Source organism: Microbacterium wangyouchuni, assembly GCF_054072595.1.
Map to the genome: position 1 here is coordinate 1 of NZ_JBSVRM010000004.1, position 56,589 is coordinate 56,589.

58 protein-coding genes and 4 tRNA genes (1 of these 62 only partly in view) are annotated in these 56,589 nt (G+C 63.7%); 31 read left to right on the top strand and 31 right to left on the bottom strand.

Annotated elements, in window-relative coordinates; genetic code table 11:
* The 4 genes from ACW5CM_RS07270 to ACW5CM_RS07285 all read right to left on the bottom strand — a co-directional run.
* On the bottom strand, positions 1–2,252 hold a 2,252-nt coding region (locus ACW5CM_RS07270; RefSeq protein WP_457124638.1), incomplete at its 3' end, for an RCC1 domain-containing protein.
* A gap of 273 nt (positions 2,253–2,525) precedes the next feature.
* Positions 2,526–4,973: an RCC1 domain-containing protein gene (locus ACW5CM_RS07275; RefSeq protein ID WP_457124639.1), complete on the bottom strand. Its 2,448-nt coding sequence runs from the start codon at positions 4,971–4,973 to the stop codon at positions 2,526–2,528.
* An 11-nt stretch (positions 4,974–4,984) separates the two neighbouring features.
* On the bottom strand, positions 4,985–5,761 hold the full coding sequence (locus ACW5CM_RS07280) for an RCC1 domain-containing protein (RefSeq protein ID WP_457124849.1): 777 nt from the start codon (positions 5,759–5,761) through the stop codon (positions 4,985–4,987).
* Positions 5,762–5,895: 134 nt separating this feature from the next.
* On the bottom strand, positions 5,896–6,912 hold the full coding sequence (locus ACW5CM_RS07285; RefSeq protein ID WP_457124640.1) for a glycosyltransferase: 1,017 nt from the start codon (positions 6,910–6,912) through the stop codon (positions 5,896–5,898).
* A gap of 409 nt (positions 6,913–7,321) precedes the next feature.
* Between ACW5CM_RS07285 and ACW5CM_RS07290 the strand changes: the two genes are divergently transcribed.
* Positions 7,322–7,927 carry a TetR/AcrR family transcriptional regulator gene (locus tag ACW5CM_RS07290; RefSeq protein ID WP_457124641.1) on the top strand — a complete coding sequence of 202 codons (606 nt, stop codon included), beginning with the start codon at positions 7,322–7,324 and terminating at the stop codon, positions 7,925–7,927.
* Positions 7,928–8,185: 258 nt separating this feature from the next.
* Here ACW5CM_RS07290 and ACW5CM_RS07295 read toward each other — a convergent pair.
* The 3 genes from ACW5CM_RS07295 to ACW5CM_RS07305 all read right to left on the bottom strand — a co-directional run bounded on the left by ACW5CM_RS07295 (position 8,186) and on the right by ACW5CM_RS07305 (position 8,477).
* A tRNA-Val gene (locus ACW5CM_RS07295) sits at positions 8,186–8,257 on the bottom strand.
* Between the two features lie 27 nt (positions 8,258–8,284).
* A tRNA-Cys gene (locus ACW5CM_RS07300) sits at positions 8,285–8,355 on the bottom strand.
* A gap of 50 nt (positions 8,356–8,405) precedes the next feature.
* Positions 8,406–8,477 (bottom strand) — tRNA-Gly (locus ACW5CM_RS07305).
* 149 nt (positions 8,478–8,626) lie between these two features.
* Here ACW5CM_RS07305 and ACW5CM_RS07310 point away from each other — a divergent pair.
* Positions 8,627–8,702, top strand: a tRNA-Val gene (locus tag ACW5CM_RS07310).
* Positions 8,703–8,717: 15 nt separating this feature from the next.
* Here the strand turns inward: ACW5CM_RS07310 and ACW5CM_RS07315 are convergent.
* Complete coding sequence (locus tag ACW5CM_RS07315) at positions 8,718–10,076, bottom strand: tyrosine-type recombinase/integrase (RefSeq protein WP_457124642.1); 1,359 nt, start codon at positions 10,074–10,076, stop codon at positions 8,718–8,720.
* Positions 10,073–10,774: a helix-turn-helix domain-containing protein gene (locus tag ACW5CM_RS07320; RefSeq protein ID WP_457124643.1), complete on the bottom strand. Its 702-nt coding sequence runs from the start codon at positions 10,772–10,774 to the stop codon at positions 10,073–10,075. Before ACW5CM_RS07320 ends, ACW5CM_RS07315 begins: the two co-directional genes overlap by 4 nt.
* 111 nt (positions 10,775–10,885) lie before the next feature.
* On the opposite strand from ACW5CM_RS07320, the gene ACW5CM_RS07325 reads away from it, so the two are divergent.
* The 6 genes from ACW5CM_RS07325 to ACW5CM_RS07350 all read left to right on the top strand — a co-directional run bounded on the left by ACW5CM_RS07325 (position 10,886) and on the right by ACW5CM_RS07350 (position 13,980).
* The gene (locus ACW5CM_RS07325) at positions 10,886–11,098 is read left to right on the top strand and encodes a helix-turn-helix domain-containing protein (RefSeq protein ID WP_457124644.1); all 213 of its coding nucleotides are present in this window, start codon (positions 10,886–10,888) and stop codon (positions 11,096–11,098) included.
* 64 nt (positions 11,099–11,162) lie between these two features.
* Complete coding sequence (locus ACW5CM_RS07330; RefSeq protein ID WP_457124645.1) at positions 11,163–11,978, top strand: hypothetical protein; 816 nt, start codon at positions 11,163–11,165, stop codon at positions 11,976–11,978.
* 163 nt (positions 11,979–12,141) lie between these two features.
* Complete coding sequence (locus tag ACW5CM_RS07335) at positions 12,142–12,429, top strand: hypothetical protein (RefSeq protein ID WP_457124646.1); 288 nt, start codon at positions 12,142–12,144, stop codon at positions 12,427–12,429.
* Positions 12,426–12,845, top strand: coding sequence for a hypothetical protein (locus ACW5CM_RS07340; RefSeq protein WP_457124647.1), 420 nt, complete (start codon positions 12,426–12,428; stop codon positions 12,843–12,845). Before ACW5CM_RS07335 ends, ACW5CM_RS07340 begins: the two co-directional genes overlap by 4 nt.
* Positions 12,842–13,327 (top strand): hypothetical protein, encoded by a 486-nt coding sequence (locus ACW5CM_RS07345; protein WP_457124648.1) that lies wholly within the window; start codon positions 12,842–12,844, stop codon positions 13,325–13,327. The genes ACW5CM_RS07340 and ACW5CM_RS07345 overlap by 4 nt, the downstream gene beginning before the upstream one ends.
* On the top strand, positions 13,324–13,980 hold the full coding sequence (locus ACW5CM_RS07350) for a hypothetical protein (protein WP_457124649.1): 657 nt from the start codon (positions 13,324–13,326) through the stop codon (positions 13,978–13,980). Before ACW5CM_RS07345 ends, ACW5CM_RS07350 begins: the two co-directional genes overlap by 4 nt.
* Before the next feature lie 214 nt (positions 13,981–14,194).
* Here the strand turns inward: ACW5CM_RS07350 and ACW5CM_RS07355 are convergent, their stop codons facing one another.
* From ACW5CM_RS07355 to ACW5CM_RS07365, 3 genes are all read right to left on the bottom strand, one after another.
* Complete coding sequence (locus ACW5CM_RS07355; RefSeq protein ID WP_457124650.1) at positions 14,195–14,470, bottom strand: hypothetical protein; 276 nt, start codon at positions 14,468–14,470, stop codon at positions 14,195–14,197.
* Positions 14,471–14,516: 46 nt separating this feature from the next.
* Positions 14,517–15,659, bottom strand: a complete 1,143-nt coding sequence (locus tag ACW5CM_RS07360) for a hypothetical protein (RefSeq protein WP_457124651.1) — start codon at positions 15,657–15,659, stop codon at positions 14,517–14,519.
* A gap of 490 nt (positions 15,660–16,149) precedes the next feature.
* Positions 16,150–16,458 carry a helix-turn-helix domain-containing protein gene (locus tag ACW5CM_RS07365; protein WP_457124652.1) on the bottom strand — a complete coding sequence of 103 codons (309 nt, stop codon included), beginning with the start codon at positions 16,456–16,458 and terminating at the stop codon, positions 16,150–16,152.
* 41 nt (positions 16,459–16,499) lie between these two features.
* Between ACW5CM_RS07365 and ACW5CM_RS07370 the strand changes: the two genes are divergently transcribed.
* Positions 16,500–17,666, top strand: a complete 1,167-nt coding sequence (locus tag ACW5CM_RS07370) for a DNA cytosine methyltransferase (RefSeq protein WP_457124653.1) — start codon at positions 16,500–16,502, stop codon at positions 17,664–17,666.
* Between the two features lie 633 nt (positions 17,667–18,299).
* On the opposite strand, the gene ACW5CM_RS07375 is transcribed toward ACW5CM_RS07370, so the two are convergent.
* From ACW5CM_RS07375 to ACW5CM_RS07395, 5 genes are all read right to left on the bottom strand, one after another.
* The gene (locus ACW5CM_RS07375) at positions 18,300–18,812 is read right to left on the bottom strand and encodes a hypothetical protein (protein WP_457124654.1); all 513 of its coding nucleotides are present in this window, start codon (positions 18,810–18,812) and stop codon (positions 18,300–18,302) included.
* A 64-nt stretch (positions 18,813–18,876) separates the two neighbouring features.
* Positions 18,877–19,563, bottom strand: coding sequence for a hypothetical protein (locus ACW5CM_RS07380; RefSeq protein ID WP_457124655.1), 687 nt, complete (start codon positions 19,561–19,563; stop codon positions 18,877–18,879).
* A gap of 38 nt (positions 19,564–19,601) precedes the next feature.
* The gene (locus tag ACW5CM_RS07385) at positions 19,602–19,856 is read right to left on the bottom strand and encodes a hypothetical protein (RefSeq protein ID WP_457124656.1); all 255 of its coding nucleotides are present in this window, start codon (positions 19,854–19,856) and stop codon (positions 19,602–19,604) included.
* A gap of 275 nt (positions 19,857–20,131) precedes the next feature.
* Complete coding sequence (locus ACW5CM_RS07390; RefSeq protein WP_457124657.1) at positions 20,132–21,427, bottom strand: site-specific integrase; 1,296 nt, start codon at positions 21,425–21,427, stop codon at positions 20,132–20,134.
* Between the two features lie 54 nt (positions 21,428–21,481).
* A complete protein-coding gene (locus ACW5CM_RS07395; protein WP_457124658.1) occupies positions 21,482–22,063 on the bottom strand; it encodes a helix-turn-helix domain-containing protein in 582 nt (193 codons plus the stop codon).
* 220 nt (positions 22,064–22,283) lie between these two features.
* Here ACW5CM_RS07395 and ACW5CM_RS07400 point away from each other — a divergent pair, with 220 nt between their 5' ends.
* The 9 genes from ACW5CM_RS07400 to ACW5CM_RS07440 all read left to right on the top strand — a co-directional run bounded on the left by ACW5CM_RS07400 (position 22,284) and on the right by ACW5CM_RS07440 (position 27,950).
* Positions 22,284–22,496 (top strand): helix-turn-helix domain-containing protein, encoded by a 213-nt coding sequence (locus tag ACW5CM_RS07400; RefSeq protein WP_457124659.1) that lies wholly within the window; start codon positions 22,284–22,286, stop codon positions 22,494–22,496.
* Between the two features lie 109 nt (positions 22,497–22,605).
* Entirely contained in the window at positions 22,606–22,851 is a 246-nt protein-coding gene (locus tag ACW5CM_RS07405) for a hypothetical protein (RefSeq protein WP_457124660.1), read from the top strand.
* The gene (locus ACW5CM_RS07410) at positions 22,848–23,975 is read left to right on the top strand and encodes an AAA family ATPase (protein ID WP_457124661.1); all 1,128 of its coding nucleotides are present in this window, start codon (positions 22,848–22,850) and stop codon (positions 23,973–23,975) included. Before ACW5CM_RS07405 ends, ACW5CM_RS07410 begins: the two co-directional genes overlap by 4 nt.
* Before the next feature lie 55 nt (positions 23,976–24,030).
* Positions 24,031–24,552: a hypothetical protein gene (locus ACW5CM_RS07415; protein WP_457124662.1), complete on the top strand. Its 522-nt coding sequence runs from the start codon at positions 24,031–24,033 to the stop codon at positions 24,550–24,552.
* A 68-nt stretch (positions 24,553–24,620) separates the two neighbouring features.
* Complete coding sequence (locus ACW5CM_RS07420; RefSeq protein WP_457124663.1) at positions 24,621–25,040, top strand: hypothetical protein; 420 nt, start codon at positions 24,621–24,623, stop codon at positions 25,038–25,040.
* Between the two features lie 7 nt (positions 25,041–25,047).
* Complete coding sequence (locus ACW5CM_RS07425; protein ID WP_457124664.1) at positions 25,048–25,782, top strand: terminase large subunit domain-containing protein; 735 nt, start codon at positions 25,048–25,050, stop codon at positions 25,780–25,782.
* On the top strand, positions 25,779–26,459 hold the full coding sequence (locus ACW5CM_RS07430) for a hypothetical protein (protein ID WP_457124665.1): 681 nt from the start codon (positions 25,779–25,781) through the stop codon (positions 26,457–26,459). Before ACW5CM_RS07425 ends, ACW5CM_RS07430 begins: the two co-directional genes overlap by 4 nt.
* On the top strand, positions 26,452–26,871 hold the full coding sequence (locus ACW5CM_RS07435; RefSeq protein WP_457124666.1) for a hypothetical protein: 420 nt from the start codon (positions 26,452–26,454) through the stop codon (positions 26,869–26,871). Before ACW5CM_RS07430 ends, ACW5CM_RS07435 begins: the two co-directional genes overlap by 8 nt.
* Positions 26,872–27,104: 233 nt before the next feature.
* Entirely contained in the window at positions 27,105–27,950 is an 846-nt protein-coding gene (locus tag ACW5CM_RS07440; protein WP_457124667.1) for a phage major capsid protein, read from the top strand.
* 26 nt (positions 27,951–27,976) lie between these two features.
* Here the strand turns inward: ACW5CM_RS07440 and ACW5CM_RS07445 are convergent, their stop codons facing one another.
* From ACW5CM_RS07445 to ACW5CM_RS07455, 3 genes are all read right to left on the bottom strand, one after another.
* A complete protein-coding gene (locus tag ACW5CM_RS07445; protein ID WP_457124668.1) occupies positions 27,977–28,426 on the bottom strand; it encodes a hypothetical protein in 450 nt (149 codons plus the stop codon).
* Entirely contained in the window at positions 28,423–28,899 is a 477-nt protein-coding gene (locus tag ACW5CM_RS07450) for a hypothetical protein (protein ID WP_457124669.1), read from the bottom strand. The genes ACW5CM_RS07445 and ACW5CM_RS07450 overlap by 4 nt, the downstream gene beginning before the upstream one ends.
* A 335-nt stretch (positions 28,900–29,234) precedes the next feature.
* Positions 29,235–29,951, bottom strand: a complete 717-nt coding sequence (locus ACW5CM_RS07455) for a DUF4386 domain-containing protein (protein WP_457124670.1) — start codon at positions 29,949–29,951, stop codon at positions 29,235–29,237.
* A gap of 75 nt (positions 29,952–30,026) precedes the next feature.
* On the opposite strand from ACW5CM_RS07455, the gene ACW5CM_RS07460 reads away from it, so the two are divergent.
* Together ACW5CM_RS07460 and ACW5CM_RS07465 are read left to right on the top strand one after the other, a co-directional pair.
* Complete coding sequence (locus ACW5CM_RS07460) at positions 30,027–30,707, top strand: TetR/AcrR family transcriptional regulator (protein WP_439254552.1); 681 nt, start codon at positions 30,027–30,029, stop codon at positions 30,705–30,707.
* A gap of 140 nt (positions 30,708–30,847) precedes the next feature.
* Positions 30,848–32,002, top strand: coding sequence for an N-acetyltransferase DgcN family protein (locus tag ACW5CM_RS07465; protein WP_457124671.1), 1,155 nt, complete (start codon positions 30,848–30,850; stop codon positions 32,000–32,002).
* A gap of 16 nt (positions 32,003–32,018) precedes the next feature.
* On the opposite strand, the gene ACW5CM_RS07470 is transcribed toward ACW5CM_RS07465, so the two are convergent.
* The 3 genes from ACW5CM_RS07470 to zapE all read right to left on the bottom strand — a co-directional run bounded on the left by ACW5CM_RS07470 (position 32,019) and on the right by zapE (position 35,034).
* On the bottom strand, positions 32,019–32,594 hold the full coding sequence (locus ACW5CM_RS07470; protein ID WP_438254465.1) for a type II toxin-antitoxin system PemK/MazF family toxin: 576 nt from the start codon (positions 32,592–32,594) through the stop codon (positions 32,019–32,021).
* 30 nt (positions 32,595–32,624) lie between these two features.
* Positions 32,625–33,866, bottom strand: coding sequence for an ammonium transporter (locus ACW5CM_RS07475; protein ID WP_438254463.1), 1,242 nt, complete (start codon positions 33,864–33,866; stop codon positions 32,625–32,627).
* 115 nt (positions 33,867–33,981) lie between these two features.
* Complete coding sequence (zapE, locus tag ACW5CM_RS07480; RefSeq protein WP_438254461.1) at positions 33,982–35,034, bottom strand: cell division protein ZapE; 1,053 nt, start codon at positions 35,032–35,034, stop codon at positions 33,982–33,984.
* Between the two features lie 131 nt (positions 35,035–35,165).
* Between zapE and ACW5CM_RS07485 the strand changes: the two genes are divergently transcribed.
* On the top strand, positions 35,166–36,062 hold the full coding sequence (locus ACW5CM_RS07485; protein ID WP_438254459.1) for a sulfurtransferase: 897 nt from the start codon (positions 35,166–35,168) through the stop codon (positions 36,060–36,062).
* A gap of 19 nt (positions 36,063–36,081) precedes the next feature.
* Positions 36,082–36,513 (top strand): SufE family protein, encoded by a 432-nt coding sequence (locus tag ACW5CM_RS07490; protein WP_438254457.1) that lies wholly within the window; start codon positions 36,082–36,084, stop codon positions 36,511–36,513.
* Here the strand turns inward: ACW5CM_RS07490 and ACW5CM_RS07495 are convergent.
* On the bottom strand, positions 36,497–37,651 hold the full coding sequence (locus ACW5CM_RS07495; protein WP_438254456.1) for an alpha/beta hydrolase family protein: 1,155 nt from the start codon (positions 37,649–37,651) through the stop codon (positions 36,497–36,499). The two genes, ACW5CM_RS07490 and ACW5CM_RS07495, sit on opposite strands and share 17 nt — an antisense overlap.
* Before the next feature lie 25 nt (positions 37,652–37,676).
* On the opposite strand from ACW5CM_RS07495, the gene ACW5CM_RS07500 reads away from it, so the two are divergent.
* The 6 genes from ACW5CM_RS07500 (at position 37,677) to ACW5CM_RS07525 (ending at position 44,146) form a co-directional block, all read left to right on the top strand.
* Positions 37,677–38,258 carry a DUF3000 domain-containing protein gene (locus tag ACW5CM_RS07500; RefSeq protein WP_438254455.1) on the top strand — a complete coding sequence of 194 codons (582 nt, stop codon included), beginning with the start codon at positions 37,677–37,679 and terminating at the stop codon, positions 38,256–38,258.
* A complete protein-coding gene (locus tag ACW5CM_RS07505) occupies positions 38,251–39,444 on the top strand; it encodes a ribonuclease D (RefSeq protein ID WP_438254454.1) in 1,194 nt (397 codons plus the stop codon). The genes ACW5CM_RS07500 and ACW5CM_RS07505 overlap by 8 nt, the downstream gene beginning before the upstream one ends.
* 72 nt (positions 39,445–39,516) lie before the next feature.
* Positions 39,517–40,722 (top strand): thiolase family protein, encoded by a 1,206-nt coding sequence (locus tag ACW5CM_RS07510; protein ID WP_439254546.1) that lies wholly within the window; start codon positions 39,517–39,519, stop codon positions 40,720–40,722.
* 8 nt (positions 40,723–40,730) lie between these two features.
* Positions 40,731–42,872, top strand: a complete 2,142-nt coding sequence (locus ACW5CM_RS07515; RefSeq protein WP_438254851.1) for a 3-hydroxyacyl-CoA dehydrogenase NAD-binding domain-containing protein — start codon at positions 40,731–40,733, stop codon at positions 42,870–42,872.
* A gap of 72 nt (positions 42,873–42,944) precedes the next feature.
* Positions 42,945–43,622 (top strand): TetR/AcrR family transcriptional regulator, encoded by a 678-nt coding sequence (locus ACW5CM_RS07520; protein WP_438254452.1) that lies wholly within the window; start codon positions 42,945–42,947, stop codon positions 43,620–43,622.
* Positions 43,619–44,146, top strand: coding sequence for a hypothetical protein (locus ACW5CM_RS07525; RefSeq protein ID WP_438254451.1), 528 nt, complete (start codon positions 43,619–43,621; stop codon positions 44,144–44,146). The genes ACW5CM_RS07520 and ACW5CM_RS07525 overlap by 4 nt, the downstream gene beginning before the upstream one ends.
* A gap of 3 nt (positions 44,147–44,149) precedes the next feature.
* Here the strand turns inward: ACW5CM_RS07525 and dxs are convergent, their stop codons facing one another.
* From dxs to dut, 5 genes are all read right to left on the bottom strand, one after another.
* Positions 44,150–46,090, bottom strand: a complete 1,941-nt coding sequence (gene dxs / locus ACW5CM_RS07530) for a 1-deoxy-D-xylulose-5-phosphate synthase (protein WP_457124672.1) — start codon at positions 46,088–46,090, stop codon at positions 44,150–44,152.
* 169 nt (positions 46,091–46,259) lie between these two features.
* On the bottom strand, positions 46,260–49,091 hold the full coding sequence (locus tag ACW5CM_RS07535) for an aconitate hydratase (protein ID WP_457124673.1): 2,832 nt from the start codon (positions 49,089–49,091) through the stop codon (positions 46,260–46,262).
* 150 nt (positions 49,092–49,241) lie between these two features.
* Positions 49,242–49,985 (bottom strand): DUF3159 domain-containing protein, encoded by a 744-nt coding sequence (locus ACW5CM_RS07540; protein WP_439254541.1) that lies wholly within the window; start codon positions 49,983–49,985, stop codon positions 49,242–49,244.
* Positions 49,982–50,572, bottom strand: a complete 591-nt coding sequence (locus tag ACW5CM_RS07545) for a DUF3710 domain-containing protein (protein WP_438254445.1) — start codon at positions 50,570–50,572, stop codon at positions 49,982–49,984. Before ACW5CM_RS07545 ends, ACW5CM_RS07540 begins: the two co-directional genes overlap by 4 nt.
* A 15-nt stretch (positions 50,573–50,587) precedes the next feature.
* Positions 50,588–51,004 carry a dUTP diphosphatase gene (dut, locus tag ACW5CM_RS07550; RefSeq protein WP_438254850.1) on the bottom strand — a complete coding sequence of 139 codons (417 nt, stop codon included), beginning with the start codon at positions 51,002–51,004 and terminating at the stop codon, positions 50,588–50,590.
* Positions 51,005–51,067: 63 nt separating this feature from the next.
* On the opposite strand from dut, the gene ACW5CM_RS07555 reads away from it, so the two are divergent.
* A complete protein-coding gene (locus tag ACW5CM_RS07555) occupies positions 51,068–51,535 on the top strand; it encodes a DUF3093 domain-containing protein (protein ID WP_438254444.1) in 468 nt (155 codons plus the stop codon).
* A gap of 117 nt (positions 51,536–51,652) precedes the next feature.
* Here ACW5CM_RS07555 and ACW5CM_RS07560 read toward each other — a convergent pair whose 3' ends face one another.
* On the bottom strand, positions 51,653–51,946 hold the full coding sequence (locus ACW5CM_RS07560) for a DUF4193 domain-containing protein (RefSeq protein WP_438254848.1): 294 nt from the start codon (positions 51,944–51,946) through the stop codon (positions 51,653–51,655).
* A 199-nt stretch (positions 51,947–52,145) separates the two neighbouring features.
* Between ACW5CM_RS07560 and sepH the strand changes: the two genes are divergently transcribed.
* Entirely contained in the window at positions 52,146–53,210 is a 1,065-nt protein-coding gene (gene sepH / locus ACW5CM_RS07565; protein WP_438254443.1) for a septation protein SepH, read from the top strand.
* Positions 53,211–53,216: 6 nt separating this feature from the next.
* On the opposite strand, the gene ACW5CM_RS07570 is transcribed toward sepH, so the two are convergent.
* Positions 53,217–54,350 carry an alkaline phosphatase family protein gene (locus ACW5CM_RS07570; RefSeq protein ID WP_457124674.1) on the bottom strand — a complete coding sequence of 378 codons (1,134 nt, stop codon included), beginning with the start codon at positions 54,348–54,350 and terminating at the stop codon, positions 53,217–53,219.
* A 44-nt stretch (positions 54,351–54,394) separates the two neighbouring features.
* On the opposite strand from ACW5CM_RS07570, the gene ACW5CM_RS07575 reads away from it, so the two are divergent.
* Positions 54,395–56,589, top strand: the 5' portion of a protein-coding gene (locus ACW5CM_RS07575) for a DNA gyrase/topoisomerase IV subunit A (protein WP_439254538.1). 250 nt of this gene lie beyond the right edge of the window; only the first 2,195 of its 2,445 coding nucleotides appear in the window; its start codon is at positions 54,395–54,397; its stop codon lies off the right edge, out of view.

Below are 56,589 nucleotides of genomic sequence, written 5' to 3' on the forward strand. Positions count from 1 at the left end.
GTCTCGACCGTAAACCTGGCCTCATCGCCCGCGGTTACCGCCTGGTCTTCAGGGTCAGTGACCGTCGGTGCCACCGGCGCTGCGGTCACCGTCAGCGTCGCCGGAGCACTGGTCACCGCATCAACACTGTTTTCGGCGGTCGCCCGATACTGGAAGCCAGACAATGCCTCGGTCGCCGCAATAGTCAACGTCTTTCCGTCATCACTGACCGTGCCGTCCGCTGCACCAACCGCACTCCAGGTGGCGCCGTCGTCGGTGCTGAACTCCCACAACAAGCTCGGCACCGGGGTTCCCGTCGTCTCGACCGTAAACCTGGCCTCATCGCCCGCGGTTACCGCCTGGTCTTCAGGGTCAGTGACCGTCGGTGCCACCGGCGCTGCGGTCACCGTCAATGTCGCCGGAGCACTGGTCACCGCATCAACACTGTTTTCGGCGGTCGCCCGATACTGGAAGCCAGACAATGCCTCGCTCGCGGCAATAGTCAACGTCTTTCCGTCATCACTGACCGTGCCGTCCGCTGCACCAACCGCACTCCAGGTGGCGCCGTCGTCGGTGCTGAACTCCCACAACAAGCTCGGTTCCGGGGTGCCCGTCGTCTCGACCGTAAACCTGGCCTCATCGCCCGCGGTTACCGCCTGGTCTTCAGGGTCAGTGACCGTCGGTGCTACCGGTGCTGCGGTCACCGTCAATGTCGCTGGAGCACTGGTCACCGCATCAACACTGTTTTCGGCTGTCGCCCGATACTGGAAGCCAGACAATGCCTCGCTCGCGGCAATAGTCAACGTCTTTCCGTCATCACTGACTGTGCCGTCCGCTGCACCAACCACACCCCAGGTGACGCCGTCGTCGGTGCTGAACTCCCACAACAAGCTCGGCACCGGGGTGCCTGTCGTCTCGACGGTAAACCTGGCCGCGTCCCCCGCCGTCACCACCTGGTCTTCAGGATCAGTAACCGTCGGAGCCACATCGGGAGCGACATAGGTGAACGCGTCCGCATACGTGATGTCTGGTTGCGCCACACCGTTCAGCTCCCACGACACAACAACATCAACTGGGCCAGCATCGTGAGGCGGAGTGGTCGCCGTCCATGACCCGTCGCCGTTATCCACGAGGTCGATCGCACCGCCCCCACCAAACCAAACACCCGTTACTGTCGCGTGTGTAAGGACCAGGGTCGGCACGTGACGGTCCACGTCTGTACCGTCACCCAACCGCCCGTCGCGGTAAGTTGACCAGGAATTGCCGTTGACTCCCCAGGCATACGCGGTACCGTCTGCAGTAACCGCGACCGAATGTCCATCGCCTGCACTCACCTGCGTAAAGGTCACCTCAGCAGGCATCCGTACCCGCACCGGCCTCCACACACCATCCGAGGGTCCGCCGATACCCAGCTGCCCGGACCGGTTGCCTCCCCAGGCATACGCGGCACCGTCTTCAGTAACCGCAACCGTAAAACGATGGCCTGCACTCACCTGCGTAAAAGTCACCCCATCAGGCATCTCCACCCGCACCGGCGCGTCACGCAGCTTGTCTGTGCCGTCCCCCAGCTCCCCGGCGATGTTGTATCCCCAGGCATACGCGGGACCGTCTTCAGTAAGCGCGACCGAATGCCACCTGCCTGCACTCACCTGCGTAAAGGACAGCCCAGCAGGCATCCGCACCCGCACCGGCGCCGACACCCAGCTGCTCGCGGTTGTGCCGATACCCAACTGCCCGTCCTTGTTATATCCCCAGCCATACGCGGCACCGTCTTCATCAAGCGCGACCGAATGCCAATTGCCTGCACTCACCTGCGTCAAAGACATCCCAAAAGGCACCTGCACCGGCACGTTACTGTTCGTGGTTGTACCGATACCCAGCTGCCCGTACTCGTTGTATCCCCAGGCATACGCGGTGCCGTCTGCAGTAACCGCGACCGAATGTGAGCCGCCTGCACTCACCTGCGTAATAGACACCCCATCAGGCATCTCCACCCGCACCGGCACGTAACGCCGCCTGTTTGTGCCGTCCCCCAGCTGCCCGTACTGGTTGTTTCCCCAGGCATACGCGGTACCGTCTTCAGTAACCGCGACCGAATGTTCGCCGCCTGCACTCACCTGCGTAAATTTCACCCCAGCGGGCATCTCCACCCGCACCGGCACCCTACTGATCACGCCTGTGCCGTCACCCAGCTGCCCGAAGCCGTTGTCTCCCCAGGCATACGCGGCACCGTCTGCAGCAAGCGCGACCGAATGATAATCGCCTGCACTCACCTGCGTAAAAGTCCCCCCAGCAGGTCGTTCAATCGTGACTTCGGTACCCCCTGTCACAGGTCCGTTCGCCGGATCTGGCGCCGCGTTCGCTGCGCCCCCCACCCCGACGAGCCCTACCGCCACACTCACAGCGAGCAGTCCCCGCAACACGTTACGCATCATCATTCAACAACCTTTTGTCGTTCTATCCGTATGGCGGCTCAACCTCGACCCAGAAAATAATGTGTGGCAGCGCGCATTCGTCCCGATACTTCGAACGAATGCGCCACACACCTACGCGTGCTTGCGCCGCGAGGCAAGTAGAAGACCAGCTCCAATTAACGCAAAGAGAACTGCTACCGCGATAGCCGGTACAGGATCACTGCCCGTGCGAGCTAGATCCGTTTCACCCACAGAGTCAGTCACCGGCGGAGCCACCGGATCAGTGACCGGCGGAATCACCGGCGCTGCAGACACCGTCAGCGTCGCCGGAGCACTGGTCACCGCATCAACACTGTTTTCGGCAGTAACCCGATACTGGGTTCCCGACAATGCTTCCGTCGCCGCAACAGTCAACGTCTTCCCGTCACCACTGACCGTGCCATCCGCTGTACCCACCGGACCCCAGGTGACACCGTCATCGGTGCTGAACTCCCACAACAAGCTCGGTTCCGGGGTTCCCGTCGCCTCAACTGTAAACATGGCAGCATCCCCCGCCGTCACCACCTGGTCTTCAGGATCAGTAACCGTCGGAGCCACCGGCACAGCAGTCACCGTCAGCGTCGCCGCTTCACTCGTCACCGCATCAACACTGTTTTCGGCAGTCACCCGATACAGCACTCCCGACAATGCCTCCGTCGCCGCAACAGTCAACGTCTTCCCGTCACCACTGACCGTGCCATCCGCTGCACCAACCGGACCCCAGGTGGCGCCGTCGTCGGTGCTGTACTCCCACAACAAGCTCGGCACCGGGGTTCCCGTCGTCTCGACCGTAAACATGGCAGCATCCCCCGCCGTCACCACCTGGTCTGCAGGATCAGTCACCGTCGGCGCCACCGGCACCGCAGCCACCGTCAACGTCGCCGCTTCACTCGTCACCGCATCAACACTGTTTTCGGCAGTCACCCGATACAGGGTTCCCGACAATGCTTCCGTCGCCGCAACAGTCAACGTCTTCCCGTCACCACTGACCGTGCCATCCGCTGCACCCACCGCACTCCAGGTGACGCCGTCGTCTGTGCTGAACTCCCACGTCACACCGGGTTCCGGGGTGCCCGTCGCCTCGACCGTAAACGTGGCAGCATCTCCCGCCGTCACCGCCTGGTCTGCAGGATCAGTAACCGTCGGTGCCACCGGCACCGCAGACACCGTCAGCGTCGCCGCATTACTCGTCACCGCACCAACCGTGTTTTCGGCAGTCGCCCGATACTGGGTTCCCGACAATGCTTCGGTCGCGGTAACGGTCAGGGTCTTTCCGTCATCACGGACCGTGCCGTCCGTTGCAGTGACCGCGCTCCAGGTGCTTCCGTCGTCGGTGCTGTACTCCCACAACAAGCTCGGTTCCGGAGTGCCCGTCGTCTCGACCGTAAACGTGGCAGCATCTCCCGCGGTGACCGCCTGGTCTTCAGGGTCAGCAACCGTCGGTGCCACCGGCGCTGCAGTCACCGTCAGCGTCGCCGCAGCACTCGTCACCACACCAACCGTGTTTTCGGCTGTTGCCCGATACTGGAAGCCAGACAATGCCTCGGTCGTCGTAACGGTCAGGGTCTTTCCGTCACTACTGACCGTGCCATCCGCTGCACCAACCGCACTCCAGGCACTTCCGTCATCGGCGCTGAACTCCCACGACACACCGGGTTCCGGGGTGCCCGTCGCCTCAACCGTAAACATGGCCGCGTCCCCCGCGGTGACCTCCTGGTCTTCAGGGTCAGTGACTGTCGGTGCCACATCGGGAACGACATAGGTGAACGCGTCCGCGTACCTGATGTCTGGTTGGGCCACATCGTTCCGCGCCCACGACACAACAACATCAACTGGGCCAGCAGCGTGAGGCGGAGTGGTGGCCGTCCACGATCCGTCGTCGTTGTCCACAAGATTGGTTGCGCTGTCCCCACCAAACGAAACACCCGTTACTGTCGTAAGCGTAAGAACCGGCACCGGCGTTTCACGGTCCACGCGTCTGCCGTCACCGAGCTGCCCGTAGTTGTTGTGTCCCCAGGCATACGCGGTACCGTCTGCAGTGACCGCGAGCGAATGCCCAGAGCCTGCACTCATTTGTGTAAAGGTGACCTCAGCAGGCATCTGCACCCGCACCGGCACACTACTGTCCCTGGTTTTACCGTCACCCCGCTGCCCGTAGTTGTTGTATCCCCAGGCATACGCGGTACCGTCTGCAAGAACCGCGACCGAATGTGAATATGCTGCACTCACCTGCGTAACAGTCACCTCAGCAGGCATCTCCACCCGCACCGGCACACTACTGTCCCTGGTTTTACCGTCACCCCGCTGCCCGAAGTAGTTGCTTCCCCAGGCATACGCGGTACCGTTTTTAGCAAGCGCGACCGAATGAGAATCGCCTGCACTCACCTGCGTAACAGTCGCCCCAGCAGGCATCTCCACCCGCACCGGCACACTACTATTCGTGAATTTATCGTCACCCAGCTGCCCGTAGCGGTTGCTTCCCCAGGCATACGCGGTACCGTTTTTAGCAAGCGCGACCGAATGAGAATCGCCTGCACTCACCTGCGTAACAGTCACCCCAGCAGGCATCTCCACCCGCACCGGNAGGCATACGCGGTACCGTTTTTAGCAAGCGCGACCGAATGAGAATCGCCTGCACTCACCTGCGTAACAGTCACCCCAGCAGGCATCTCCACCCGCACCGGCACACTACGGCTCGTGAATTTATCGTCACCCAGCTGCCCGTAGTTGTTGTATCCCCAGGCATACGCGGTACCGTCTGCAGTGACCGCGAGCGAATGCCCAGAGCCTGCACTCACTTGTGTAAAGGTGACCTCAGCAGGCACCCGCACCGGCACACTACTGGTCCTGGTTGCGCCGTCACCCAGCTGCCCGCGGTTGTTGGATCCCCAAGCATACGCGGTACCGTCTGCCGCAAGCGCGAGCGAATGCCCTAAGCCTGCACTCACTTGTGTAAAGGTGACCTCAGCAGGCATCTGCACCTGCACCGGCACACTACTGGTCCTGGTTGTGTCGTCACCTAGCTGCCCGTCGCGGTTGTTTCCCCAGGCATACGCGGTACCGTCTGCAGCAAGCGCAACCGTATGTGCATTGCCTGCGCTGACCTGTGTAAAGGTCACCTCGGGAGGTGGTTCGACCGTGATCTCGGTGCCCCCTGTTGCAGGGCCGCTCGCCGGGGCGAGCACCGCACTCGTCGGTGTCGGCGCAGCGTTCGCCGGATCTGGCGCCGCGTTTGCCGGATCTGGCGCCGCGTTTGCCGCGGCTCCCACGCCGACAAACCCTACCGCCACACTCACAGCGAGCAGTCCCCGCAACACGTTACGCAACATCACTCAACAACCTTTTGTCGTTCTATCCATATGGAGGCTCGCCTGAGAACCAGAAAATAGCGTGTGACAGCACGCAGCCTTCAGCAGGGCAGTCGGCAAGGCCCGATCCGCCACGAAACCACGCCCACGCATACTCACTCCTGTACCGTCTTCGGTACCAGTGTTTCGAGCACTGTTTCCAGGCCTGCGAGCCCGGTCGACGCTTCGATTTCCGCGCCAATCTTCCGGGTGCGTTCGGCGTAGCCTGGGTCTGCGAGCACCCGCCGCACCGCCGAACCCACCTGTTCGGGCGTTGGCCGGTTCGTGCGCAGACGCACCCCAGTACCCGTCCACTGCACACGGGCAGCGACCTCGGCCTTGTCTTCGGTCGCACCCGCAACGACGAGTGGCACCCCATGCTCGAGCGCGTAATGCACTCCGCCGTACCCGCCGTTACTCACATACACGTCCGTAAGAGGCAGGAGCCTGTCGTGTGGCAGGTACTCGGCCACTCGCACGTTCGCAGGTAGTGGCGATGGGAGGGTCGAAAGTGGCCGCCCACCCGTGCTGACGACCACGAGTACATCATCGTCAGCGAGCGCAGTCATAGTGGGGGTGATGAGTTCGTCGTAGTCAGTGTTCGCGATCGTGCCCTGACTCACGTGCACCACAGGCCGCGACCCATCAAGCTCAGACCACCACTCCGGCAACACACCATCACTCTTCGTGGCACGAGACAGGGGGCCCACGAAGTGCACGGTCTCTGGCAGGTCGCTTCGTTCGTACTCAAAACCCGGAACAGTGAACTGCACAATCGCATCAGCCCGCGAAGCGCCCGACATAAAGAACCCGTCAGGTTCTTTCCCCGTCGCCTCCAACAAGATCTGCTCGGCCTGTTTCTGCACCCCACCAAAGATGAGTTTCTTCGTGAGCACATCAAGCACAGCATTACGCACCCGCCCCAGCGCGCCAGGCCTCGGAAGAATCCCCAAACCAAACGGGGCCGTGTCGCGGCTTTCCACCCCCAACGGAATGATTCCAAGATTCACAATCGCGGGCCGCTCTGCACGGGGCCTCGAGAGCAACCCCACAGCCCCAATAAACATGCTCTCAACGAGGATCGCATCGACCGGCTCCTGCGCGATCGCGTCATCGACTGCGCGAATCTGCATCGGCGCGGGTTTCAAGAAAATATTGCTCACGTCCCAGCGAATCCCCGCCACCCCGGTCTTCCCGACCCGGCCAGGGAACGCGACATTCATATCTGTGTCGTCGTAGTCCGCCCCTGTTGGGAGCGCCAGAAACTCAGCCCCGGTGCTCCGCACCCGGTCAGCGTAACGCTGCCCAGTCAAGAAACGCACCCGATGACCTTGCTGCACGAGATAACGCGAAACCGCAAGCAACGGTGTCACGTGACCATGAACAGGAGTACTGCAGATCAGGAACGAGCTCATGCACGACTTTCGCTAGAGGGCAGACCACGGTAATCTTTCTAATGAAATTAGTATTCACTGCACCTGGAGGCAAGTCAATATGCCTGGTCAGGAACCACGCCCGCGCACCCGCCGATATCAATCCGAGGTGCGCACAAACCAAGCCGCCGCAACACGGTCCCGAATCTTGGATGCCGCAGCCGCCCTGTTCACCGTCGCCGGCTACACCGGCACCTCACTCGCCGACATCGCGCACGCAGCGGGCGTCTCCGTCGAAACAGTGAAGCTCGGCGGACCCAAACACCGCCTCCTGCTTGACGCATTCACACACAGCTTTGCCGGCAGCGACGACATTGCATCGCTCGCCAGTCACGGCCCAGTCGCCGAGATTACCGCTGAAATCGACAACACCCGCTACCTCGCAGGCATCGCGCACTTTGTAGCGGAATCGAACCGACGCAGTAGCATTCTCTGGACGGCACTCCTGTCAGCAGCCAGATCCGACGCTCTCCTCCGCAAAGAACTCGACGGGCTGCAACAACGCCGCCGCGCAGACATGCTCGTACTCGTTGACGAACTCCGCCGCCGCGGACTCGCGGAAACTGACCGGCCACGAGAAGCGGTCGCGGATAGCATCTCATTCATCCTGTCGCCCGAAGGATACAACCAGCTCGTACACGGCTCGGGCTGGAGCCAACCCGACTACGAAACCTGGCTCGCACGCACCGTACTCCACGTCTGCGCCCGAGACTGACCACCACAGCCACCGGCCGGAACCGATACCCAGCAGATGTCCAGGCATCCGAGTGCGTCGCGCCGCAGACTCCTGCCTCGAGACTGATGAAAGCCCCACAGCAACGACTCACCCCGCGATACTGGGGCGGCGCAAGACTAAAACCAACAGCAATCATGAAACTGCCTGAAACGGCGAAAAACCCCGACCAACAGACAATAGCTGTTCATCAGGGTTCCTTGACGTTCACCCGCGATAGTGTCGGTTACTTGTCGTTTGTGCGCGATACTGGGATCGAACCAGTGACCTCTTCCGTGTCAGGGAAGCGCGCTACCGCTGCGCCAATCGCGCCTATACAGGCTATTCAGTTGTGCCGTGAGGTGGCGACGGGATTCGAACCCGTGTAAACGGCTTTGCAGGCCGGTGCCTAGCCGCTCGGCCACGCCACCGTGAGGTGGATTCCCACATGTATATTTCTCCGAGGAGATTTGTACATTCGAGCGGATGACGAGATTCGAACTCGCGACCCTCACCTTGGCAAGGTGATGCGCTACCACTGCGCTACATCCGCGTTGTGTTCCGGCTGACCGGGCACTTGTAAAACAATAGCCGAGGATTCGCGAGGTGTAAAACTCGACACGGATCTCGCGCGTGTCTCGCGTTCTGGTCAGATCCGATCCTCTGGTTCCGGTAGTATCGATTTTCGACCACACAGGTTATGGGCGATTGGCGCAGTTGGTAGCGCGCTTCCTTCACACGGAAGAGGTCGTGGGTTCAAGTCCCGCATCGCCCACCAAAGGGAACCGCGTAATCACGCGGAAACCCCTACTCCCCCAGCGTCGACAGACGCGATCTCACTGCTCTGGTTGTGCACCATGTGTGCACCCGCTCTTGGGACGAGCGCCGCGACGGCCTCAGCAGCGTTGCGGGCACGGTCGCCGATCAGGTGCGTGTACACGTCGGACGTGATGACGACCGACGAGTGTCGCAGCCGCTTCGACGTCAGAGCGATGTCGGCGCCACTCGCGAGCATCAGCGACGCATGCATGTGCCGCAGTCCGTGCATCTTGATCCAGGACAGCGGCGGCTGAGGCTGCTCGCCGCGTGCGACGCGTTCGGCATTCTCGGCGGTGATCGTCGCGTTCGTCGCAGCCCACACGGGCTTGAACACGTTCTTCAGTACGTAGTCGCGACGCAGCGGTCGTCCGTCTTCGTGGGTGAAGACGTAGCCGCTGTTCTGCCAGAGTTCGCCGAGCCGGGCGCGGTCGCCCTGCTGGGTGATCTGCCAGGCGACGAGCGCGCCGACGGTCTGGTCTTCCAGATCAATGCTCCCTTGACTTTCTTCGGTCTTCGGCTCTTTCTCTTCGACCTTGCCGTCGACGATCGTGCGCGTCCACCGCACCGTGAGCGTGCGGGTCGCGAGGTCGATGTCGATCCATCGAAGTCCTGCCAACTCGGCGGGTCGCAGTCCGGTGAACATCGCTACTTCGAGGATGACACCGAGCCGATGCTTGACGGCATGGTCGAGGAACCGACCGGCTTGGGCGGGTGACCACGGTTCGAACTTCGCGCGTCTCTCTTTCGGGAACACCACGCCGTTGGCAGGATTCGCCGGTATGAGGTCGCCCCGCACGGCTGCGGTGAACGCGCTGGATATCCCTCGGTGCGCTTTCTTGACTGTCGGCACACCGCGACCGGCAGCGAGCATGTCGTTGGCGAAGCGCTGGACGTCTGCTCGCCTGATGTCGCTGAGTCTCATTCGCCCGAGCGCGCTCGGCGCGACGTCGTTCGCGAAGTAGCGCCCGTAGGCCGATCGAAGCCCTGCCGATAGGCCGCTGGTTTCCAGCCACTCGTCGCACCACTGAGCGAACTGGGTGCGGTTCGTCTCGCGGAACTGTCCGGTATCGTGCTCGCTCTTCGCCTTCGCGTAGGCCGACTGTGCCGCGCGCTTGCTGCTGAAGTTCGCGACGCGGGTCTGTAGCCGCTTCATCTTCTTGGTCTTCGGATCGAAGCCGAATCCCCGGCTGAGGTAGTAGCCCCATTTGCCGTGCTTCGGATCGCCGAGCAGCGTCGGGCACGCTCGTGCCGTCTGCTGCTCGGTCGCGTTCTCGGGCAGGTTGCCGTATGGCTTGCCGCTCTCGTCGCGGCATGAGCATCTGCGATAGATCATGATCTCCCTCTCTTTTGGTTGGCTGTCTTGGACGGGACCATCTCACGATCCGACGACTCGCGCGAGCATGAGCGTGAGCGTGCGCGCCAGAGTCGCGGGTCGAGCGTGAGATCGGCGTCGAGAGCGTCGCGAGCAGCCACCATGCCGGGCGTCGGATTAGCTGCGGCGTACGCCTCGTAACCCTCGAAGTTCTCGGGGGGCCTGAACTCGAACAACTCGACTACGTAGTCGGCATGGTCGCGCAGCCGCTTGCCCTGGATGCGCTCGATCCGTTCGCGCAGCGCGGCGCTGTTCTCGACACGTCGTCGAACGGCGTCCATCGCGGTCACGTAGCGATCCCACGCGTTGCGTACGTCAGCGAGCGCATCCCCCGCGTTCTCGAAGTACGACCATGCGCGGGCGTCTGGCTCTTCCCCCGGTGCACGCAGGAATGCGTCGATCTCGACCGGGTCAGTACCTCCGAAGGTCACCGGCTCATCGCTTTTCATGAGGTCGGCGATCGTGCAACCGAGTGCTGCGGCGAGTGCGAACAGGTCGGCGACGGTGCAGTGTCGACTGCCCGTCTCGATCGAGTAGATGGTGTTCCGAGTGAATCGCAGATCAGCGCTCACCTTGCTAGCCAGTTCCTTTTGGCTGTCTCCGATGCTCTGGCGCAGCGTCTTCACGTTGCCGCCGACGACCTCGTCGATGCTCTTCATCCCGGCCCTCCGTCCGATGCTGGATATTCGTGCATGTGCCAGATTATCACGAAGTGTCTCCGATCCTCATCTACGATCACCAAGTCGAACCGCACGAGAAGGAGACACACCATGACCACGAACGAACCGCGAGAGGGCGCGCTGACCCTTGACGACATCCGTAGCCGACCGAGTCTGACTGTCGAAGAGGCCGGGCGCGTGTTCGGGCTAGGCAGGGTCAGTGCGTACCGCGCCGTGCGTGACGGCTCGATCCCGAGTCTCAGAATCAATAACCGCATCTGCGTGCCGACGCCGCGTCTGCTCGCCCTATTGGGCGAGGGCTGATCGACGAACACCACCAACTCACTCGACGGAGGGCGAGCACATGGGCTTCAAGACCCTAGAGCGCATGAAGACCGCGCTGCTGACGACGACGACGACGCCGCTCGAACGCACAGTGCTGCTCGACATGGCGGTCGCGGTCAACGACGACGCTCTCGTCTACTCGTGGGGACACGACCGGCTTGCGCAGGCGATCGGGAAGGCTCCCGGGAGCACTGCTGCAAAGCAGGCGCTCAGCGTGCGCATTCTTCCTTCGTTGATCGCGAAGGGACTCATCAGCGTGAAGTCAGCAGCGCACCGGGGACACCGCGCCGAGTACGAACTGCTCGTGCTTCAGCAGCCGGAAATGGGCAACGGTTCTCGCGGCGGTGCCCGCCCCCCGATGTCACGCGTGACTCACGACGAAGCGGAAATGGGTAACGGTTCTGAGAGCAAAAGGGTAACGGTTCCGGAGGGAATGGGTAACGCTCACCGTTACCCCTCTACCTATTCACTACCAATTACTCCAACCTCTCGGGCGCAACGCGATGCGTCGCGCGCTGATGATGCTGATGATGTCGTCTCAGCGATCGAGAGCGGTGACACCTTCAACGTGGGCGGCATGGGTAACCGACGCTCCGACGCTCAGGTGTCACTGCTCAGTGATCTGCACATCTTTGCGACGCGACGAGTTCCGGGCCGCCGCACCGTCGAGCAGTTCCACGCATTCACGAACGATGACTTCACCGCCGCAAAGTCTGAGTACTGGCGACGCATCGAGGATCACGGGCGCGGCCCTGCCTACGACGGCCCCGAGCCGGGCGATCCCGCGTATGAGCATCTGAGCGCACGCGGCCGACGGTGGGCAGATGTCGGACTACTACCAGGGGAGATGAGCGCATGAGTCTCACGCTCGCAGGGCTGCTGCTGCTCTACGCAGCGCTCGCCGGGTGGCTCACGATGACCGCTCCTGCACCACGTGTGAGACAGCATCCACGGAAACCGCAGATCAGAACAGGTAGGCGCTTCATACGCCCTGAAGCGCTCGACGAGAGGAAGACGACGACATGACCACCACAGCGAACGGTGCGGCACTCGAACGTGCTGCCCTCGTCGAGCGTGCTCGTCGCGTCATAGCGACGCCAGAGCGCGCGAGCCTGCACACTGCACGCCAACTGCGACGTCGCGCGCTCAGCGGCTATAAGAACACCCTCGACCAGTTGCGGCCCCAGCAGTACAGCGCAGTGAAGGCGTACGCAGCAGCGCTCAGCGCAGAGGCAGCAGCCAACCGTGCCGAAGCGAACGAACTGCGCGACCTGCTCGCCTCGATCCTCGGCATCGGGGGTCAGCGATGACCACGGGCTATCGACGCATGCACGAGATGCTCGTGCGCGAGTTCGGCAGCGCAGTCGGGCGCCCATGCGTCGCGCCAGGTTGCACGCGTCTCGCTGACGGCTGGGGACTCGTCGGCGAAGCGTCGCACTACGGCGAGAAAGGCGGCGACGACAAGATCGTGCGCTGGTCAACCGACCCGAACGACTACGCCCCAGTCTGCTACAGCCACAACGCGCAGTTGGATCGCGGCGGCGACTGGCAGCACTGCCCACGCGGGCACTACCGACTCACGTGGGGAACCGACACGAAGAGCGAGTGCCGGGGATGCGCACGTGACCGACATCGCGCTCGCCGAGCCGACCCCGCATATCGGGCGCGCGAATACGCACGCGAGCGTGAGAATCGCGCCCGCAGAACGAACGGAAAGAAGAGATGACCGAACCTGAGCACGGCGGCGACCGCCACAGCGTGCCCGCACGCTACATAGCAGCACAGCGAGCCGACGAAGCACTGCGCCTGCGTCTGCTGCGCCTGTCGTATCGAGACATCGCGAAGAAGGTCGGCTACGCGAACCCTGGCAGCGCATATCGCGCCGTTGAGCGTGCACTGAAGAACCTGCCGCGAGAGAACGCGACAGCGCTGCGCACTCAGGAACTCGAAACGCTCGACGTCGCACAGCGCGCGATCATGCGCATGGTGCTCACCGGGCATCTCGGCGCGATCGACCGGATGCTGCGACTCATGGACGCACGTGCACGCCTCGCAGGCCTGTACACGATCCCGGACGACAGCGGCGTCGACGAGTTCAAGACCGTCTTGAAGGCATGGGCGATGACGCTCGTGACTGAGGTCGACGCCGACGAAGAACGTCTGTCTCGCACAAGCGAGCAGATCACCGAGAGAGAGGAACAATCGTGAACAACACGAGCCGATTCGCTGCTGCCGTGCGCGGCTACCGCGATGAGATGAAGGCCGCGATGCAGATCAGCGACGACAGCCTGAGCGCAACCGGCCTGGGTGAGCGCCAGAGCGCCGCTTTCGCTGCCGCGAAGGCACGCCTGCTTGCTGCCGTACCCGCGCTCCCGAAGGGCGCGCAGAGCCGCGAGAGCGTGCTCGCCGGGATGGGTGCGAAGTCTGCTGACCAGATCGCGCGCATGCAGCACGAGCAGGCGAAGGTGCGCGCCATGCTGGACGCGGGGCGCGCGCTGGGGCAGATCATCGCTGACGCAGACGATGTGCGAGCGCTCGCCGTCGCTGATCTCGTCGAGACGCTGCCGCAGGTGCTCGACTCGAACAGCGGTGCCGAGATCGTCGCTGAGGTTCGCGGGCTGGTCTTCGACCGGCTGGCCGATCTCGGCGTCGACGCTGCTGCGAGTGTGCGTGACGTCGAGCAGCAGAACGCGCCCACGATCGCCTGGCATCGTGCGATGACCGAGACGGCGGAGGGCAGCGACGCGAGCATCGCAGCGTGGCAGGACGTCTACCGCGTCGATGCTGCGGGCTACGAGATCGCCCGCGAGGGCTTCGACGGGCGCGTCGACGAGTGGGCGCGTCGCCTCGATCTCGCTTAGAGTGCGCAGGCGGCGTCGTGTTGGTCATCCACGACGCCGCCCAGCGGGGTAGACGGTTGTCAGCCACACGATTTCATCACGGAGACGATCGCAAGGCGCTAGATCATGAAGATTCCGGTCACGATCGGGTGCACAACGGGTGCGCTAGCACTGGGAAAACCGCTGATCAGACAGGTAGGCGCTTCACTCGGGATGAAGCGACACCGCGTAGTACCTATTCGTTGACTGCCGTCTCGGCGTACCGGTGCAAGCGCCCTTCGATATCTGTCCTAGTCCTGGTCAGTTGGGCGAGCAGCAGTTGTTCGGCGTCAGACAGTGGCCCGACATCCGTGATCTTTGAGAGAAGGTTGTCGATGCTCTCGGAGAGCGCACCCACAGCCAGATTTGCTGCCGTGTTGAACCCACTATTGAAGGCATCTTCGACGTGGCTCCTTGCGCCTTGTCTCAGCGCATCGGTGAAGAAGTCAAGGAATCGGTTGTCCCGCGGCATGGTGCTCCTTGGTCGTGTGCTGTTCTCGAAGTTGTGCTCGCGGCAGTTAGAACGATTGGACGATCTGTCGATACTTCTCACGTGCGGATTCGCGAACAGTCGGCTTATTCAGCACGTCGATCACGTGGCGCGCAAAATCACGGTTCTGCTCGGCGGACGACGAGTTCGCCCTAGCCTGGACAACGAGCTCGTCATAGTCGATGTACCTGTAGTTCACGTTCACGCCATGCAACGTGTCTGCCGTGGGGAGTCCGCGCGTGGCTCGGCTGTGCGCGACGAACACCACATCTACCGTCCAATTCGTCGCCTCATCAATCGCCGCCCATGACTCTCGTAACCGCTGTTCAAGAACTCGCGCAAGTGATCGTTGATGATTCGCTACATAGGTCGCTGAGAGAAACCCACCGTGTGCCTCGACCGCGATCGCGCGCCGCCCATTGACATCGGCGAACTCGACATCGCCAAGTTTGCGTCGACTCAGATTGGAGGCATTGACGCCGTCACCAAGCCCGTGAGGGCGCCACCTTGCATCGCTGTATGCGAGGGCAGCAATACAGTCGACGACTCGTTGCTCGATGACGCCTTGCGTGTGCGTCTCGTGCGCGATCACGTGGTCGATGAAGTCTGAAAACAGTGTGCCTGAGACATCCCGGTCGAGTAGCAATGGGGTGGTCGAGTGAAGTTCGATCGCGCGCATCAACCAGGCACGCAGCACTCGCGCGACCGACCTTCGGGGAAGGTACGGAAGGGCCTCAAGCGCGGCAAGTAGCGCAACCAGCGCATGTGCATCGTCGCCGCCTCGGCTTCGCGCCCATGCGTTGCTCAGCGATTCGAGCGCTTTGGCATTGTTGAGTACCGCATTGCCGGTCTCGGTAGAGTACCGAGCAAAGAGCGCGTCGCCGACCTTCCCACGCGGTGAGAATTCATACAGATACGTCGCCGGATGATCGTAGAACTCGAGCGACGTCAAGCACCAGTGGAATATCTGGAGATACGGCCAGGTCAACTCGGCTCCGGGCTGGTTCCACTTGCTCAACCGGTTAAGGAGCAGCGCGATGTCGATTTCCGGAATCCATGGAGCGACTTCTTCAGCAGAAATCTCGCTCGCCTCCGCTAGATCCGAATCGGGAAATAGGTTGAGCGAGCGGAGTTGATCCGCGTCCCACATCGTCTGGGTGACGGCGGTCACGTCGAGTGAGGGAAGTTTGCCGAGGCTTCGTGCGACTACTTGAATTGACGCGTAAGGAACTGCGAGGCTCGCGTCGGTCGCGGCGATAAGCCGGGAGACTTGAGAGCACGAGAATCGTTCCTCGGTCAACAGATGAGCGATCAAAGTCATTCGTGAGAGCAAGCGCTGAGCGGCAGCGTGTGTAAGACCAGCCTCGTCCTTAGTTCCTGCCCGTAGCCGTTTGTAAGTGTTCTTGTACTTTGTCGCGGTCATGCCGGCGATGGATGCAGGCACCTGTGTCAGCGCCGCCCCAATCGCGCGGAGCAGGAGCGGTGAGAGAGTGCCGGTCCTAGCCCACTCTTCGCTGTCCCTTGCGAGGACGATCACCAAGTCTGCATCGGAGTACGATTTCGTCCCAGGGAGCGCTCGAACTGCCACAGCCGCATCGGTATCAGTATCAAGGTCGAGAGGAAGTTGCCACGATCTAACGACGTGGGTGAGGTCGAAGGCGTCACTCACCGCTCTGCTCCGTCCAGAACCCCGGCGGTCGGCCCCCATGTGCTTCCCACAAAGCGTGGAGCCGACTGGCGCTCTCTTGTGCACTAAGTCCGAGTGCTTCCAGCCAGGCAAACGTCTCGCCAACAGTCAGTCGTCGCTGGCCAGATTCAACTCGCGATACGGCGGCTTGGTCGATCCCGAGTTCTGCTGCAAGGGTGCCTTGCGAAGTATGTTGCGCGACACGAAGTTCGCCCAGGGTGGCAGCGAGGGCGCGATGAAAGTCGCTCTCTCCTGCAAATGATGGCGACACGCCCTTGAACATACTTCGTCGGCGATGTCTGTACCTCGCGATAGGGTGGCGCTATGTCGGAACCGCATAACTCCTACCCAAATGACGGCGGAGCCAATGGGCTGAACTTCGTCTCTCTCTATTCCGGCGCGGGAGGTCTCGATCTGGGTTTCGCACGCGCGGGCTTCACACCTGTCTTTGCGAATGATATCGACCCATTCGCGGTGCAGACACACAACAAACTGAGCGAGGTACGCGACCCTGAATGGCGGGAGGCCGCTCGCAGATTCGAAGGGCATGTCGCTGTGTGCGGAGACGTGCGGGTGGCCGCAGCGAATCTTCAGGAGGGCATGGCCGACATTGTGATCGGCGGTCCGCCCTGCCAAGGCTTCTCGGTCGCGGGTCGCATGGACCCTAATGACCCGCGATCTCGTCACGTCTTCGACTTCCTCGGACTGGTTGCGAAGGTCAAGCCACGTGCCTTCGTTATGGAGAATGTCGCTTCGCTCGCCCGCAACCGTCGCTGGGCTGACATCATTGCCACGCTGAAAGACATGGCCACGCTGGACTACAAGGTGGAACTTGTGGTACTAAACGCGTCGCACTGGGGCGTGCCCCAAGCGCGAGAGCGCATGTTCTTGGTCGGGGTCCCCCATGATGGTCCCGACTTCGCACTACCTGCGCCTCCGACACTCGACGCGCCGATAACAGTGCGGGACGCCCTCGCGTCCCTGCCGCGAGCGGGCGAGCCGGGGAACGACTCGATTTGCACCGCGCGCATCACTCTTGCGAAGTCGCCTGTTCTTCGCCGGTCGCCGTACGCGGGCATGCTGTTCAACGGTCAAGGACGTCCAATGGGCCTTGATCGACCTGCCCCCACGCTTCCCGCCTCCATGGGCGGGAACCGCACACCGATCGTCGATGAGGCAGATCTCTACGATCAGCAGGAACCTTGGATTGTCGACTACCACAGGCATCTCTTCGTCGAGGGAAAGTCTCCTCTTCCCGACCTACCTTCGGAAGCACGCATGCGACGGATTACCGTTGAGGAAGCGGCGACAATTCAGTCGTTTCCTCGGGACGTGCCGTGGCAGGGGGCGCAGTCTGCGCGATACCGACAGATCGGCAACGCAGTTCCGCCTCTTCTGGCGTACCACGTGGCATCGGCAGTGGCGCGAACGCTCAACGAGGATCCCGAGCGGGGTATCGAGATGGAGCGTGAATCGGCGCTCGTCGGCTGAGCGCCTGAAGCGAGCGCTATGCTGCATCGCATGGCACACGATTCGCTAGAAGATGAGTTCGTCGCCACAGATCCGGACTGTCCAATCTGTGGGACTCGGTGCACCCCAGTCGAGCGGGGCTGGTTGTGTCGAACCTGCGATCTGCCCGTTCTCGGCTGACGGACGGGGTCGGAATCGCAATTGACCGCGCAGGTGCACTTCTGGTGCACGATCGGCGGAGAAACCGCAGATCAGACAGGTACGCGCTTCACCCGTTGTGAAGCGCGCCACGTGGTCGTGCCGTTGTCACTCGTCGTTGCACTCGCCGCCGCCAATTAGCGTCACCACGCGCCGGGAGCGTGCAGCCCGCAGAGCACGCTTGGCTGACGCCTACGAGTCGCGGGGCGTAGGCACACCCCGTCAAGCCGCCGAGATATTCAAAACTCGGTAGCCGATTCCCCTGCGTCGTCCGCGCTGCTGCGCGTTGGCGCGTGATCGGCCCGACGTGCTGACGCGCGCGCCCTGGCGACGCGTGGGCGAGTGACAGCACGCAGAACGAGCAGATGCAGCGTCTGGCGCTATGAGGCGCTGAGATCGACCCTCAGCAACGGGCGACGGCAACCGAGCGAACGTGCGCGCCGCGATGCGTAGAGATCAGTCGAGCGACACGGGTGCGCTCTGCTGCTCACCATTCGGACGCGTCCAGTGCAGCACTGCGTCGATCTGCCGCGACGACTGCAACCCACGCCACCAATCCAGCCGGAACGACTGCCCTGGCCGCATCGCGCTCGACTCTGGAATATTCATGTCCAGCCGATCGCCCTTGTGATCGCGATCGAACGTGAGCGCGACGCCGGTCACCGGCTCGTCGCCACCGAGAACGAACTTCCATGCGCGTCTGTTCGACGCAGCCTGCGGAACGATCGTCCACGGGCACCGATAGCGCTCGCGCTCTGCACGATCATGCTCGGCGGCTGCGCGCTCGCGAACGTTCTGCTCTTCGATTGCTGATGCGATGCGCTCAGATGCTGCGACCGCGCGAGCCTCATGATCCTGAGCCTCGCTCGCCGACGATCGGGCGTCGAGACGCGATCGCCGAGCCTCCCACGCTTGCCAGCCAGCGATCAGCGCTGCGACGATGGCTATGCCGGTTGCGATCCACTCCATACGCGAGACGCTACCGGCAGCAACCGACATTGTTACCGTCACACGAACGAAGTTCGCGTCTCGGCTACTCGGCGTTCTGCTTGCTCTCGTCCTGCGACCAGCGACGGCTCAGGCGCAGCGTGTCCTCAACGATCGGTAGCCAGCCGTTCGCCTGCCCGAGCAGTATCTGATCGCGTACGAGCGTCACAAGTCGCAGCAGGTTCGCCATTTGCATGAGCACGGCATGCTCGACGCTCTCGACGTTCTTGACATTGTTGAGGCGGGCACGCCGCCCCTCGTCTTCGTGCAGCACCACACCGTAGACGTAGTCCATGCAAACCTGATCCGAGCCGAGAAGTTTGCCGGGGCCGACGCCGTTGTCCTTTTCGAGACGTCCCGAGTGCATGAGCGCACCGACGAGATTGCCATCGACGATCAGGGCGTTGACGTGGTCGACGAGTTGCTGAAGATGGGTGCGCTTGTTCTTCGGCGCCAGGTTATAGATCGCCCGCGCGATGTTCGGGAGATAGCAGTCCTCGCTCGTGACGAAGAACACGCGGCAGCGAGTGATGCATGCCCAGAGATCAGCCTCTGAGACACGGGGAATTGTGAGGGACATCGTCTGCTCGCCCGTCGCACGATTGAGCGTCGTTGTCACCGTCATCTGTAGAGCATCTTCGCCCATCTGTGCGACGGCGTCGTTCGCGAGGATCGGCTCGGCCCGGCCGAGGAACTTGCCGAGTCGTCGGCGATCAATTTCAGGTGTGCTCACGTTCTCATGATGCCCTGCCGCACCGACACTGATAGAGATCAGTCGGTCAGGTGCACGGCGCACATCTCCCCCACGCGGTCGAGGTAGTAGAGATGCGGCCACTCATCGACGGTGCCCGTCTCGCGATCGACGACGATCCAGCAGCCACCGATGATGACCAGTCCGCGAGCCTCGTCGTCAGCGACGCGCTGCGGCGTCACGAGACACGCGCGGTCATCTTGCCACCCGTCGCGGGCGAACGACTCACCGTAGTGCTCGGCTGCGATCTGCCGCGCTTCGTCGAATGTGAGCATGCATCATCCTCTCTCCTGATCTCAGGATGCACCGACCGTCTACAGGCCAGCAACGGTAGGTCATGCAACGCCGCCCCGTTGTGCAATCTGTTGTGCACACTGCTCGGTATTGAAGATCACGGGACGTCATGGCGTGGCATGCGCGAGTGCTGGGACATCAACTAGCCAGAACGCCCCAGCACTCGACGTTACGCAGCATCATGCAGCGCTCGTCATTCACACGGAAGAGGTCATCGGTTCGAGTCCGGTATCGCCCACCAGATTTAGCCCCGGAATCACGCGGAAGCCGCGAGTGAACGGGGCTTTTTCGTGCGCTCAGGACGGCGCTGTGTGGACAGAATCGCTGGTTGTGTGGACAGCGTGTCCGGCACGATGCGCTCGGCACGTGCCGCCGCCTCAGTCTGGGCGCCCAACGAAACGTGCGCGTAGATGGCGGTGACGTGGGCCTGTGCGTGGCCCAATCGGGTAGCGATCAGGAAGCCGTCAGCCCCCGTCTCGCGAAGGTGAGTCGCGTGCAGGTGACGGAACCCGTGGAGGCGCATCGGGGCGAGTCCGGCACGCTTCGCAATCGCGCCCAGAGCCTTGGATGGATACTCCGGCATGATCGGTGACCCGTCCGTGGTGGTGAACACCCGGCCGGACTCCTCCCACACTTCACCCGCGGCAACCCGTGCCGCGTTCTGTGTGAGACGCTGACCACGGAGCGCACGGAGCGCACGCGGTCCTAGGCCGACCTCCCGTCCCTGCCCGGCCCGGCTCTTCGCGGTGCCCTCGGAGACGTTCGCCCCATAGTCTCCCCCGCGGCGCGCGACCTGGACCCGATTGGTGTTCACGCGGAGCACCTTCCCAGCCATGTCCACGTCCGACCAGCGGAGCCCCGCGAGTTCGCCGCGCCTCAGGCCGGTGTACAGCGCGAGTTCGTAGAAGCGGAGCATGCTCGACTCCGCCGCCGCGGTAAGGAACGCTGACACCTGCTCGGGGGTCCACAGCGTCTTATCCTTCGCCTGGACGGTCGGCAACTCGACCAACCGGGCAGGGTTCGCGATGATCGTTTCCGCGCGCTCAGCGGCGGACAGGGCCGACTTCAGAACGGTGATCATCTTGGCGACCGACTGAGCCCCGCGAGACTTCGCCATGTCGTCCACGAAGCCCTGCACGTCGGCGCGGCGGAGTTCGGTGAGTGGGATGGATGCGACTCGGTGGCCCAGGATCACGCCCACATACAACTCGTAGACCGCGAGAGTGCTGGGCTTCAACGTGCGGCCCATCGTCTCCCGCCGCTTCAGCCACGTCGGCAAGTAGGTCGTCAGCGTCTCCCGCGTTGGGGTGAGCCGCTGGCCGTCGAGTGATGCGCGCAGGTAGGGCTTGGCCCACTCCTCCGCGGCACCCTTCGACGCGAAGCCACCCTTCCGGATGCGCTGGCGCTCCTGGTTGTGCGTGGCGGGCTGGTTCACGAACACCGCCCAGGTGCCGTGCCGCGGATTGCTCAACTTCGGGCACTTCGCCCCCAGTTGCTTGCCGTCTTCGCGGCATCCACAGCGGCGCTGATAGTGCGCCGTCGTTCCTTTCATGGGGTTCTTCCCTTTCTCCCCCGGCAACTGGCCGGGTGGTCGATGGGCTCCCGGTCAGATCGTGCTGACCTCGGGAGCGTTGCCGCGCTTGTGGCGGAGAATGTCCCGCCGCGCCGTCGCGGTCAGGCTGTGAATGTCGAAGGCGTCGTGCTTCAGCCGCTTTACCGCGGCCCTCTGCTGGTGGACCTCATCCACGATCTTCAGTACCGTCTCCAGGAGCCGATCCAGCCCGTGCTCCAGGTCGGCGGCGTGATCACGCCACTGCATCGTCGCCACGCCGACCTCGCGCAGGTACTCCTCTGGCACATCCGGGTGCAAGGACACGTCCTGAATCTCCCGCCGCGCGACCTCCTCGCCGCTCTCCAGACGGATCGTCTCCACGTCCACGGGGATAAGCCAAAGCCGCGACATGGGCTGACGGAGGGCGCGGGCGAACAGCAGAACCTCCTCCGCGCTGAACGCACGCGCACCGCGCTCCGCTTCGCTGACGCGGCTCACCGGCCATGTCTTACCGGGTCGCTGGTCGATTTGCTCCAGACGCTCGCCCAGGTGAGCCTGCGTCCACTCCTTGCTCTCCCGGAGCGTTCGGACGTTGCTCCCGATGACCTCGCGCACGGTGCGACCGGTCGGTGTCATGTTGTAACTCCAAATCGTGAATCAGTGTCGTTGGCGTCCAATTTAGCACGATGGTTCACGATTCATGTGCTAGCGTCCTTCTCGACAGCGCATCCGCCTGGAGGGTATGGGCGCTGAACGGGGGCGATCACCCGGCCAGGAGCCGACCGCCCAGCACCGTCCCGCGGTGGAGCCGCGCACGGGCCGCAATCGTTCATCTGCGAGCCGCCTGGAGCCCTCCATGCTTTCGACACCCTCTGTCCGTCTCGACCTGCCCGACCCACTCCCGGTGACTCTCACCGTCGAAGAGGCCGCACACGTCCTCCGTATCGGGCGCAACAGCGCCTATGAGGCCATCGCCCGCGGCGACCTCCCATCCGTCCGCATCGGCGGGCGCGTCCTCATCCCTTCCGCGCGTCTCCTCGCGCTCTTCGGAGTGGAGGTCAGCGAATGACCGCCCCCACCGTCGAGACACCGGAGCCCGGCCCGTTCGCGCTCTGCCTCGCACTCATCGACCGTATGGACGCGCACCTGCGCGAGTTCGCCGGACAGGAGGCCCACGAATGAGGGTCCTCGGATGCATCGCCATCAACCTGTCACGGTCACGCACGGCCTATGACACCGCCCGTTCCATCCGGCACGCGCTCAACGGCTTCACACCCGGCGACACCATCAGGATCAGCGTGGCCCGCAACAGCGTCCCCGCCGACCTGTCGGAACTCATCCCCTCGGAGGCAACCGTGCAGATCACCGGCCCCGACGCCCACACGGTCGCCGCATGGCGCGCCGCCCTCGGAGGCAACGCATGAGCCGGGAACTACTCGTGACCCCGCTGGCGACAATCCGCCCGGAACCCGTCACCTGGGCTGTGCAGGATCAGATTCCCACGCACACCATCACGATCCTCGCCGGAGCGGCTGGGATCGCGAAGTCCACGATTCTCGCTCACTACATCGCACGGTGGACTCACGGCCGCGCGGTCGGTGACTTCATCGGCCCGTCGCCCGTCGCGATCATCAACGGAGAGGACGACCTCGCCCGCGTCCTCGTGCCGCGCCTCATCGCGGCCGGTGCCGACCTCCGCCACGTCCATGCCATCGACGGCGTGCGTGTCACCGAAGAGGACGGCGAAACGTGGGTGTCCAGCGCGACTCTCGCGGACGACCTCCCACGCATCCGGCAGACCATCCAGGAACTCGGCGTGCGCGTCCTCATCGTGGACCCCATCATCAGCCTCATGTCCGGCGATTCCCACCGACTGGAGGACGTGCGCCGGAACCTCGACCCCCTCGCGTCGATGGCCGCGGACCTCGGCATCGCCATCGTCTGCGTGGCGCACTTCAACAAGGGCGGAGGCCGCGCCGGAGAGAAGGTGTCCGGGTCCCATGCGTTCCGAGACATCGCCCGCTCCCTCCTGGTCCTCGCCGTCGATGAAGAGACAGACGACCGCATCCTGACCGTAGAGAAAAGCAACTACAGCGCCCGGAAACCGTCCCTCGCATTCCGGGTCGAATCCGCCGCCGTTCCCCTCCCAGACGGCTCGACAGCCGCAGTCGGCAAGGCACAACTCCTCGGAGAAACGTCCCTCACGGGCCAGGACCTCCTCAACCGCGACACCACCACCCTCGGAGACGTGTCCTCGCAGATCATCGCCGCCGTCGCCCACGCGGGCGAACCCGTCAACGCGCGCGAAGTCGCCACCGACATAGGCGAGCCCGAAGAGAAGGTGTCCCGCTACCTCCGCCGCCTCACCGACTCCGGCCGCATTCAACGCGCCGAACGCGGCCGGTTCGCACCCCTCGGATGGCAACCGGACACCACACACGCCGCGTCCGAAGTGTCCGAACTGTCCGGATTCCACACCCTCGCGCGAGAGCAAAATGTGTCCTCTCTCTCCGATACCGACCACCAACCGGACACACCGGACAGATAGGACGCACCGTGCGACTGTCCGAAACACCGTCCGAAGCAACAGGAAGGAGAGCACCGTGAGCGATCACGCATGGCTCGACCACATCATCGACACCGGGAAACTCCCCACCCACTACGGCCAGCGCAACAACCTCCGGCGCGAAATCCAGGCCAATGCCGCACAGATCGAAGCCATCGCTTCGTCGTCTTCGTTCCGCGCCGCTCCTCCAGAGCCCGCGCCGGAGGCTGGTGCTGGCGTTGAGGCTCTGTCCACACGTCGTCCACACACCGCGGAATCTCGCGGCTCTGATGCCCAGGATTTCCCCACGGAGGAAGAGGGCACGGGCGCGCATGGCCCGCGGCGTATCGCGCCATCAGATGCTGTGCTGGCCGCCCGCCGTGAAGCGATGCGGGCCGACCGGGCACGTCAGAACGTGGGACGGCACGCTTGGCCCGTCATCCGCATCCTGGAGCGTCACCTGCCCGTCGTCGGCGCGGCCGTCCGCGACTACACCCGAGCCGCGAACGATGAGGCCCGCGCATACCGGCAGTATGCCCGCGCGCTGGCCGCTGACCTGGCCGCCCTGGAGCGTGAGTGATGGCTGGCGCGTGCCGGGTGTGCGATCACACCGAACGGCCGGACGTGGATGCGGCTATCGTCTCGGGTTTGTCGGACCCGAAGGTGGGCAAGCAGTTCGGCATCTCGAAGGACTCTGTGCGCCGTCATCGGATCAGCCACCTGTCCCCCGCTCTTCAGGCCCTCGCGCTGGAGCGTGAGAAGGAGGGAGCCCGGACGGCGCTGGACCGGATGGAAGCCCTCTATGAGAAGGCATCGGCGGTGCTGGAGGCGGCGAACGCCGATGGGAAGCCGTCCCTGTCGCTGGCGGCGATCCGTGAACTGCGGGGCATCGTGGAACTCCTGGCGAAGTTGAACGGGGAACTGGACGACCGGCCGACCGTGCAGGTGCTGAACGTCACGGCATCCCCGGAGTGGGACGCGCTCCGCGGTGTCGTGCTCACCGCGCTCCGCCCCTTCCCGGAGGCGGGGCGGGCTGTGGCGTTGGCTCTGGAGGTGGGCCATGAATGAGTTGGGGTTGGACCTCGCGGCCGCGCTGGATGCGTCGGTGTTCGCCCGGCGGATGGGCTTTGAGGCTGAAGCGTGGCAGAGGCGGCTCCTGCAATCGACGGCGAGCCGGACGCTGGTGCTGTGTGCCCGGCAGGTGGGCAAGACGCAGACGACGAGCATGAAGGCCCTGCATGTGGCGATCTTCGAGCCGAGTTCGCTGGTGCTGATCATCTCGCCGTCTCAGCGTCAGTCGGACGAGATGCTGTTGCGGGTGAAGGCCCTGTATCGGGGGCTGGGGCGGGCGAAGCCGTCGCGGGATTCGGGGTCGGAGTTGGTCCTGGAGAACGGGTCGCGGATCGTGTCTCTGCCTGGCACGGAGGGCACGTCGCGTGGCTTCTCGGGGGCACGGTTGATCGTGCTGGATGAGGCGTCCCGTGTGGAGGATGACATTTTTGCGTCGGTCCTGCCGATGGTGGCGAGTGATGGGGCGATCTGGGCTCTGTCTACGCCGTGGGGTCGCCGGGGCTGGTTCCACGCTCTGCATCGGGATGCGGTGAACGGCTGGGAGCGGCACAAGGTGACGGTTTATGAGTCGGCGCAGTACACGCCGGAGCGGATTGCGGAGGTTCGGGCGGCTTTGGGGTCGTTCACGTTCGCGTCTGATTACGAATGCGAGTTCGGGGACACGGATTCGCAACTGTTCGGCACTGAATTGGTGCGCGCGGCGTTCTCGCCGCTGGTGAAGCGATTGGAGTTGCCGTGAGTTCGTACACGGTCGGTTTGGACCTCGGGCAGGGGCAGGACTTCTCTGCCCTGGTCGTTGTGGAGCGGGTGCTGGTGTTGCCGCCGCTGGTGTCTGTGGGCGCGTTCTGGCGTGCCCCGCAACTGGTGGGCCCGGCGGTCCGGGAGGAGCGGCATGTGCGGCATCTGCGGCGCTGGGAACTGGGGACCCCGTATCCGGTGATCGTGAACGATGTGGCGACGATGATGCGTGCGGAGGCGATGCGGGATGCCCTCCTGTTCATCGACCGGACGGGGGTGGGCCGGGCGGTGTTCGACATGTTCACGGAGGCCTGGCAGGCGGAGGAGTTCGGCGCGTCGTATCCGCTGGGTGTGACGATCACGGCCGGGTCGAAGCGGAACGGCATGCATGTCCCGAAGTCGGATCTTCTCGCGGCAATTCAGGTGCCGCTTCAGCAGGGCGCTCTGCGGGTCGCTGATGGGCTCTCTCTCGGGCCGGTGCTGGAGCGCGAACTGGTGTCGTTCCGGCAGAAGATCAGCGAGTCCGGCCGGGATTCGTTCGACGTTCAGCGTCGTGCCGGGGAGGGTCACGGCGACCTGGTGACGGCGCTTTCTCTGGCGCTGTTCCAGGACAACACAATCTCTCGGCCTGAAGTGGTCGAGAACACCGATGCTCTGAAGGGAGCAAGCAATGACTGACGATATGAAGGACGATGACCTGGCGGCGCTCCCCTCGGAGCGGCTGGCGGAGATGCTCAGGGACAAGCGGAAGGCGGAGGCGGCTGTGCGGTCGCGCCTCCGCGAGGTCGAGACGGAGCGGGACACGGCGGCGGCGCGCGTGACGACGTGGCAGGGTGAGCGGTTCGCGGCTCTGGCGAAGGATGGCCGGGTGGTGCAATCGGCGGTGAAGGACGTGGCGACCCTGGTGCCGCTGGAGTCTGTGCTGGACGACGCGGGCCTGGTGGACCCGGAGAAGGTGACGGCGGCGCTGGACGGGCTGAGGCAGGAACGCCCGCACCTGTTCCAGCAGGTGGGTGCGTCCGGGGCGGATTCGTTCGGCGGCGCGAACGGTGTTCCTCAGCCGGTGTCGTGGTCAGACGTACTCCGATAGGGCTGGGCGATGCTGTGCGCCGATCTGAGCGGGTTTCATGGCCCGGCGGGGTGATTGGTCGTCCTGCCGGGCTGCGCGCTTAGATTCGATTCTGACGCGCCGGAAAGGCCATCAATGTCGCACATGCGTCTGAACGGTCGTACACTGGTGGCGTGCCCTTGCGGCACGTTCTGACGCCCCTTGCGGGCAGATGAGAACTCATCGTTTCTCTCTGCTCTGGAAGGGGCTTTCTCGTGACTCTGTTCACCACCACTGACGACGTGAAGGGCATCAGCCCGGACGCCATCTCGACCCTCATCACGCTCCCCGTGGAACGTCAGTCGGTCGCCGCTCAGGTCGCCACCGTCATCCCGACGAACGCGACCCGCACGCACATTCCGCTGGTCACCGCAGACCCCTCGGCCGCGTGGGTCGCGGAGGGTGCGGAAATCACCGCGTCGGACCCGGCGCTGGACGACGTGATCGTGACCCCGGCGAAGATCGCGGGCCTGACGATCATCACGAACGAACTTGCCGCCGACACCAGCCCGGCCGCCGCGGGCATCGTCGGGGATGGCCTCTCGCGGGATATCGCCCGCAAGATCGACGCGGCGTTCTTCGGCTCGAAGGGCGGGAGCACGGTCCAGCCCGCGGGCCTGGAGGACCTGGTGGGGTTCTCCGCCGTGGACGCCGGGGCCGCGTGGGCGAACCTCGACCCGTTCGCGGAGGCCCTGGCGAACGCGGAGGGTCTGGGCCTGGGCGTGGATTCGTTCGTCGCCAACCCCGCCGACGCGCTGATCCTCGCGACTCTGAAGGAGTCCGCGTCCAGCCAGCGCCCGCTCCTGTCCGCGGACCCCACTCAGCCGTCCAAGCGCCTCCTTCAGGGCGTGCCGTTGTTCGTCTCCTCGGCCGTGGCGGAGGGCACCGTGTGGGGCATCCCGAAGGTGCGCGCGATCCTGGTTCGCCGGAACGACGTGGACCTGGCCGTGGACCGTTCCGCGTACTTCACCAGCGACCGCACAGCGATCCGCGCGACTATGCGTGTGTCGTTCGCGTTCCCGCACGCGGCCGCAATTCAGAAGGTCAGCCTGAGCGCCTGACGCTCGGCACTCAGTGGTCCCGGTGCTTACTCATCGTCCTCGTCATCCGCACGCGGACGAGCCGATACCTGGACCGCTGGGTCTCCGACTTTCACGATGGATTCGGACGGATCGATTTCCTTCTCCGCGAACGCACCATCCGTGCGAAGAGTTTCCACCTCCGTCTTCTCCGGCGTGTAGTTGAGCGAACCGAGAGCGGCGGCGGCCAGGTTGTACCCCTTTGACGGCGTCGTTATCGTTCGGAAGGTGCGGGCGACCGCGACTCGCGGATAGACCTGAATGACCTTGACCGTGGTCTTCGGCCATTCGATGGAATCGATGATCGTGTCGGGGTCGTCTGGGTCCGGGATCGAGATGCCGCCTGGGTACAAGATATTGAACTGCATCCCAATCCGAACGCCGTGCTCCTCACCAACGGTGAGAACCACTTCTCGTTCGTTCAGGATCGACGCCACTTTGCCCTCGACTCGACTCACGACGGTTCCTCCTCTTCTTGCTTCTGATCTTCCTCAGCCAACATGGCGATTGCGTCGGGGTGAAAGAGGCCCCAGTCTTGCGCGGAAGCGGTGATGCCTTCCTCTAAGAAGGACAACTCGACGCTGAGTTGCCCCACTGAGTTCTTCAACTTCACTCCGGATTCTCCAGCAAGGGCATTCTCGGCACGCACACGTGCCCTCTTTGCTTGCGAAGTGAGAAGTACAAGACGGCCGACTGCCGCTTTCACCAGGGACGGATCGGCACGCCCCGCCTTGTCGAACATGAACGCGCCGCCGAACTGAAGCCCTCCGGCAACGAGAACGAGAAGCACCTGGACTGCGACCGACCACTTCTCGCCGGGCGGGACGAACGCCAGCGCAACGGTCAACAGAAACGCACCCGCAACCAACCAGCCACCGATCGGCGGAACTGAACGCCGCTTCGGGTCAGGGGGTGGGGTGCCATTCGTCACCATCCCATAATGGCGGACCGTGTGGACGCGGTGTGGACAGACTCGCTGGGAGCGGACGGGAACGGCCGTCACGAAACAGGAGGAGTCCCCTCCCGACCCTTGATTATCCGGGCCGGAAGGGGCCTCACTGGGACTCGAAGGGATGGCTCTTCGCTCTTTCACACGGAAGAGGTCATCGGTTCGAGTCCGGTATCGCCCACCACATAAGAAACCTCGTCAGGGCCGAAACCCTGGCTACTGGCAAGCAATTGCCCGTGTGCGCGCGCACGATCCCCGCATGTCTTCGCGCACGCGGTCAGGGCTCGTCGCCCAGCGCCGCGGCATTGACCTGCGGGTCAAAGGCCGCCTCCTTGTTCGACGCGGGGACGGGGAGCATTGGGACCGTCTGTCACCCTCACCGGAGTCCGGAACCCCTTGAACACGAGCCACAAGCCAAGTCCGATCTCCCAGGCCGCGATCGGGAGTGCCGCAAGACCAGCGAAGAGCGAGACTTGGTCGAAAACTCCGAACACTGTTCCGAGAAAAGATGCGGTGAGTAGCCCAGCGCCAATAAACCCGATAACCGGCAGAAGGCGCGGCACGAGGCGCGACCGATAGAGCACACTGCCGAGCAGAAGGGCGTTGGCTGCAGGGATAAGACCCGGCCCCAGGAGGAACGACCAGTCGTGAACGGAGACGAGCGCGGCATCCACGATGCCCAGCGCGCTCGAATCTGGCGTAATTCGATGGATTGTGATGAGTGAAAGCATCCCGATTATGCCGATGAGGATGATCACGCCCTCGGTAATGCGCGCGGCGACGAAGCCCAGCGACGCCGCTTCACCGTACCGACGGATGAACGGGTAGAGCACGACCGCCGTGCCAATGCAGGCTACGACGAGCACGATCTCGAGCAGCACCGACCACAGCATCGCAATTTCACCGCCAACGGCGGCAAGGACGCCTGGATCGGTGAGCGTGGGTTCCTTCAGCGCGAGCGCAGGAATTGAGACGACGACCGTGAGCAGATACAGGGTGCCGGCAGTCAGGGCAACGCGCCGTGAGTTAGACATGGGTTCCTCTCGAATCGCGGCGAGTGTACGGCGTACACCTCGCTCGCGAATGAGCATAGGTGTACCCTGTACACCATGTCAATGCAGCGCGAAGCGGTTACCCGAGATCGCACGCTTCGCGAAGCGGTGACCCTCGCCGATGCTGAGGGCATCGATGCCGTGAGCATGCGCGGCCTCGCTGCCCGATTCGGCGTCGTACCGATGGCCCTGTACAAGCATGTCTCGAGCAAGGAAGACCTACTCAGCGGCATGATCGATGTGCTCATAGCCGAGTACGAAACGCCCACACCAGGCGGCGGCTGGAAGCAGGAGGTACGCCGCCGCATACTTTCCGCGCGCACAGTCTTGCTACGCCACCCGTGGGCCAGACGCGTCTTCGAGACCCGAACCAAGCGGACGCACGCGGTACTCGCCTACATGGACTCGCTCTCCGGCAGTTTCATACGCGGCGGCTTCTCACCCAACCTCACCCACCACGTCATGCACGCACTCGGCCACCGCATCTGGGGTTTCAGCCCCGAAGCCTTCGAAGACCCGAATGCGTTCCCCCTACCCGACGACCCGGAAGAGCGCGCGGCACTCGTGCAGCACGTTGGCCGCGCCTACCCGAACATCCTCGCGATTGCTCTCGCCACCTCAGGCGGCGATCTCGACGGCCCGGGGTGCGACGAAGACTTCGAGTTTGAGTTCGCCCTCGACTTACTCCTCGACGCCTTCGAGCGTCTCCACGAGACAGGTATCACGTTCCCCGGCTGACCTGCAGATTTCACTGCTACGGTGACAAGCGTCGGCATCTTGCCGACATCAGGGAAGACTTCTTGTCGACCAACGGGCCGCAGTCAGCCATTTCGTTCTCCGTCGCCTCCTCTGGATGAGCCCAAGGAGACCCGATTTTCGTGTACCCGTTTAGCCATTCCGTCGATACACAAGCAGATCGCACGTCAGGTGCCGTCCCAACACTTCCGGTCGGTTCGTCCGCGATCGTTTACTGCGAGGGTCAATTCGGCGAGCAGGACGGTAAGACGGCCAACGGTCTCGTCCGCCACTCCGAGAAGTACGAGATCCTCAGTGTGATCGATAGTCGCCATGCGGGAGCAGATTCCGGCGCCTACCTCGATGGCACAGCCAACGGAATCCCGATCCTGTCCAGCCTTCCGGAGGCCATGGCACACGCCGGTCACACTCCGGACTACCTGATCTGCGGAGTCGCACCCGCCAACGGGCTCCTCTCCCCCGCCCAGCGCGTGGTGCTCTTGGATGGCATCGCCCACGGCATGCACATCATCAACGGACTTCACGAGTTCCTCAACGACGATGCTGAGTTCGTCGCGGCTGCGCTCGTGTCCGGCGTCACCATCACTGACGTGCGCCGCCCGAAGGACAAGAAGGACCTGCACCTGTTCTCCGGGCGCATCTTCGACGTCACCTGCCCACGGATCGCCATCCTCGGCACCGATGGCGCCATCGGAAAACGCACGACAGCGACCCTGCTCGTCAAGGCACTTCAGGACCACGGCATCCGCGCGGTCATGGTCGGCACCGGTCAGACCACGATCATCCAGGGCGGCCGTTACGGTGTCGCACTCGACGCTCTCGTCCCGCAGTTCTGCTCCGGGGAGGTCGAGAACCAGGTCGTCCGCGCCTTCGAGGGCGAAGATCCCGACATCATCATCGTGGAGGGCCAGGGCGCCCTCAGCCACCCCGCCTACCTGACCTCAGCGCACATCCTGCGTGGTAGCCGCCCTGCAGGGGTGATCGTTCAGCATGCGCCGGGCCGGCAGGTGCTCGGCGACTTCCCGATGATGCCCATGCCCGATATCGCCAGCGAAGTCGCCCTCATCGAAGCGTTCGCTGACACCCGGGTGATCGGCGTAACCGTCAACCACGAGAATCTCACCGACGCCCAGATCACCGCGGCGATCGATGAGATCGAACTGGACCTCGCAGTGCCGGCAACCGACCCGCTGACTCGGCCGCTGAGTCTCCTGGTCGACATGGTGCTGCAAGCCTTCCCTGAGCTTTCCCGGGCGCTCCCCATTCAGCGCGTGTGAGGCACGTGGGGATCGCTCAACGGCCGTGGGCCCAGCCGTAACGCGCGATCAGCGCCGCCGCCACTCTGTCGTACCTTCTTCGATCGAGAACGGCGGCTTCACGCCGCATTCCGTCCTCGTGCACGCTGTACAGCTGCTCGATATCGACCCAGGACTCACGACCCTGCGAGTCCCAGCCTCCGCTTCCGATCGACAGATAGTCACGATCGCGCTCGTGCGCCTTGCTCGTCATCCGCACGGCGTAGACGCGATCAGGTGAGACTCGGCCGATCACGAGAACCGGACGGTCCTTTCCACGCCCGTCGTTTTCCTCATACGGCACCCAAGTCCAGATCACCTCGCCAGCGTCCGGTGCGCCGTCGCGCTTCGGAGAATAATCGACTCGCAGGTGCGGGGCGCTCTCCGGATCGATCCGGATCGTCTCCGTACCGTGTTCGCGCCCATACTCGGACCGCGACGACGGCGGCGTCGGGCTTGCGGTCGATCCACGGCTCTGTCCCGATCCTCGCTTCGAGGACCGGGACAGAACGGATGCCAGTGACTTGAGGGCCAGATCCGCAATCTGACCGAGAAAGCTGCGGGAAGAACTCACCCAGCCACCCTATCGATCACCCGTAGATCGTCACCTGGCGTCGACGAGCGCGTAGCCCTCCTCACCGTGCACGACCGAGTCGACCCCGGCGATCTCGTCTTCATTCGTGATTCGGAAACCGATCGTCTTCTGGATCACCGTTCCGATGATGAACGCCACGACGAAGGAGTAGATCAATACGCCCAGCGCCGCGATCACCTGCACAGCCAGCAGCCGGCCATCACCACCCACGAACAGTCCCTGCTCAGTGGCGAACAGCCCCAGGTACACGGTGCCGAGCAGGCCGCCGACCAGGTGGATGCCAACCACGTCCAAGGAGTCGTCGAACCCGAAGCGGAACTTCATTTCCACTGCCAGCGCACAGGCGATTCCCGACAGCGCTCCCAGCAGCAGCGACCACCCCGGAGTCAGATTCGCGCACGCCGGGGTGATGGCGACCAGACCCGCAACAGCGCCGGATGCCGCGCCCACAGACGTGGCCTTGCCGTCTTTGATCCGTTCGATGAGAATCCAACCAAGAATTGCCGCGGCAGTAGCCCCCATGGTGTTCAGGCCGATGAGGCCGACTCCACCCATGTCTTCAGCGGTCCACTCGGCGCCGGCGTTGAAACCGAACCAGCCGAACCACAGCAGTGCTGCCCCCAGCAGTGTGAGCGGCACGTTGTGGGGCTTGAGGATGCCCTTTTGAAAACCGATCCGTTTGCCGAGAACGAGCGCCAGAGCCAGAGCTGCCGCGCCGGCATTGATGTGCACGGCGGTTCCACCGGCGTAGTCGATGACCTCGATACCGCTGTCCGCGCCGAAGAGCGTTGCGCCGAGCTCCATCACCCAGCCGCCGCCCCATACCCACGCTGCGATGGGAAAGTATCCGACCGTGGCAAAGATGCCGGCGAAGATCAGCCAGCTTCCGAACTTCGCACGGTCGGCGATGGCGCCGGATATCAGTGCCACCGTGATGATCGCGAATGTGGCGCCGTAGGCAACGCTGAGCAGCGCGACGTTTGATCCTTCGCCTGCCGACAGCGACGCCAGACCGAAGTCGGCGAACGGGTTACCGGCGAACTGGCCCGGGCTGTCGACGGCACTCATCGAATAGCCGAACAGAATCCACAGGACTGCGACGAGCCCGATCGAGCCGAAGCTCATCATCATCATGCTGACGACGCTCTTCGCTTTGACGAGACCGCCATAGAAGAACGCGACCCCTGGGGTCATCAGCAGAACCAGTGCCGTGGCGGTTATCCCCCACGAGATATTGCCGGGAGCATCCATTGGGAAACCTCACATCCGAAGTAATTGAGACTTCAGTGTGACGAGACCCCGTTTCCGCAAGATACGTCGAGTGTTTCTCCGCGGTTACAGCTGAGATGCCCGTGTAACCATCGCGTTACACGGAGCTGACTTCACGCGCAGAATGCGTCAGCGCGTTGAGTCGAGAAATCGCACGGAGATACTTCTTGCGATATCCGCCGCCGAGCATCTCCTCGGAGAACACCTGATCCAGACTCAGGCCTGTGGCAACCACCGGAATCTGGGCGTCGTAGACCCGGTCGATGAACGCCACGAAACGCAACGCCTCAGACTGATCGGTCAGCACGCGCACATCGCGGATGCCGACAACGGAGAGGTCATCGATCAAGCGGATGTAGCGCGAGGGATGCACCTTGGCGAGGTGGCGGATGACGTCGTCAAAAAGATCATCGGATGCTACGCCTGCAGCCGCTTCGGCAGTGATCCGCTGCTCGTAGTCCTGCACCGTGAATGTCACAGCGTTCCCGTCCAGCGCGCGCTGACGGAAATCGACGCCGTCGATGCGGATCGTCTCGAAGCTGCTGGACATCGCATGAATCTCGCGGAGAAAGTCCTGTGCGGCGAAGCGTCCTTCTCCCAGCGCATTGGGCGGCGTGTTCGAGGTCGCCGCCAGCCGGGTGCCGGTGGGCACCAGTTCACCCAGCAGCCGGGTCATCACCATCGTGTCGCCGGGATCGTCGAGTTCGAACTCGTCGATGCAGATCAGGTCGGCGCCGCGCAGCAGGTCGACCGTGTTCTTGTAACCCAACGCACCGACCAGAGCGGTGTATTCGATGAACGAGCCGAAGTACTTTCTGCGTGCAGGAAGCGCATGGTAGATCGATGCCAGCAGATGGGTCTTGCCGACACCGAAGCCGCCGTCCAGGTACACGCCCGGTTTTAGTTGCGGTTCCTTCTTCGCGCGGCTGAAGAGCCCGCCGCGTTTGACCGGCGCACCACGCCCGGCAAATCGTTCCAGTAGAGCCTTGGCTTCGGCCTGAGACGGATATGCGGCATCCGATCGGTAGCTCTCGAAAGTCGCGTTGTCGAACTGCGGAGGCGGTACCAGGCTTGCCAGCATCTCCGGGCCGCTGACCTGTGGCTGGCGGTCGGTGAGGTGCACGGCGTGCGGAACGGAAGTGGCGGGCATGGGTTTCCTGTGTCGAAGTCTGACAGAACGCGTCCAGAGCAGACTAAAGCGATCTATCGTCGAAGGGGACGGCTCAACACTACGCCGTCATCACGTGAACCCTGCCCTGCATATCCATCGAGGAGCGCCCTGTGACCATCGAGTTCGATTCTTCATCCGCGAAGTTCGCCGAGTACTCCGAACCTGGCCGACTCGTCAGCACCGAGTGGCTGGCTGCGAATCTGGGTACCCCCGGCCTCGTCGTCGTGGAGTCCGACGAAGACGTGCTGCTGTATGAGACCGGTCATATCCCGGGCGCCGTGAAAGTTGACTGGCACACCGAGTTGAACGACCCTGTCGTGCGTGACTACGTCGACGGTGAAGGCTTTGCGCAGCTGCTCAGCCGCAAGGGGATCTCACGCGATGACACGATCGTGATCTACGGCGACAAGAACAACTGGTGGGCGGCGTACGCGCTCTGGGTCTTCTCGCTGTTCGGGCACGAAGATGTACGACTACTCGATGGGGGACGCGACAAGTGGATCGCCGAGGGCCGCGAACTCACCACGGACAAGACAGCGCGTCCCACGACCGACTACCCGGTCATCGAACGCGACGACTCGGCGCTGCGCGCTTACAAGGATGAGGTCGTCGCGTTCATCGGCAACGGCCCCCTCATCGACGTACGCTCGCCCGAGGAGTACAGCGGTGAGCGCACGACCATGCCCGCATACCCCGAGGAGGGCGCACTTCGCGCCGGCCACATCCCGACGGCGCAGAGCGTGCCCTGGGCTCGCGCTGTCGCCGAGGACGGCGGGTTCAAGACACGTGCCGAGCTCGACGCCATCTATCTCGATGGCGCAGGCCTCCAGGTCGGCGATGATGTGATCGCGTACTGCCGCATCGGAGAGCGCTCCAGCCACAGCTGGTTCGTGTTGAACCACCTGCTTGGCTTCACAAACGTGCGCAACTACGACGGCTCGTGGACAGAATGGGGCAGCGCCGTGCGCGTGCCGATCGTGACCGGAAGCGAGCCCGGGTCCCTCTGAACGTGGCAGAATCACAGGGATGACTGACACTCCGGCCCCTGACACTCTCGCCGAGATTCGCGGCGAATTCCTCGAGCTCGCAGAGTCCGAGCGCCTCGAGCTGCTGCTCGAGTTCGCGAACGAGCTTCCCGATGTCCCCGCAGCTCTGCGGGAGCATCCGGAGATGTACGAGCGCGTCGCCGAGTGCCAGTCCCCTGTGTTCATCAACGTCGAGATCGTCGACGACATCGTGACGATGCATGCGACCGCGCCGCCCGAGGCGCCGACGACTCGCGGATTCGCCAGCATCCTGGCTCAGGGCATCACCGGACTGACCGCCGACGCAGTCCTTGCGATCCCCAACGACTACCCGCAGACGATCGGTCTGACCAGGGCGGTGTCCCCCCTGCGCATCGGCGGAATGACCGGGATGCTGATGCGCGTGAAGCGGCAGGTCACTGAGAAGCGGTGAAGTGGTTCGCGCTCATCCACTCGGTGATCGCAGTCGTCCAGCTGATCTGATCGTAATTCCACAGCTTGGTGTGTCGTGCGACGGCGAACGGCGGCATTGTGACGATGTCCGGGCGGGCTTCAGCCAGAGCGCGTGATGCATCGATCGGGACGAAACCGTCGTCCTCGCTGTGCAGCACCAGAATCGGCACATTCAGTTCATCCGCTCGAGCGACCATATCGAGCCGATCGAAGGCGATCGGCTCGTCCGCACCGCTGAGGCGCGCGGTCACCGGCGAAGACAGGGCGTTCATCGCCAACGTCGGCAGCGGATCGCGATAGCCAGACTCGCGTGCTTGAAATCGCAGCACCGTGCGCCAGTCGACAACTGGTGACTCCAGCACAACACCGACAATCTGCTCACGGTGCGCAGATGACATGAGTGTCTGCAATGCGATCGCGCCGCCCATCGACCATCCCACCAGGATGATCCGCTGGGCGCCGTGACGCAGCGCATAACCGATCGCCGCATCCACATCACGCCATTCGGATGCTCCGAGCGAATAAGCGCCACCGCGACTGCGCGGCGCCTCACCATCATTTCGATACGAGACGACAAGATTCGGCAATCCCATCGAGTGAAACACCGGCACCGCGCGCAGGCACTCCGCCCGCGTCACACCGCGCCCGTGAATCTGGACGACCCAGGTGTCCGATTGGGCGGGGAACAGCCAGGCCGGGCAGGGCCCCGCGGGTGTCCCGATGAGCACCGACTCCCACGGCAGATGCAACTCTCCTGGCGTCGAGTAATACCAGCCGCTGAACGCGGCAGCACGATCGATGCGTGCGCCGGTATCGACCTGCGTCAGCAGTTTTCTGCGCACGCGTTTCGTGTCAGAGCTGAGCACGGCGCCGAGCTTCACATATCCGGTGGTCCCGGTCGTGAACAGACCGTACCGGCCCGGGAGCTCCGTGTCTGCGGTGCGGCTCAGTTCGATCGTCTGCGCGCCGGTATCAACGGCGAGGATCTCGACATCTGCGGCGCGAGCAGCCGGCGTCACGACCTTTCGAGCGATCGCGAACACGAAAAACAGCACTGCAGCACCGAGGGCGACAATCGCGGGTACCACCAGTGCAACGGCGTGCCTGAGACTCTTCATCGCTTCCTGACTCTAGCCTGTTGCCGTGACCGCACATCCCGATGACGGAGCGCAATTCGAACGTGCCGCAGCTGAGCTGCGCGACACGGTGTTCCGCGATGACATCGTGGTGCGGGAGATTCCTTCCCCGCAGGGGCTTGCGCCATACTCAATCGCGCTCGCTGCAGACGTACGCCCCGATGACACCGGCGACTCGCTCTACGGCACCGGACGCTTCATCCTGTTGTACGACCCCGACGAGCCGAATGCCTGGGATGGTGCCTGGCGTGTGATCACGTTCGCACAGGCTCCGCTCGAACCCGAGATCGGCACTGACCCGCTGCTGGCCGATGTCACGTGGTCGTGGCTGGTCGATGCCCTGGAATCGCACAGCGCTGATTACCATTCCGCGTCCGGAACGTCGACGAAGACCCTGTCGAAGGGGTTCGGCGGTCTGGCTGCGGAAGGCGACGGAGCGCAGATCGAACTACGCTCGTCTTGGACGCCGGAGGAACCATTCCGGCCGCACGTAGAGGCATGGGCCGAACTGGTCGGCATGCTCGCCGGGCTTCCTCCCGGTTCTGAGAACATCGCCGTGTTCGGCGCACGAAAGGCAGGTCGTGACTGAGTACTCCGTCATCGACGATCCGATCGAATTCGAGGCGGCATGCGCGCTGCTCTCCGACGGCACCGGCCCCGTTGCCGTCGATGTCGAGCGAGCCTCCGGATTCCGCTATTCGCAACGCGCCTATCTCGTTCAGGTGTTTCGGCGCGATGCCGGCGTGTTCCTGTTCGACCCGCCAGCAGTCGGTGACTTCAGCGCACTGCAGCAGGCGATCGGCGACATCGAATGGGTCTTCCACGCCGCCAGCCAAGATCTCCCCTCGTTGCGCGAGCTCGCCTTGGAACCGGCGACCATCTTCGACACCGAGTTGGCTGCTCGCCTGCTCGGACACGATCATGTCGGCCTCGCCGCCGTTGTCGAGGACACCCTCGGAATCACGCTGAAGAAGGAGCATTCCGCCGCAGACTGGTCGACGAGACCGCTGCCGGACAGCTGGCTCGACTACGCAGCTCTCGATGTTCTTCATCTGGTCGATGTCCGCGACGCGATCGCAGCCGAACTCGACGAGCAGCAGAAGACCGAGTTCGCCCGCCAAGAGTTCGCGGCAACCCTCGCGCAGCCGCCTCGTCCGCCACGAGAAGACCCATGGCGCCGTCTGAGCGGCCTGCACCAGGTCAAGGGTGCACGCGGCCTTGCCATCGCCCGCTCCCTGTGGGAGTCGCGCGAGGAGTACGCCCAACAACAGGACACCGCCCCGGGCCGCCTCGTACCGGATCGTTCCTTGGTCGCGGCTGTCCTGGCGAACCCGCAGAGCAAACAGGCGCTCGCGAGTGTGCAGAACTTCACCGGACGGGCCAGCCGCTCACAGCTGGACCGGTGGTGGCAGGCGATCGTGCGCGGGCGTGAGACCGAACTGCTTCCGCGGTTGCGAGTGAGTACCGATGCGCTTCCGCCGGCGCGGGCGTGGGTTGATCGCAACCCCGAAGCCGATAGCCGGCTGAAGCACGCGCGGCCCGCTGTAGAGGCACTCGCCGAGGAACTCGCGATGCCCACCGAGAATCTTCTCAAGCCCGACACGCTGCGGCGTCTAGCCTGGACACCGCCAGAGCCGACCGCAGAAGCCGTCGCTGATTCGCTGGCGAAGCTCGGTGCCCGGCCCTGGCAGATTGATCAGACTGCACAGAAGATTGCGGATGCCTTTGTAGAAGCTACGCAATTGCCGGAACCGGCCGTCGCCCCTGAGTCGTAGGTTCAACCCAACCGATTCCCGCGGGCCCCTGCTGGCTCCTAGGCTGAGATGAAACCCAACCTTGGAGGCAGAGTGGCCGAGATCTCGGACGTCTTCTTCGTCGATGGCATGCGCACCCCGTTCGGGCGCGCTGGCGAAAAAGGCATGTACTGGAACACCCGCGCAGACGACCTCGCTGTGAAGGCGACGATCGGGCTCATGGAGCGCAACGCCGACGTTCCGGCAGAGCGCATCGACGATGTGGCCATCGCCGCGACATCACAGACCGGCGACCAGGGGCTCACGCTCGGTCGCTCCGTGGCAATTCTTGCGGGTCTGCCCAACACCGTGCCTGGCCTTGCCGTTGAGCGCATGTGCGCCGGCGCCATGACCAGTGTCACGACCATGGCCGGCTCGATCGGCATCGGCATGTACGACTTCGCGATCGCCGGCGGCGTCGAGCACATGGGGCACCACCCCATCGGCGCCAACGCCGACCCGAACCCGCGTTTCGTCGCGGAGAAGATGGTCGACCCGGGTGCGCTGAACATGGGCGTGACCGCGGAGCGCATCTTCGATCGCTTCCCGCACCTGACCAAGGAGCGCTCTGACCGGTTCGGGATGCTGAGCCAGCACAAGGTGCAGGCCGCATATGACGCCGGGAAGATCCAGCCGGATCTCGTACCGGTTGCTATCAAGGGCGCCGACGGCGCTTGGGGGTTGGCCAGCGAGGACGAGGGCCGTCGCCCGCAGACCACGATGGATGATCTCGCGGCTCTCAAGACTCCTTTCCGGCCGCATGGTCGAGTGACCGCCGGCACCTCTTCGCCGCTCACTGATGGAGCGACGATGTCGCTACTGGCCGGTGGCGGCGCAGTGAAGGAATTCGGTCTGAAGCCGAAGATGAAGATGGTGTCGTTCGCATTCGCCGGCGTGCAGCCGGAGATCATGGGCATCGGCCCGATCCCCTCGACGGAGAAGGCGTTGAAGAAGGCCGGACTCACGATCGCCGACATCGGTCTGTTCGAATTGAACGAAGCATTTGCCATCCAGGTCATCTCGCTGCTCGACCACTTCGGCATCGCGGATGACGACCCCCGTGTGAACCAGTGGGGCGGGGCTATCGCGCTCGGTCACCCCCTCGCAGCATCCGGTGTGCGACTGATGATCCAACTCGCCGCGCAGTTCGCCGAACGTCCGGACGTGCGTTACGGTCTCACCGCCATGTGCGTCGGCCTGGGCCAGGGCGGCAGCGTCATCTGGGAGAACCCGTACTACGACGGCAAGAAGCGAAAGTGAGTACGAACATGACCGACTACGACAAGATCGATTTCTCTCCCATTCTCGCCCTCGCCGGCGACGAGGTCATCACGCATTCGCCGGTCAGCGACATTCGCCTCGCCTCCGGCAAGGTGATGGCGTTGATCACCCTCGACAACGGCCGCGATCACACCAGGCCGAATACGCTCGGACCGGCAACCCTCACCGAACTGGGTGAAACACTCGCCGGGCTCAAAGCGCGCGCAGCGGCTGGCGAGATCCATGCTGTCGGCATCACCGGCAAGCAGTACATCCTCGCTGCTGGTGCAGATCTCTCGGATATCTCGAAGGTCACATCCACCGATGACGCGCGCTTGATCGCGCAGCTCGGCCACAAGGTCATCGGCTCGCTCAGCGAACTCGGTGTTCCCTCGTTCGCCTTCGTCAACGGGCTCGCGCTGGGTGGTGGGCTCGAGATCGCGCTGAACTCGACGTACCGCACGGTGGATGCTTCGGCCGCGGCGGTCGCGCTGCCAGAGGTATTCCTCGGCATCATTCCCGGTTGGGGCGGTGCCTACCTGCTTCCGAACCTCATCGGCATCGAGAACGCCCTTGAGGTCGTGATCTCGAATCCGCTCAAGCAGAACCGGATGCTCAAGCCGCAGCAGGCATTCGACCTCGGGATTATGGATGCCATCTTCCCGGCCGCTAACTACCTCGAGAACTCGCTCGCCTGGGCGGATGAGGTACTCAGCGGCAAGAAGGTGGAGCGCAAGAATGAGCCGGGCAAGCTCGAGCGCCTGACGAAGTGGCCAATTGCCATCAAGATGGCACGCGGGATGCTGGAATCGAAGATCGGCACGATGCCGCGCTCGCCCTATGTCGCGCTCGACCTGCTCGACAAGGCGAAGAGCGGTACCAAAGCCGAAGGCTTCGCGCGCGAAGATGAGGCGCTTGCCGATCTCGTCTCCGGCGACCAGTTCGCGGCATCCATGTATGCGTTCGATCTCGTGCAGAAGCGTGCGAAACGTCCGGTTGGAGCGCCGGACAAGGCTCTCGCCAAGAAGGTTACGAAGGTCGGCATCATCGGCGCTGGTCTCATGGCCAGCCAGTTCGCGCTACTTTTCGTGCGCAGGCTGCAGGTGCCGGTGCTGATCACGGACATCGACCAGGCACGTGTCGACAAGGGCCTGGCGTACATCAATGAGGAAATCGGCAAACTTGAGGCCAAGGGCCGGCTCGACTCCGACAGTGCGAACAAGCTGCGCGGTCTGATTCATGGCACAGTCGACAAGAGCGAGTATGCGGACTGCGACTTCGTCATCGAGGCGGTGTTCGAAGAGGTCGGCGTGAAGCAGCAGGTGTTCGGCGACATCGAGAAGATCATCGCCGATGACGCGATCCTGGCGACGAACACTTCGTCGCTGTCGGTCGAGGAGATCGGAGCCAAACTCGCCCACCCGGAGCGGTTGGTTGGATTCCACTTCTTCAACCCGGTCGCGGTCATGCCGCTCATCGAGATCGTGAAGACGCCGGGCACCGATGAGCAGACGCTGGCGACAGCCTTCGTCGTGGCGAAGGGACTCGGCAAGAGCGCAGTGCTCACCGCCGATGCTCCGGGCTTCGTCGTGAACCGGCTCCTGGCGAAGGTCATGGGCGAGGCGGCACGGGCAGTCTACGAGGGAACACCGATCGCCGACGTCGAGAAGGCCTTCGGACCGCTCGGTCTTCCCATGGGCCCATTCCAACTCATCGACCTCGTCGGTTGGAAGGTCGCAGCCCACGTGCAGGACACGATGGTCCGGCACTTCCCCGATCGGTTCTACGCCAACGACAACTTCCACGCTCTGGCAGAGCTTGACAAGGTCGTGGAGAAGGACAAGGGCGGGCGTGTCACCGGCTGGACCAAGGCGGCGGAGAAGGCACTCAAGGGCGCTGTGGGTTCGGCCCCGGCATCGGCCGAGACGATCCTCACCCGCGTGCAGGACGGCCTCGCGCAGGAGATCAAACTCATGCTCGATGAGGGCGTCGTGCCCGAGGTCGAGGACATCGACCTCTGCCTGATCCTGGGTGCCGGTTGGCCCTTCATCGATGGCGGTGCTTCGCCGTACCTGGACCGAGAGGGCGCATCGGAGCGGGTGTTCGGCGGCACCTTCCATAACCCGCCGATCCGCGGGATCGGGAGCTGAGCTAGTACTCGTCAGCAGGAAAGAGGGGGCGCATCTTCGGATGCGCCCCCTCTTTCCTGCTATGTTTTGAACATGTTCGAAAAGGACGAGGGCCCCGTCAAAAAGAGCGAACGCACCCGGGTGAAGATCCGGGATGCTGCAATCACTTCGTTCATCAAGAACGGCTACGCCGACACGACGATGCGCGCGATTGCTGAGGCAGCAGGCGTCTCTGTCGGCAACGCGTACTACTACTTCCCGTCCAAAACCCATCTGGTGCAGGAGCTCTACGTCCGCGTCCAGCGAGAACATGCCGCTCTCGCGCTTCCTCAGCTCGAAGGGGTTCCTGGGCTCGTCGACCGCCTGCGGATCGTGTTCGAGACGGGCCTGAGCGCAGTACTCCCCTACCAGCACGTCGCGCCGGGATTCCTGACTGCGATGATCCCTCCGGACTCTCCGCTCAACCCGCTTGCCGATGAGTCCGGGCCCGCGCGCGCGATGACGCTGAATCTGTTTCGGTCGGCTGTCTCCGGCGCGCAGCATCGACTCCCGGAAGAGATCGCAGGGCGGATGCCGCAGGCCCTGTTCGTTGCCTATCTTGCGCTCGTACTGCGGTGGACGTACGACAGCACCCCTGGGCAGCGCAGCACGAGGCGTCTGCTCGATAGCGGGCTGCGGACTCTGGCGCTCGCGCTTCCGTTCGCCAGAGTCCCAGGAATCCGCAAGGCGACGAGCGAGCTGCTGACCCTGATCGGCGAGGTGCGAACATGACCGAAGTCTCCCCACGGACCGTTGAAGAGCCGATGGCGTTCACTGACGGGGAGTTTCGTCAGGGCGCGTTCGCCGCATGGATCTCGTTCATGCTTCTGCTCGTCTCGATGCTCATCGTGACGGCGGTGCTGAACTCCGGCCTCCCGTGGGGCCCGCCTCTGGCGATGATCACGCTGTACTTGATGTTCGGGGTCCCGGTCGGTGGCGCGGTATCAGCCGTCGTCACGCTCATCGCGGCGCCCATCCTGCGACTGATCGCGCGACGTCTGGCACGAAGCCCACGAATCATCGTGCACGTCGCCGTGTACACGGCCTTCGGTGTGCTGCTGGGCTTTGTCGTCCTCAGCGCAGGTGTGCTCATTACCCGCGGTAGCTTCGCCTACGTCTTCTCGACGTGGTTCCCCGCGATGGTGGCCACAATGTGCGCCCTCAGTGTTGTGTCAGGCTGGGCCTGGACAGCAAGGCGTCACAAGCGCGTCCCCCGTCACCGCGCGCCCGCTGCACGCCACGACGCAGCTGTCTAGGACTCAGCGCCGTTCGTGCAGCGGAAGATCGATCGCGCCGGTCTCGCCGGCGTTTCGCGCCATGGGGATACGCGTTCCCAAGACTTGCGCGACGATATCCTGAGCGATCTTCGAAGCCGTGAGACCGGCGTCGGCGAGGATCTCCTCGCGTGACGCGTGGTCGAGGAACTCATCAGGCAGCCCCAGCTCGTCAACAGCGGTGTCAATACCCGCTTCACGCAGAACCTGGCGGACCCTGGTGCCGATGCCGCCGACACGGATGCCGTCCTCCAGGGTGATCACCAGCCGGTGCTGGGCTGCGAGTTCGATCACCGAGGGCTGCACGGGGATAGCCCAGCGCGGATCGATCACCGTCGCACCGATCCCCTGCGCTCGCAGCCGCGCGGAAACATCCATGGCCAGCGCAGCGAATGGCCCGATGCCGACAAGCAGCACGTCCTCGCCCTCACCACGGCTGAGCACATCGACGCCGTCGGCGAGCCGCTCCAACGCAGGCAATTCGGGCACCACAGTCCCCTTGGGGAATCGAATGACCGTCGGGGCATCGTTGACGGCGACAGCCTCTTCCAACGCTTCACGCAGCCGCACAGCGTCTCTGGGGGCAGCAATCCGGATGTGTGGCACGATCTGCAGCATTGCGAGGTCCCACATGCCGTGATGGCTCGGGCCGTCCGGTCCCGTGATTCCGGCGCGATCGAGCACGAAGGTCACTCCGGCCCGGTGCAGGCCGACATCCATGAGCACCTGATCGAACGCGCGCCCCATGAAGGTCGCGTACATAGCGACTACCGGATGCAGGCCGCCATAGGCGAGGCCCGCTGCCGCTGTCACCGCGTGCTGCTCAGCGATCCCCACGTCATACACACGGTCGGGAAAGCGCTCGGCGAATGCGGCAAGGCCGGTCGGACGCAACATCGCGGCGGTCATCGCGATCACTTGCGGATCGCGTTCACCGACTTTGACGAGGGCATCGGAGAAGACATCCGTCCAGCCCTGACCACTCGAGGAGAGTGTCTCCCCCGTCGCCGGATCGATGCGCCCAACGGCGTGGAACTGATCTGCTTCGTCGTCACGCGCCGGCTGATAGCCCCGGCCCTTCTCCGTGATGACGTGCACGATCACCGGCGCGCCGTAAGACTTCGCCTGCTCCATGGTCTCGATCAGCGCGGGAAGGTCGTGCCCGTCGACGGGTCCGAGGTACTTAATGTCGAGGTTCGAATACAGGGCCGCGTTGTTGGTGAACCGTGAAAGAAAGCCATGCGTGCCACCGCGAACGCCGCGGAAGAGCGCGCGTCCAACAGGGCCGAAGGCGCGGAACAATCGATCTGATTTGCGGTGCAGATTGCGGTAAGTGGCCGCCGTGCGCACGCGGTTGAGATATCGGGACATACCGCCGATGGTCGGCGCATAGGATCGGCCGTTGTCGTTGACGACGATGACGAGGTTGCGGTCGTTATCGTCGGAGATGTTGTTGAGCGCTTCCCAGGTCATACCGCCGGTGAGTGCGCCGTCGCCGACGATCGCCACCACATGGCGATCTGCACGACCTGTGGCTGTCAGCGCCCGTGAGATGCCATCCGCCCAGCTGAGTGAACTGGAAGCGTGAGAGGACTCGACCACATCATGCGCGCTCTCGCTGCGCTGCGGGTAACCGGCCAAGCCGCCGCGAACACGCAGATTCGAGAAGTCTTGGCGGCCGGTGAGAATCTTGTGCACGTAGGACTGATGCCCGGTATCGAAGACGAAGGGGTCATCCGGTGAAGAAAAGACCCGATGCAGCGCGATCGTCAGTTCCACCACGCCGAGGTTCGGCCCGAGATGGCCGCCGGTGCGCGAAACGTTGTCGACCAGGAATGTGCGAATCTCTGCGGCCAGATCATCGAGCTGATCGAGAGACAATCCATCTAGATCCCGGGGTCCTGAGATGCTCGGAAGAATGGGCATCTGCACCTCCTCATCGACTCCGCGCGACGCTCCTGAGCGAGCGAACACTCCAACGGGAATCTTACCGCGCTCGGCAGAGAATCTTCGGTGAACAGGCACCCCCACGTTCCTGCCGAGTACGCGAAAGGGGCCCGGATCATACGATCCGAGCCCCTTCGATAAACGCTGATCAGACCAGCGAACGCAGCACGTACTGCAGAATTCCACCGTTGCGGTAGTAGTCCGCCTCACCGGGGGTGTCGATGCGAACGACCGCGTCGAATTCCACCGGCTGCTTACCCTCAGGCGAGTGCTCGCTCGGCGTAGCCGTGACCCGCACCGTCTTCGGCGTGGTGCCGTTGTTGAGTTCTTCCAGGCCCGTGATCGAGACGATCTCGGTGCCGTCGAGACCCAGCGACTCCCAGCTCTCGCCAGCGGGGAACTGCAGCGGGACGACGCCCATGCCGATCAGGTTCGAGCGGTGAATGCGCTCGAAGCTCTCGGTGATGACGGCCTTGACGCCCAGCAGACTGGTGCCCTTCGCAGCCCAGTCGCGCGACGATCCCGAACCGTATTCCTTGCCACCGAAGATCACCAGCGGGGTGCCGGCGTCCTGGTAGTTCTGGCTGGCGTCGTAGATGAACGACTGCGGTGCGTCAGCCTGGGTGAAGTCGCGAGTGAAGCCACCCTCGACCTCGTTGCCATCGTTGACGGCACGAACCAGCTGGTTCTTCAGGCGGATGTTCGCGAACGTGCCGCGGATCATCACTTCGTGGTTGCCACGGCGTGAACCGAAGGAGTTGAAGTCCTTCTGCCGGACTCCGTGCTCCTCGAGGTACTTCGCAGCCGGGGTGCCGATCTTGATGTTTCCGGCCGGGCTGATGTGGTCAGTCGTGACCGAGTCACCCAGGGTTGCCATGACACGCGCACCGGTAATGTCTGACACGGGGGTCAGCTCCATCGTCATGCCCTCGAAGTATGGAGGACGACGCACGTAGGTCGACTTGTCGTCCCACTCGAAGATGGGGCCTGTCGGGGTGGGCAGGCTCGTCCAGCGCTCGTCACCGTCGAAGACCGTGGCGTACTGCTTGATGAACTGCTCACGCGAGATCGATGAGTCGATGACTTCCTGGATCTCTGCCGGGGTCGGCCAGATGTCCTTGAGGAAGACGTCGTTGCCCTCGGTGTCTGTGCCGAGTGCGTCGTTCTCGAAGTCGAAGTGCATCGATCCCGCCAGTGCGTAGGCGACTACCAGCGGCGGCGAAGCCAGGTAGTTCATCTTCACATCGGGGCTGATGCGACCCTCGAAGTTGCGGTTGCCGGAGAGCACTGCGGTGACGGCGAGGTCGTGATCGTTGATCGCGGCCGAAACCTCTTCGATGAGCGGACCAGAGTTACCGATGCAGATGGTGCAGCCGTAGCCGACCGTGTAGAACCCGAGGCCTTCCAGGTCCTTATCGAGGCCGGACTTCTCGTAGTAGTCGGTGACGACCTTCGACCCCGGGCCGAGCGTGGTCTTGACCCACGGCTTCTGCTTCAGACCCTTCTCGCGCGCCTTACGGGCGAGAAGTCCTGCGGCCATCATGACCGACGGGTTCGAGGTGTTGGTGCACGAGGTGATCGCGGCCAGGGTGACAGCACCGTGGTCGAGAATGTAGCTCTCGCCATCAGGCGTGGTCACCGGAACAGGCTTGGACGAGCCGTTGACGCCGCTGGAGATGTGCACCGGACGCGTGTCGTGGTCTTCCTCACCGGGCACGGGGCCCGGGTCGGAGGCCGGGAAGGAGTGCTTCGATTCCAGGTCGACCAGCGAGTCCGATGTGCTCGGCTGCGCGTAGTCGACGATGTCCTTCTCGAACTGCGACTTCGCCTCCGACAGCAGGATCCGGTCCTGCGGACGCTTGGGACCTGCGATCGACGGCACTACGGTGCTGAGGTCGAGCTCCATGTACTCGCTGAAGGAGGGCTCCTTCGAGGCGTCGTGCCACAGGCCCTGCTCCTTGGCGTAGGCCTCGACGAGAGCGATCGCCTGCTCGTCGCGACCGGTGAGACGCAGGTAGTCGGTGGTGACAGCATCGATCGGGAACATCGCCGCGGTCGAACCGAACTCCGGGCTCATGTTTCCAATGGTGGCGCGGTTGGCGAGCGGCACGGAAGCCACACCGGCACCGTAGAACTCGACGAACTTGCCGACCACGCCGTGCTTGCGCAGCATGTCAGTGATCGTCAGCACCACGTCGGTCGCGGTGACGCCGGCGGGAATCTCACCGGTGAGCTTGAAGCCCACGACACGAGGGATCAGCATTGACACGGGCTGGCCGAGCATCGCGGCCTCGGCCTCAATGCCACCGACGCCCCAACCGAGCACACCCAGGCCGTTGACCATGGTGGTGTGCGAGTCGGTTCCGACACAGGTGTCGGGGTAAGCCTGGAGCACGCCGCCGTTGGTGCGGTCATAGATGACCTTGGCGAGGTGTTCGATGTTCACCTGGTGCACGATTCCGGTTCCCGGGGGGACGACCTTGAAGTCGTTGAACGCGGTCTGACCCCAACGCAGGAACTGGTAACGCTCACCGTTGCGCTCGTATTCGATCTCGACGTTGCGCTCAAGAGCATTCTCGGAGCCGAACAGGTCGGCGATCACCGAGTGGTCGATCACCATTTCAGCAGGCGACAAGGGGTTGATCTTGTTCGGGTCGCCACCGAGTGCGGTGACGGCCTCGCGCATGGTCGCAAGATCGACGATGCAGGGCACGCCGGTGAAGTCCTGCATGACCACGCGGGCCGGCGAGAACTGGATCTCGGTGTTGGGCTCGGCCGCGGCATCCCACGATCCCAGAGCCTCGATCTGAGCCTTCGTGACATTCGCGCCGTCCTCGGTGCGAAGCAGGTTCTCGAGGAGTACCTTCAGGCTGAACGGGAGCTTGTCAAAGCCCGGAACCGTGTCAACGCGGAAGATCTCATAGTCGGTACTGCCGACCGTCAGGGTGCTTTTAGCACCGAAGCTGTTAACCGTGGACACGAATCCGTCTCCTTCTCATCTGTGGGAGCGACAGGCGATTCAATCTTGCTCGCCTGGGGAGCTGGCTGCCAGCAAGGCACACCTAACAGTGTCCTCTGGATTGGCACCCAGCGAAAGTCTTAAATTTATCTTGACGTCAAGATAAATCTATCATGCACCGGCGGACGCGTCACTGCGCGACGCGCTCGGATGCAGTGCCCGGACAACCAACCAGGTCACCGCGATCATCGGTGCGAACAGCGGCAAACCCATCACGATCTTGAACGTCCCCAGGGCCGTGACGTCGCCGGCGAAGTACAGCGGAAGCTGCACAGCGAGGCGAGCGGCGAAGAGTCCTGCCCAGGCGATGGCGAGCCAGAAATACGCACGACGCATCCGTTTGCTCTGCCGCCACGCGGTGCCCTCCCCCAGGAGGAATCCAGCCGCGAGTCCGATCAGCGACCAGCCGACCAGCGCCGAGATGAGAAGCGCCGAGCCATAGGCGGCGTTCGTGAAGAAACCGAGGACGAAATTGTTTTCGCCGCGTCCGGTGAAAAGTGCGAGCGCGGCGGCCGCACCTGCCGCGACCAGCCCACCGATCGCGGCTGACGGCGGCGACTTCTGCAACAGTCGAACGATCGTGAATACGGCCGCAAGACCGACCGAAACTCCCAGCGAGAGCAGAAGCGGGTCCGGCTTCACCGTGAACAGCACCACGAAGGCAAGGCTCGGAAGAACCGATTCCAGGATGCCGCGCCATCCACCCATCGCGGACCACACGACTTTCTGCGTGCTCGCCCCTTCGGCCGGGTCTATTCCGGCCCGACGCGCAACACCACCTAGTGCAGCCCCGAGTATGTCTGAGGCACTCTGCTCAGCAGGCTCGTGGTCGTCGTTGCGCTCTTGTTCGCTCACGCCGACCCAGGAGTGGCCGGCATCTTCAGCGGGATGAGATCCCGCGGAGGCATCGGAGTTCCGCCGCGCACGACGACGATCGAGCGGAAGAGATCCTCGACCTTCTCGGAGGCTTCCGGATCGGAAGCTGCCGCACCGCTGATGACGCCGCGCAAGAACCAGCGCGGTCCGTCGACACCGATGAAGCGCGCCAGACGCAGGGCTGAGCCTTCAGCCGCGGGCCCCGGGACCTCGGCGAGCAACTCTTGGCCAAGCGGGCCCTCGCGCTCTTCGACACGACCGCCCTGCTGACGCACCTGATCGACGAGCTGCATGCGTGTCTCGTGCCAGAGCCCCAGCGTGCGCGGGGCGGCGAACGGCTGCACCTGCAGAGACGAGCCTTCGTAGTCGAGCCCCACCGCGACGATGCGCTTGGACTGCTCTTCCACCTCGAGTCGGAGGTTGAGCCCTTCGCGCGGCAGGATCTTGATGCCGCCCAGGTCGATGTAGGGGCGAATCGGGTTCGCCTCGCTCTCATCGAACGGACCATCGCTGGCTCGGTTCGCGGGAGCCGACTTGGATGTCGGCTGGGTGATCTCTTCAGTCATCTCTGTCGTTCCTGCCTATTCGACTGCCTGTGTAGTCGCGGTGTATCCTGTCGAGCCGAATCCGGCGGCACCGCGTGCACTGTCGGGGAGTTCCGCAACCGGAATGAATTTCGCGCGGGTCACCGGCATGATGATCAATTGCGCGATCCGGTCGCCGACCGCCACATCGTACGCGCTGGAGCTGTCGGTGTTCAGCAGACTCACTTTGATCTCGCCGCGATAACCCGAATCAACCGTTCCAGGCGAGTTCACGATCGTGATGCCGTGTTTAGCGGCAAGACCGCTGCGGGGGACGACGAAAGCGGCATGCCCCTCGGGCAGCGCGATGCTCACACCGGTGGGAACGAGCGCACGCTCTCCGGGAGCGAGATGGACGGCCTCAGCTGCCACCAGATCGGCACCGGCATCGCCGGGATGGGCGTAATGCGGCATGACAGACGCGATAATGGGAAGATCAATGGAATCGCTCACCCCCTGAGGCTAATGCAGAACCCCATGACTGACACACGTGCTCGCTACCGCGAGCGTCTTTCGCCGAGCCTGTGGCTCGTCGTCACGGCCGCTGTTGCCGCTCCCATGGTGACATTCACGCTCACGCCGTTGGGCTCGCTGATCGCTCTTATCATCGGGATCGCTGCCGCGGTAGTGCTGATCGCAGCACTCATTCTCGGGTCGCCGGTCATCCGCGTCGATGGCACCGTCCTGCGCGCCGGTCGCGCACACATCGACGCACGCTGGCTGGGCTCCGTCGTCGAGCTCACCGGCGATGAAGCGCGAGCTGCGCGTGGCACGGCGCTCCCGGCACGGGGTTGGCACCTGATCCGCAGCGGGATCGATTCCGTCGTGGTCGTGGAGAACACCGACCCGAACGATCCGGCGCCGAGCTGGACGATCTCGACGCGCACTCCCGATCGCCTGGCTGCGGCTATCCGCGGAGCTCAGACGGCGGCATCCGACGACTGAGCAGTCCCGGCGGATACACCGACGGCAGCACGAAGGCGCCGGCACGAAGACGCCTCCGGATACGACAACGCGCCCCAAGCCATGCGGCCGGGGCGCGTGAACGTGGAGCGACTGCTATCAGGCAGCGCACTCCTTGCAGATCAGACCCTCTGCACCCTCATGGTCAAGCTGCGAGCGGTGCTTCACGAGGAAGCAGCTCATGCAGGTGAACTCGTCCTGCTGCGCGGGTAGCACAACGACGTCGAGTTCGAGGTCAGAAAGGTCGGCACCGGGGAGGTCGAAACTCGACGGATTGTCAGAGTCTTCGTCACCGGTGGTCCCGGACAGTTTGTCCGGCACACGCTCCTTCAAGGCTTCGATCGACTCGGAGTCGTCTTCGCTCTTTCGGGGGGCGTCGTAGTCGGTTGCCATGCGGTAGATCTCCACTTTCATGGTGCTAGTGGGCGGTGTGCCATCGGGTAAGCGGCGGGCATAGTTTGCACGACACGGAAGCAATTTGCAAATGCGCCCGCGCACGACACATCAAACTGACGGCGCGCCCAGGGTATTCCCGCCTCCCGCGCCACACGCATGACACCATTGGAGAACACCCATTCAGAGGGGCATTCGCATGGAAAACGTCACGATCGTCGGTACCGAAGACGACCTGCTGATCCTCGCCACCGGTTCGGGCGAACGATTCGCCCTCGCCATCGACGATGTACTGCAGCGCGAGATCCGTCGCGCCCGTCGGCGGGGCGCCGAGGAGACCTCACGGGTCACCGTAAGCCCGCGCGAGATCCAGACCCACATCCGTTCCGGTCTGTCCGCGACGGAGGTAGCAGAGCTTCTCGGCATCGGACTCGACGATGTCTCCCGCTTCGAAGGACCGGTTCTCGCGGAACGCGAGCACATCATCGGGCAGGCCCTCGCCGTCCCCGTACTCATTGGCAGCGAGGTCGAACCAGATGCGCAGCCCACTTTCGGAGTCGCCATCCGCGGCAAGCTCGCTGAGTTGGAAGCATCCGATGAGCGCTGGGCAAGCTGGAAAGACGAGTCCGGATGGATCGTCAAGCTGGAGTTCCTCGCGAACGAGGTGAGCCACGACGCTCGCTGGAGCTTCGACCCGCGACGCAGTTCTCTCTCGCCGCTGAACTCTGATGCCACGCAGCTCTCTCGACAGGGTTCGCTTCCCGACGGGCTGATCCCCCGCCTCCGCGCGGTCGAGAGCGAGCGTGTCGAGTCGCCGTACAAGGACGACAGCCGCTTCGACTCCGGCGCATTCGGGCCACGTCTTCTGCCGAAGCCCGATGCCGAGCCCGACGAGCCCGTGGCGCCTGAGCGGTCGAACAGCGCGGCGCAGCAAGCCGCGATCAAACGGGCACCCGATCAGTCCACGACCAGCGCTGAAACCGCTGACCTGCTCGAGGCGCTTCGTCGCCGGCGCGGCCAGCGCGAGAGCGCGCCTCTGATCGATGACGACGGCGAGGTGATCGCACCTTCGAAGAGTTCCGAACCAATCGCACTCTTCGATGCTCTCGCACCTGAGGCTGCCGCCGATCCTGATCCAGAACCGGAACCCGCACCGGCACCTGCTCCTCAGGAACGCTCCGCAGACACCCCCGCTCGGCGAAAGCGTCGCAATGCGATGCCGTCCTGGGACGAGATCGTCTTCGGCGCCCGCACCGACGACTGATCCAGATCAGCGAGCGGCGGCGAAAGCACCGCGCTTGACGTAGGGAACCAGGCGTTCCTCCGGCGTCAGCGCGCCATGCTGTCCGATCATTGTGCGTGCACGCTGATCCGCGGCCGTTCCGTCGTAGAAGGCGCGGTTTCCGCGGGCGATCACCAGGATGTCCCCGATCCGTGCTGATGCCGCCTCGCCGACCGTCGGACCGAACAACCCCGCGGCCTTTGCCTCAGCGCGGCTGAACACGTCAGCAGTGCCTTCGCAGAGTTGCCTCCAGCAGTCCACGACAGCGGCGGGATCAGCATCCGCTTCCAGATACACGTGCAACATGCGCGGCTCGCCGCCGATATGACGAATGCCCTCGAACCGCGGATCACCGTCATCCAGCACGATCTGCCGGTGTGCGGGTACATCAATCATCCCGTGATCTGCCGTGATCAGCACGCCTACGTGACGAGGCGCGGCCAGGGCGAGTGCCGCATCGATCTCTTCCAGTGCCGCAATCCACTCGGCCGAGTCGACGCCATAGCGGTGGCCCGCTTTGTCGACCTCCGGCAGATAGCAGTAGACGAGCGTTCCCGGCGTGTCGGCGGCAAGCTGATACGCGACAGCCACGCGCTCGGCGGGGGTTTTCGCCGCGACGAACGTGGCTCCACGCAGTGTTGCTCTTGTGAATCCACTGTTCGCGTAGGCTCCAACGCCGACGGCATAACTGGGGTAGCCGCTCGCTGCAGCCTGCTCGAAGACCGTCGGCGTTGGCTGCCACTGCAGCGGATCGATTCCGTCGCTTTCCCAGCCGGAGAGCTGATTGACCAGCACGTCGCGGGAGCGGTCCAGCACCTGGTATCCGACCAGACCGTGCACTCCGGGGTCGACACCGGTCAGCAGACTGGTCAAGGCCGCAGCCGTCGTGGTGGGAAATACGGAATACGCCACGTCTTTCTTGCCAAGCCCTGCGGTCAGGTGCCGGGCATGCCCGGCGTGTGCGCGCAGCTGGATCGCGCCGAGTCCGTCAATGACGACGACCACAACGGAGCGCGCTGCCGGCAACGCGCCCTCCGCGCCGCGCAGCGACGCGAGCAGGTCGCCCGCCACCCCGCTCAGAATCCGAGCTGTGGGGGGCGTGGTCGGTAGAATGGGAGGCATCCGAGCCAGTCTTTCACAGGCCCAGCATCGTCCCCAGGAAGTTCATGCCCCGCACCGAATCTGCCGAGCCCGTCGAGGAGCGCATCCAGGACATCAATCTGTCCGATGAGATGCAGGGATCTTTTCTCGAGTACGCCTACTCGGTCATCTACTCCCGCGCGCTTCCGGACGCTCGCGATGGGCTCAAGCCCGTGCAACGGCGCATCCTCTACCAGATGGCAGAGATGGGGCTCCGACCCGACCGCGGCCATGTGAAGAGTGCCCGCGTCGTCGGCGAGGTCATGGGAAAGTTGCACCCGCACGGCGATTCAGCGATCTATGACGCTCTCGTGCGCCTGTCGCAGGACTTCGCGCTGCGCGTGCCGTTGGTCGACGGACACGGAAACTTCGGTTCACTCGATGATGGCCCCGCAGCATCCCGTTACACCGAGGCGCGTCTCGCCCCCTCTTCTCTCGCGCTGACCGAGAATCTCGACGAAGATGTCGTCGATTTCGTGCCCAACTACGATGGCCAGTTCCAGCAGCCAGCTGTGCTTCCCGCCGCGTTCCCCAATCTGCTCGTCAACGGTGCCAGTGGCATCGCAGTCGGCATGGCGACGAACATGGCCCCACACAACCTCAACGAGGTCGTGGCGGCAGCGGCCCATCTTCTCGAACATCCGGATGCCACTCTCGACGAGCTCATGGAATTCGTGCCCGGCCCTGATTTCCCCTGCGGAGCCATCATCATGGGGCTCGATGGCATCAAGGACGCGTACACGAACGGCCGCGGCGCGTTCAAGGTGCGCGGCAAGGTGTCGATCGAGCCGATCGGACCGCGCCGCACCGGAATCATCGTCACCGAACTGCCCTATATGGTGGGCCCGGAGCGACTGATCGAGAAGATCCGCGATGCCGTGCAGGCCAAGAAGCTGCAGGGCATCAGCGATGTCAACGACCTCACCGACCGCCAACACGGTCTGCGCGTCGCGATCGGCATCAAGACCGGTTTCGATCCGAACGCGGTGCTTGAGCAGCTCTACCGGCTGACGCCGTTGGAAGACTCCTTCAACATCAACAATGTCGCCCTCGTCGAGGGCCAGCCCCGCACGCTCGGCCTCAAGGAGATGCTCAGCGTCTACGTCGGGCACCGGCTCGAGGTGGTGACTCGTCGGAGTCGATACCGTTTGGCACGCCGACAAGAGCGGCTGCACCTGGTTGAGGGCCTGCTCATCGCGATTCTCGACATCGACGAGGTCATCCAGGTCATTCGTTCGTCCGATGACTCTGAGCAGGCCCGTGCACGCCTTCGATCAGTGTTCGATCTCTCCGAGGCACAGGCCGAGTACATTCTCGAGCTGCGCCTGCGTCGGCTGACGAAATTCTCCCGTGTCGAGCTCGAGGCCGAGCGCGATGCACTGCAGGCGGAGATCGCCCAGCTTCAAGAACTGCTGAGCAGCCCGGCGCTGTTGCGTGCTCAGGTCGCGAAAGAATTGGATGCCGCAGCCGAGGCCTACGGCACTCCGCGCCGCACCCTGCTCATGAACGCGAAGCCCGCCGCGCCTCGTCGCGCGAAGGCAGGTGAAGCAGATCTGCAGATCGCGGATGCTCCCACGATCATCGCCCTGTCGACCACCGGACGTGCCGTCCGGGTGGATCTCGCTGAGGGCCAGGAGCTGAGCCGTCCCGCACGGCGCAGTAAACACGATGCGATCCTCTCGACGGTGTCGGGAACGGTTCGTGGCGAGGCAGGTGCGATCACAAGCACCGGACGTCTGCTGCGCTTCTCTCCCGTGGATCTTCCGTCTGTCCCCGGGACTTCTGTCCAGCTGGCTGCTGGCACTCCCCTCCGCGACTACCTCGGAATCACATCACGCTCAGAGAAGGTCGTTGCGCTCATCGACCTCACCACCGAGACTCCCGTCGCGCTCGGCACGGCGCAGGGAACGGTGAAGAGAATCGTCCCCGCGTCGCTGGCAGTCCGGCAAGAACTGGAAGTCATCGGACTCAAGTCCGGTGACACGCTTGTCGGCGCGGTGTCTGCCCCAGAAGACACGAGTGTCGTGTTCTTGACCACGGATGCTCGACTTCTGCACTTCCCAGCATCCACTGTGCGGCCACAGGGGGCACCAGCATCCGGTATGGCCGGCATCAAGCTCGCCGCCGGTGCTTCCGTCCTGTTCTTCGGCGTCACCACTGATCTGGATGACATCACCGTCGCAACCGTCTCGGGGGCTGAGGGTGTGATCCCCGGCACGGA

Coding starts and splice junctions, on each gene's coding strand:
- ACW5CM_RS07345 (WP_457124648.1), top strand. CDS start 12,842: ATGACCGAACCTGAGCACGGCGGCGACCGCCACAGCGTGCCCGCACGC.
- dut (WP_438254850.1), bottom strand. CDS start 51,004: ATGCCGCATTACGCCCATCCCGGCGATGCCGGTGCCGATCTGGTGGCA.
- ACW5CM_RS07520 (WP_438254452.1), top strand. CDS start 42,945: ATGTTCGAAAAGGACGAGGGCCCCGTCAAAAAGAGCGAACGCACCCGG.
- ACW5CM_RS07385 (WP_457124656.1), bottom strand. CDS start 19,856: ATGCTCACATTCGACGAAGCGCGGCAGATCGCAGCCGAGCACTACGGT.
- ACW5CM_RS07395 (WP_457124658.1), bottom strand. CDS start 22,063: ATGACACCGACCGGTCGCACCGTGCGCGAGGTCATCGGGAGCAACGTC.
- zapE (WP_438254461.1), bottom strand. CDS start 35,034: ATGCCCGCCACTTCCGTTCCGCACGCCGTGCACCTCACCGACCGCCAG.
- ACW5CM_RS07545 (WP_438254445.1), bottom strand. CDS start 50,572: ATGACTGAAGAGATCACCCAGCCGACATCCAAGTCGGCTCCCGCGAAC.
- ACW5CM_RS07405 (WP_457124660.1), top strand. CDS start 22,606: ATGAGGGTCCTCGGATGCATCGCCATCAACCTGTCACGGTCACGCACG.
- ACW5CM_RS07490 (WP_438254457.1), top strand. CDS start 36,082: ATGACTGACACTCCGGCCCCTGACACTCTCGCCGAGATTCGCGGCGAA.
- ACW5CM_RS07475 (WP_438254463.1), bottom strand. CDS start 33,866: ATGGATGCTCCCGGCAATATCTCGTGGGGGATAACCGCCACGGCACTG.
- ACW5CM_RS07355 (WP_457124650.1), bottom strand. CDS start 14,470: ATGCCGCGGGACAACCGATTCCTTGACTTCTTCACCGATGCGCTGAGA.
- ACW5CM_RS07315 (WP_457124642.1), bottom strand. CDS start 10,076: ATGATCTATCGCAGATGCTCATGCCGCGACGAGAGCGGCAAGCCATAC.
- ACW5CM_RS07455 (WP_457124670.1), bottom strand. CDS start 29,951: ATGTCTAACTCACGGCGCGTTGCCCTGACTGCCGGCACCCTGTATCTG.
- ACW5CM_RS07390 (WP_457124657.1), bottom strand. CDS start 21,427: ATGAAAGGAACGACGGCGCACTATCAGCGCCGCTGTGGATGCCGCGAA.
- ACW5CM_RS07560 (WP_438254848.1), bottom strand. CDS start 51,946: ATGGCAACCGACTACGACGCCCCCCGAAAGAGCGAAGACGACTCCGAG.
- ACW5CM_RS07335 (WP_457124646.1), top strand. CDS start 12,142: ATGACCACCACAGCGAACGGTGCGGCACTCGAACGTGCTGCCCTCGTC.
- ACW5CM_RS07570 (WP_457124674.1), bottom strand. CDS start 54,350: ATGCCTCCCATTCTACCGACCACGCCCCCCACAGCTCGGATTCTGAGC.
- ACW5CM_RS07370 (WP_457124653.1), top strand. CDS start 16,500: ATGTCGGAACCGCATAACTCCTACCCAAATGACGGCGGAGCCAATGGG.
- ACW5CM_RS07375 (WP_457124654.1), bottom strand. CDS start 18,812: ATGGAGTGGATCGCAACCGGCATAGCCATCGTCGCAGCGCTGATCGCT.
- sepH (WP_438254443.1), top strand. CDS start 52,146: ATGGAAAACGTCACGATCGTCGGTACCGAAGACGACCTGCTGATCCTC.
- ACW5CM_RS07555 (WP_438254444.1), top strand. CDS start 51,068: ATGACTGACACACGTGCTCGCTACCGCGAGCGTCTTTCGCCGAGCCTG.
- ACW5CM_RS07410 (WP_457124661.1), top strand. CDS start 22,848: ATGAGCCGGGAACTACTCGTGACCCCGCTGGCGACAATCCGCCCGGAA.
- ACW5CM_RS07525 (WP_438254451.1), top strand. CDS start 43,619: ATGACCGAAGTCTCCCCACGGACCGTTGAAGAGCCGATGGCGTTCACT.
- ACW5CM_RS07330 (WP_457124645.1), top strand. CDS start 11,163: ATGAAGACCGCGCTGCTGACGACGACGACGACGCCGCTCGAACGCACA.
- ACW5CM_RS07325 (WP_457124644.1), top strand. CDS start 10,886: ATGACCACGAACGAACCGCGAGAGGGCGCGCTGACCCTTGACGACATC.
- ACW5CM_RS07340 (WP_457124647.1), top strand. CDS start 12,426: ATGACCACGGGCTATCGACGCATGCACGAGATGCTCGTGCGCGAGTTC.
- ACW5CM_RS07365 (WP_457124652.1), bottom strand. CDS start 16,458: ATGTTCAAGGGCGTGTCGCCATCATTTGCAGGAGAGAGCGACTTTCAT.
- ACW5CM_RS07515 (WP_438254851.1), top strand. CDS start 40,731: ATGACCGACTACGACAAGATCGATTTCTCTCCCATTCTCGCCCTCGCC.
- ACW5CM_RS07285 (WP_457124640.1), bottom strand. CDS start 6,912: ATGCAGATTCGCGCAGTCGATGACGCGATCGCGCAGGAGCCGGTCGAT.
- ACW5CM_RS07460 (WP_439254552.1), top strand. CDS start 30,027: ATGTCAATGCAGCGCGAAGCGGTTACCCGAGATCGCACGCTTCGCGAA.
- ACW5CM_RS07495 (WP_438254456.1), bottom strand. CDS start 37,651: ATGAAGAGTCTCAGGCACGCCGTTGCACTGGTGGTACCCGCGATTGTC.
- ACW5CM_RS07320 (WP_457124643.1), bottom strand. CDS start 10,774: ATGAAGAGCATCGACGAGGTCGTCGGCGGCAACGTGAAGACGCTGCGC.
- dxs (WP_457124672.1), bottom strand. CDS start 46,090: ATGCCCATTCTTCCGAGCATCTCAGGACCCCGGGATCTAGATGGATTG.
- ACW5CM_RS07400 (WP_457124659.1), top strand. CDS start 22,284: ATGCTTTCGACACCCTCTGTCCGTCTCGACCTGCCCGACCCACTCCCG.
- ACW5CM_RS07435 (WP_457124666.1), top strand. CDS start 26,452: ATGACTGACGATATGAAGGACGATGACCTGGCGGCGCTCCCCTCGGAG.